We start from the raw sequence: 57,671 nt of genomic DNA, 5'->3' as shown, positions 1-57,671 counted from the left end.
CAGGCGGGCGCCGGGGAATCCGGTGAGCAGGTTGTCGGTGATGTCGTGGGCGTGCTCGCGCAGTTCCACCACCTCGACCTCGGCCTCCTCGCCGAGCTCGTGGCGGGTGGCCGCGACGAGCCGGTCGGCGAGCAGCCGGGTGGACGAGGGCTGGGAGAGGCCGGCCGAGATCGCCAGGATGCGGGTCATGCGTCGCTCCTTCCGGCGCGCTGGGCGCGGGACTCGTGGGTGGGTGCGTCGGGCACGTTCGGGCCGCGGCGGTCGGCGAATTCTTTGCGGAGCACGGGGACGACCTCTTCGCCGAGGAGGTCGAGCTGTTCCAGCACGGTCTTCAGCGGCAGGCCCGCGTGGTCGATCAGGAACAGCTGGCGCTGGTAGTCGCCGACGTACTCGCGGAAGCCGAGGGTGCGGTCGATGACCTGCTGCGGGGAACCGACGGTCAACGGGGTCTGCGCGGAGAAGTCCTCCAGCGAGGGACCGCCGCCGTAGACCGGGGCGTGGTCGAAGTAGGGCCGGAACTCGCGCACCGCGTCCTGGGAGTTGCGGCGCAGGAACACCTGCCCGCCGAGCCCGACGATCGCCTGCTCCGGCGTGCCGTGGCCGTAGTGGGCGAAGCGCTCCCGGTAGTACTGCACCATCCGGGCCGCGTGCTGCGGCGGCCAGAAGATGTGGTTGTGGAAGAAACCGTCACCGTAGTACGCGGCCTGCTCGGCGATCTCCGGGCTCCGGATCGACCCGTGCCACACGAACGGCGGTACCCCGTCGAGCGGTCGCGGGGTCGAGGTGAAGCCCTGCAGCGGCGTGCGGAACCGGCCCTCCCAGTCCACCACGTCCTCCCGCCACAACCGGTGCAGCAACGCGTAGTTCTCCAGCGCCAGCGGAATCCCCTGCCGGATGTCCTGACCGAACCACGGATACACCGGCGGCGTGTTGCCACGACCCATCATCAAGTCCACCCGGCCACCCGCCAGGTGCTGCAACATCGCGTAATCCTCAGCGATCTTCACCGGATCGTTCGTGGTGATCAGCGTCGTCGAGGTGGACAGGACCAGCCGCTCGGTACGGGCCGCCAGATAACCGAGCATCGTCGTCGGCGAACTCGGCACGAACGGCGGGTTGTGATGCTCACCGGTGGCGAACACGTCCAGACCGACCTCCTCGGCGTGCTGCGCGATGCGCACCATCGCCTGGATGCGTCCCGCTTCGGTGGGTACCGCGCCCGTGGTCGGGTCGGGAGTCACGTCCCCCACGCTGAAGATGCCGAACTGCACTGCGCCCTCCTCACCTCGCCGGCCGTCCTGTTCGCCGGTGCACCCGCTGGAACATCGTTGAAGTTTTAACTATTCCATGCCGGTCCACCGCAGGCCGTTCACGGCGGCGCCGATCACACTCGGCCACACAGACCGGAATGGAGCGTTTACAGTCCGTGCCCGCCGGACCATAGTTCTAGGCGCACGCGCGGACGCCGACCCCTGGAGAGACGATCATGCAGAACAGGCTCGCCCGCACGGTGCGGACGGCGCTGCTCATCGGGGCGGGAATCGCCGTCACGCTGGTCCTCGTCCCCACCGCCATCAGCATCGGAACCGGCGGTTACCTGCCCGGGTTCCTCCGCCCGCTCGCCGCCGTCCTGTGGCCACTGGTGATCGTGTTCCTGCTCTTCGGCGCCGCCCTCGCCGGGTGGGAACGCATCACCAACACCGACAAGCCCGTCACCGCCCGGCGGCTCAACACCCCCTCCAACCGGGAGCGGTCGGTGCACAGCGCCGAGCGGTACGCCCGCGAACGGCTCAACGGCTCGCTCGCCGCCCACGTGGCCGCGCTGGTCGACGGCGACGAGGTGCCCGCCACCGTCGCCCGGCCCGCCGACGTCGTCGTGCAGAACAGCGCGGGCAAGAAGGCGAAGCTGCCCGCGGGCGCCGACCTGCCCGGCACCCTCGACGAGGCGAACGGCTCGCTGCTGGTCCTTGGCGCACCCGGCTCCGGCAAGTCCACCCTGCTGCTGGAGCTCACCCGCGCGCTCGCGCTGCGCGCCGCCGGCGACCCGAAGCGGCCCATCCCGCTGATCGTCGACCTCGGCTCCTGGGCCATGTCCGGGTGGCGCTGGGACGACCGCAGGCCCGCGCCGCCCACCGACTTCGGCAAGTGGCTGCTGCGCGAGATCGAACGCCGCTACAACATCCACCCGTCGCTCGGCCGGATCTGGCTGGAGCAGCGGCGCATCGGCCTGATGCTCGACGGGCTCGACGAAGTGCCGCCCGAATACCAGGAACGCTGCGTCACCGCGATCAACAAGCTGCGGGACGAGTTCGACGTCCCCGAGATCGTCGTGTGCTGCCGCAGCACCGACCACGAAGCGCTCACCGAGCCGCTGCAGCTGAGCAACACCGTCACCATCAACCCGCTCACCCGCAAGCAGGTCGTCGAGTTCTACACCCGCATCGGGCGCCGCGTCGACGGCATCCGCAGCGCCGTGCGCACCGACCCGCAGCTGCCGGAACTGCTCGACTCGCCGCTCATGCTGAGCCTGATGGCACTGGCCCACCAGGACCGGCCGCCGTCGGAGGTCCGGCTCAGCGGGACCCCGGCCGAACGGCGGCGCCAGGTCTTCGACGCCTACCTCACCGCGGTCCCCGCCCAGCACGCCGACGAACTCGGCTACCCGGCGGAGAAAGTGCTGCGCACGCTGCGGTTCCTCGCGCGGGTCTCGGCGAGCCCGCTGTGCAACGACCTCACCGCCCGGACCCGGCTGCCCAGCCTCGTCGCGTGGGCCAAGTACCTGCCCTCCAGCACCGTGGTGCACGTGTACGCGCGGGGGCTGCCCGGGGTGCTCGCCGGCGCCGTCACCGGCGTGACGCTGGCGATGGGGATGCTGCTCGGGCCCGCGGCCGCGCTCGTCACCGCGGCGCTGCTGGTGGGCTACATCGCCTTCCTCGACCACCTCTCCGGGCTGCCGTGGCTGCGGCCCGCGCAGCTGGCGCGCACCGTGCCGCAGGGCTGGACGACGGCCGCCTGCGGCTACGTGCTCGGGCTCGTCGTGAGCCTCGCGCTCGTCGGGCTCACCACGCCCGCCACGAGCTGGCTCGCCGCGCAGCCGTGGTGGATCGGCGTGCCGGTGGTGGTCCTCACCGCGTTCCTCACCATCATGAGCGCCGTCGAGGCCTGGTCGAAGATGCCCGGCAACAGCGCCGCGCTCGGCGCCGCCGGGGCCGGGGTGGTCGGGGTGACCACGATCTGGCTCGGACCGCAGGAGATGCTCACCGCGATGGGCATCGGCGTGGTGCTCGGCATCGTCGCCGGGCTGACCACCGCGGCCCGCGACGAGGTGTGGTGGCAGTTCGGCGACGACCAGTACGCGGAGTTCGACGGCAAGGGCTCGGCGTGGCTGAAGAACTCGGCACCGGTGGCCGCCGCGGCCGGGCTGATCGGGGTGGTCCCGGTGCTGTTCACCGGGACGCTGCTGGACGAGCGCGCCTTGGACGTCGCCATCGGCGTACTGGTCGCGGGCCTCGCCGCACCCGCCGCCTGGCACGCCGACATGTTCCCGTTCGACACCGCGAAGAACGCGGGCGCCGAGTGGCTGGCGCGGGCGATGGCGCTCAGCGAGCTGCCGGTGCGGCGGGCGCGGCTGCTGCGCGGGCTGGCCGGGTGCAGCCTGCTGTCCAACGTGGACGGTGGCTACCGGTTCACGCACGTGGCGCTGCGGGACCACCTGCTGGGCTACGAGCGGAAGCCGGGGAAGAAGAAGGACGCCGCGGCGGCCGACGACCCGGACGGGACGGCCGGCTCCGAGCCCGCGACCGCCGACGCGGCTCCCGCGGACGCCGAGCCCGGGTCCGGCGCGGCGAGTTCGGAGACCGCCAAGACCTGACGGTGGCGATGCCGCCCGCCGCGCACGATCCCCGGACGGCGCGCGGCGGGTCCTTGCCACACCCGCCCGCGCCTCCCCGGCACACCGCGATCGCGCGGCACCGGACTCGACGCACCGCCGTCGGCACCAATTCGCTACCCCGAATGGAGCAGTGATCGCGGAGGGGATACTCTCTGTGCTCGATCAGCACGTTGAGTGCCCGACCCGGAGGGATCACCTTGCCCACCTTGGCGCCACCCGCCCTCACCTACCACGTGACCTGCGACGACCTGCACGGATGGGCCGCCGTGTACCGCGACGGCGAGGCAGGCCGCGAGTTCCTCGGCTTCCAGCGGTTCGACGAAGAGGCCCTGCGCTTGCTGCGCGCGAACCCGACGGCGACCCGCGGGGACGACGGCATGCTCCGCTGCGCCATCCCCGCCTGAAGGCCGCGCACCGCGGACCCGGTGACCGGGGCGGGCGCACGATGTCAACAACGGCTGACTTGCCGGTGGCGCTTCCGCCGGCGTTCCGGTCAACGGGGGTTGACTTGCCCCGCCCCGCGGGCTCCGCCTGGCGCGGGTCGTCAGAGGAGGGCGAGCAGGGCACCCAGCGCCGGGTTGTCGTTGGCCCGGCGCCACGCGAGGTGCAGCTCCACCGGTTCCGGATCCGGGAGCGCCACCGGCCGCAGCACCACCCCGTCGAAGCGCAGCAGCGTCGCCGTCGACGGCACCAGCGCGATACCCAGCCCGGCGCGCACCAGCGCCAGCACCGTGTGCACCTGGCTCACGTGCTGGGTGTAGCGCGGCGAGACGTGCGCCTCGCGGAACACGCTCACCAGCAGCTCGTGGAAGTAGCGGGCCTCCGTCGGCGAGTACATCACCACGTCGGCGGCGTCGAAGTCCGCCGGGCTCAACCGCTCCGCAGCGGCCAGCGGATGCCCCGCGGGCAACGCCGCCAGCAGCGGCTCGGCCAGCAGCCGCCGGGAATCCAGCTCCGGGCGGGTGATCGGCGGCCGCACCAGCCCCAGGTCCAGCGCGCCCGAGGAGAGCATGTCCAGCTGCTCGCGGGTCACCAGCTCGCGCAGCACCACGTCCACGTGCGGCAGCCGCTCCCGCGCCGTCTCCAGCACCCCGCCGAGCTTCCCGTAAGCCGAGGTCGCGGTGAACCCGACGCGCACCACGCCCGCCTCACCGCTGGGCACCCGGCGCACCGCCAGCGTCGCGTTCTCCGCCTCGTGCAGCAGCCGCCGCGCATCGCGCAGGAACGCCTGCCCCGCCGGGGTCAGCCGCACCGCGCGGCCGCTGCGGTCGAACAGCCGCACCTGCAGGTCCCGCTCCAGCAGCTGGATCTGCCTGCTCAGCGGCGGCTGGGTCATCCGCAGCCGCGCCGCCGCCCGCCCGTAGTGGAGCTCTTCGGCCACCGCGACGAACCCGGAGAGCTGGTTGAGGGTGAACATGCTCGCCTCCCGCGTGCGATGCCTTTCGAGCATCGGACGATGCTCGATCGGAGTTGGACACGCATCGGTCGGGGATCTTAGTGTCACCGCTGGCGGGATGTGCGCGCCGCCAGGCCGTGCCCCCGCTCCCGCACCGCCCGGATCGAGGAGGACCCACCGCATGACCACAGGCACCACCGCCACCGACCTCACCGGGCGGATGCTGATCGCGGGCACCCCCGTGTTCGGCGACGGCGAGCAGATCCGCGCGATCGACCCGGCCACCGGCGCCGAACTCGAACCGGCCTACGCGCACGGCGGCGACGCCGAGGTGGCGCGCGCGTGCGCGGCGGCGGACGAGGCCTTCGAGACCTACCGCGCCACCACCTTCGAGCAGCGCGCGGTGTTCCTGGAGACCATCGCCGACAACATCGAGGCCATCGGCGAAACCCTCTCCGCCCGCGCCCACGCCGAGAGCGGCCTGCCGCTGGCCCGCACCACCGGCGAACGCGGTCGCACCACCGGGCAGCTGCGGCTGTTCGCGCAGGTCGTGCGGGAGGGCAGCTTCACCGGGGCGCGCATCGACCCGGCGCAGCCGGACCGCTCCCCCGCACCGCGCGCCGACATCCGGCAGCGCAAGATCCCGCTGGGCCCGGTCGCCGTGTTCGGCGCCAGTAACTTCCCGCTGGCCTTCTCCGTCGCCGGTGGCGACACCGCCTCCGCGCTCGCAGCGGGCTGCCCCGTGGTGGTCAAGGCGCACGACGCGCACCCGGGTACCAGCGAGCTGGTGGCGCGCGCCATCAGCGACGCCGTCGCCTCCTGCGGGCTGCCTGCGGGTACCTTCTCGCTGCTGTTCGGCAGCGGCCGCAGCCTCGGGATCTCGCTGGTCACCGATCCGCGCATCCAGGCCGTGGGCTTCACCGGTTCCCGCGGCGCCGGGCTCGCGCTGACCGCCGCCGCGCAGCGCAGGCCGCAGCCGATCCCGGTGTACGCGGAGATGAGCAGCATCAACCCGGTCTTCCTGCTGCCCGGGGCGCTCGCCGCGCGGGCCGCGGAGCTCGGTGGCGAGTTCGTCGGCTCGCTCACGATGGGGTCCGGCCAGTTCTGCACCAACCCCGGCCTGGTCATCGCGGTCGACGGGCCGGAGCTGACCACCTTCCTGGACAGCGCGGCCGAGGCGGTCGGCGCCGCCACCCCGACCCCGATGCTCACCCCGGGCATCGCCCGCGCCTACGAGTCGGGCGTGCAGGCGCTGGCGGACAAGGGCGAGGTGACCGTGCTGGCCCGCGGCCGGGAATCCGACGCGCCGCACTCCTGCCGGGCCGCGCTGCTGGCCACCGACGCCGAGTCGTTCCTGGCCGGGGACGGGCTGGACGACGAGGTGTTCGGCTCGTCCTCGCTGGTGATCCGCTGCCGCGACGCCGCCCAGGTCCGCGAGGTCGCGGCCGGGCTGGAAGGGCAGCTCACCGCCACCGTGCACGCCACCGCCGCGGACACCGCCGAAGCGGGCGCGCTGCTGCCCACCTTGGAGCGCACGGCGGGCCGGATCCTGTTCAACGGCTGGCCCACCGGCGTCGAGGTCGGCCACGCGATGGTCCACGGTGGACCGTTCCCGTCCACTTCGGACTCGCGGACGACCTCGGTCGGCACGCTGGCCATCGACCGGTTCCTGCGCCCGGTGGCCTACCAGGACCTGCCCGCGGAGCTGCTGCCGAGCGTCCTCGCCGACGGCAACCCCGAGAGGGTCTGGCGCCGGGTGGACGGCGAACTCGGCAAGCACTGACCCCGAGCACCGCAGCGGGCGGCCCCGCCACGAGCGGAGCCGGGCGCTGTTCACGTCGCGGACCGGGGGGGATCACGACGGGTGCGGACGTGCGGCGCGCCCCGGGACCACGACCGTCCCGCGCGGCTCCGCCGCCCGCCCCGCCACGGGAGCGATCAGGAGCCGGAGTCCTCGCGGGACTTGTTCTTGATGCGGGCGGCCTCCTTGCGGACCTCGGCCTGGGTGGCGCGCTCGTGCTGCAGCCAGTCGGGGTTCTCCGCCTTGAGCGCCTCGATCTGCTCGGTGGTGAGCGCCTCGGTGATGCCACCGCGGGCGAGGCCGCTGTTGGACACGCCGAGCCGGGCGGCGACCACCGGGCGCGGGTGCGGGCCGTTGCGGCGCAGCTCGCGCAGCCACTCCGGCGGGTCGGTCTGCAGGGCGTTGAGCTCGTCGCGCGAGACCACGCCCTCCTGGAACTCCGCGGGGGTGGCTTCGAGGTACACGTTCAGCTTCTTCGCCGCGGTCGCGGGCTTCATCGTCTGGGGGGTCTTGTGCGACGTCATGGGCCCAGGGTATCGACCCGGCCCCGCGGTACCTGCGGTGACGCCCGGTAGCCTGGCCCGGTGGCAGGCTCGGTCGGATCGTCGTCGTTCACCCTCGCGTACGTGCCCGGGGTGACCCCCGGCAAGTGGGTGCGGATCTGGAACGAACGGGTTCCGTCGGTGCCGCTGCACCTGGTCGCCACCCCGGCGGCCGCCGCGGCCGACCTGGCGCGCGGCGGCGAGGTCGACGCGGCGCTGCTGCGGCTGCCGACCGACCGCGACGGGCTGCACGCGATCCCGCTCTACACCGAGACGACCGTGGTCGTGGTGCCGAAGGACCACGTGATCACCGCGGCCGACGAGGTGGGGCCCGCCGACCTCGCCGACGAGATCGTGCAGCACCCGCTGGACGACACCCTCGGCTGGGAACGGCCGCCGGGCCGACCCGCCTTCGAGCGGCCCGCGAACACCGGTCTCGCCGTCGAGCTCGTCGCCGCGGGCGTCGGCCTGCTCGTCGTCCCCCAGTCGCTGGCCCGGCTGCACCACCGCAAGGACCTCACCTACCGGACGCTCACCGACGTCCCGCAGTCGCGGGTCGCGCTGTCGTGGCCGGAGGAGGAGACCACCGACCTGGTGGAGCAGTTCATCGGGATCGTGCGCGGCCGCACGGTGAACAGCACCCGCGGGCGCCAGGAGCAGACGCCGAAGCAGCCGGCCGCCAAGAAGCAGCCCGCGGCGAAGAAGCCGCCCGCCCCGAAGCCCGGCCGCGGCAAGGGCGGCCCGCGCCCCGGCGGCGGGCGCGGCAGGCCGCGCCGCCGGTCCTGACCCCGGCGGCCGATCGCGCAGCGCAGCGACGGCCCCACCACGCCCGGAGCGCCGCCGACTCCCCCTGATGGCGGGTCGCCGGAACCCCCGACAGGTCCCGTGCCGCCGCCGGACGGCCGGACAACCGGCACCGTCGATCGGTCCTTGCGGAGCCGAGCCGCCCGCCCCTAACGTTCAGGAAAGCGCTTTCCTGCATCACGCCCGGAAGCGCCGGACCAGCTCGTCCGACCGGGGTGCGACGAAGCACCCTCGACCAGATCGGAACCGTCCACAATGAACTCATCGCGAACGAGATCTCCCCGCCGCGCACTGGTGACCGCGCTCGCCGCCGTCGTGCTGCCGATCGGCTCCGCCGCACCCGCCACCGGATCCCCCGCCGAACCGGCGCGGGCCGGGACCGCGTCCGCCGAGACCCGCGCCGCCGAACCCGGCCGCGCCGCGATCAGCGTGCGCTCCGGCGACGACAACTTCGTGTCCTGGCGGCTGTTCGGCACCGACCCGGCGGGCACCACCTTCGACGTGTACCGCGACGGCACCAGGATCACGCCGGAACCGCTGACCGGGACCGGGCTCCTCGACCGCGGCGCGCCCGCCGACGCCCGCTACGAGATCGCCCCGAACGGGCAGCGGGCCGCGGCGAGCACCGCACGCGCCTTCGCCGCCGACCACCTCGACATCCCGCTGGACGTGCCGGACGGCGGCACCACCCCATCCGGCGAGGACTACACCTACAGCGCCAACGACGTCGGCGTCGGGGACCTCGACGGCGACGGCGAGTACGAGTACGTCGTCAAGTGGGACCCGTCCAACGCCAAGGACAACTCGCAGGCCGGGTACACCGGCCCGCCCCTCCTGGACGCCTACCGGCTCGACGGGACCCGGCTGTGGCGCATCGACCTCGGGCGCAACATCCGCGCGGGCGCGCACTACACCCAGTTCCAGGTGTACGACTACGACGGGGACGGTGCCGCCGAAGTCGCGGTGAAGACCGCCGACGGCACCGTGGACGGCACCGGCTCCGCGCTCGGCGACGCGGACGCCGACCACCGCAACGGCGACGGGTACGTGCTGGACGGCCCCGAGTTCCTCACCGTGTTCGACGGCACCACCGGCGCCGAGCGGCACACCGCGGACTACGTCCCGGGGCGCGGCGACCCGGCCGACTGGGGCGACTCCTACGGCAACCGGTGCGACCGCTTCCTCGCCGCCACCGCCGAGATCGATGGACTGCCCGTGCTCATCGAGGCGCGCGGCTACTACACCCGTTCCGTCATCACCGCGTGGACCTTCGACGGCGAGCTGACTCCACTGTGGACGTTCGACAGCGATGAGGCGGGCGAGGAGTACGCCGGGCAGGGCAACCACAACCTGTCCATCGCCGACGTCGACGACGACGGGAACGACGAGGTCGTCTACGGCGCGATGGCGATCGACGACGACGGGAACCCGTTGTGGAACACCGGGTTCGGCCACGGCGACGCGCTGCACGTCGGCGACTTCGACCCGGACCGGCCCGGCCTGGAGGTGTACAAGGTCGACGAGAACTCCGACCAGCCCGCGTCCTGGCTCGCCGACGCCGCCACCGGCGAAGTGCTCTGGCAGACCGACCCCGCCGGCGACAACGGGCGCGGCGTCGCGGGCGACATCTGGGACGGCAACCCCGGCGCCGAGTTCTGGTCCGCCGCCGACGACCGGCTGCGCGACGCCGCGGGCGAGGACGTCGGGCCTCGGCCCGGATCGATGAACTTCCTGGTGTGGTGGGACGGCGACACCAGCCGCGAACTGCTCGACGACACCCACATCGACAAGTACACCGGCGACGGCACCCAACGCGTCCAGGACTTCGACGGCGTCGCCTCCAACAACGGCACCAAGGCCACCCCCGCGCTGTCGGCGGACCTGATGGGCGACTGGCGGGAGGAGGTCGTGTTCCGCACCGAGGACAGCAGCGCGCTGCGGATCTTCAGCACCACCGAACCCACCGAGCTCAGCCTGCCCGGGCTGATGGAGGACCGGCAGTACCGGCTCGCCGTCGCCTGGCAGAACACCGCCTACAACCAGCCGCCGCACCCCAGCTACTCCCTGGCGGACGCGGCGGCGCGGCGCACCGGAGACCCGCTGCCCTGATCCCGGCGCGGGGTGGTCGCGCCCGCGATCACCCCGCACCCGCCGGATCCGCCCCGCCAGGGCGGTGCCCGGTGCGACACTGCTCGGACCGGACGAATCGAGGCCGACCATGCCGGAACCCGCCACCACCGCGCTCGGCCGGGCCGGAGCCCGGCTGCTGCGCTCCCGGGCGCTGATGCGCGCCCCCGTCCTGCTGTACCGGGCCCGGCTCGGCGTCCTGCTCGGGCCGCGGCTGCTCCTGCTGGAGCACGTGGGCCGCAACTCCGGGATCGCCCGGCGGGTCGTGCTGGAGGTGATCGCGCACCCCGGACCGGGCGTCCACGTCGTCGCCTCCGGCTTCGGCGCCCGCGCGCAGTGGTACCGCAACGTGGTGGCGAACCCGCGGGTTCGCGTGTCCACCGGCCGCCACCGCGACCGGCCCGCCACCGCGCGGCTGCTCACCACCGCCGAGGCCGACGCCGTGCTCGCCGACTACGCGCGGCGGCACCCGCGGGCGTGGGCGAAGTTCAAGGACGTCCTGCACGGCACCCTCGGCGAGGAGGTCACCGAGCGGGACACCCCGCTGCCGATGTTCGAACTCCGGCAGCGCTGACCGGTCACGGCTTGCGGGCGACGGCGCCGTACATGGCGATGTCGGCCTCGTCCAGCGACAGGTGCTCGTCGTCGTCCGGGCGCCACCGGTGCATCTGCACCAGGCCCGGCTCGACCAGCTCCAGCCCGTCGAAGAACCGCGCCGCCTGCGCCTGGCTGCGCAGCCGCATGGTCTCGCCGTGCTCGTGGTAGACGTCGGCGACCCGGGCCAGCGCCTCGGGGGCGAAGTCGTCGGTGCCGATCGTCGCGGCCAGGTAGCTGCCGGCGGGCAGCGCGTCGACGATCCGGCGCGACACCGCCAGCGCCTCGTCGTCGTCCTCGATGAAGTGCACGATCCCGATCAGCATCAGCCCGATCGGCCGGTCCAGGTCCAGCGTCTCCCGCAGTTCCGGTGCCGCCAGCAGGGATTCGACCTGCCGCATGTCCGACTCGACGTAGGCGGTGCGGCCCGCCGACGCGCTCGACATCAGCGCGCGGGCGTGCGCGAGCACGATCGGATCGTTGTCGGTGTAGACGACCCGCGAATCCGGGGCGACCTCCTGCACGACCTCGTGCAGGTTCGGCTGGGTGGGGATGCCGGTGCCGATGTCGAGGAACTGGCGGATGCCGCACTCCCGGGCCAGGAAGCGACCCGCGCGGTGCATGAAGGTGCGGTTGGCCCGCATGTGCACCCGCAGCGCGGGCCACACCTCCAGGGTGGCTTCGGCGGCGGCCCGGTCGACGGCGTAGTTGTCCTTGCCGCCGAGGATGTAGTCGTAGATCCGGGCGCCGTGGGCGCGGTCGGTGCGCAGATCCACCTCCGCGCTCCGGTGCTCGTCCGCCATCGTGCCTCCCGCCTGCGTCCGGGGTTCCGTACCTGCGGCGCCGCCCCGACGTGCTCCCGGGTGACCCCGGAGCGCCGGTCGAGCGGCGTCCGCCGCGCGATCAGCATCGCACGACCACCCGCGCGCGGAGATCCCCGGGAGGCGGCGGACCGGGCTGCGACAGCGGACGGTGAGCGCGGTACCGCGAGCGGTGACGGAGCTTCCCCGGAAGGGCACGTCCTCACCCGGCGCCCGCCGGTCCGCGGTGGTCCCAGCGGGGGCGCACCACCTCCCACTCCCGCGCCCACGCCCGGTGGGCGCGGGCGTCGGCGACGCGGCGCACGAGGACCAGCGCCACCCCGCAGCACACCACCGAGCCGAACACGAGCAGCACGCCGACGCTGATCGCGGACGCCAACGCGCGGTCCGCGCCCAGCGGTGGCGCCACGACCGCGCCCCGGTCGTCCACCCACACCTCGATCTCGTCGCCCACCGCCACCGCGGCCGAGGAGATCTCCGCCCACCCGCCGTGCGGCCGTCCGGCCGCGTCCCGCCAGGTCACCAGGGCGTGGAACAGCACCCGCTGGGTCTGCGGCGACCCGCCGCCGAGGATCGTCATCCGCGCCGGTTCGACGAGCCGGGCGGTCACCGGGGTGCGTTCCGCGTGCTGCGCGGCGGACCGCTCGCCGAGCCGCTGGTGCATGCCGCTGCCGAAGGCGGCCGCGACCGGGACGGAGGCCAGCGCCAACCCGACCAGCAGCGCCATGACCGCGGCGGTCCAGCGGTCCAGGTTCCGGCGCAGCGGATTCCGCTTGGGCCGCAACGCCTGCGCCGCCCAGCGCAGCGCTCCGAGCACCGCACCCGTCCCCATCGCCTGCTCCCGCTCGCGCGTTCCGCCGACAGCACCAGGATCGACACGGTGCCCGCCCGCTCCCAGAGCCCTTCGGCCCGGCGCTCAGCTCGCCGCGTTCGCGGCCCGTTCGAGCACCGCCTTGATGTGGTTCATGTTGTTCCTGGTGGCCGCGTTGAGCCGCACGGTCATCGCGGCGTCGTCGAAGGGCGCCTCGGGCTTCACGGTGAACTCCTGCACCCAGCGCAGCACGGTGCCCGATTCGGTCTCCCGGTACGTCCAGTACAGCTCCATGTACTGGAACGGCCCGGTCTCCAGGCGCCGGGCGCGCACGCTGCGCTCGGCGACGTCGAGGACCCGCCGGGACACCCAGCTCCACACCTTGCCGTCGGCGTCCGGGTGGGTGGTGAGCCGGAAGTCGATGGTGTCGCCGTCGCGGCGCAGCACCTCGGAGCGGGCGTACTCGGCGAACAGGGTCGGCCAGGACTCCACGTCGTTGGTCCTGTCCCACACCAGCGGCAGCGGAGCCCGCACGGTCACGGAGTTGTCGGTCCGGGCCATCCTCAACGCACCTCTTCCGTCGTCGCGTTCACGATCCGCAGCAGGTCGGCGGGCGTGCCGAGCTCGACGACGGCGTCGTCGGGCAGCGCGATGCCGTGGGTGCGGCGCAGCACGGCCGCCACCTCCAGCAGCGCCAGCGAGTCGTAGCCGAGCTCGTCGAACCGGCGGTCCAGGACGTCGCCGTCCAGGTCGGCGAGTTCGGTGTCACCCGCGGCGGCGCGGATCGCGCTCACCAGCTGGGTCCGGGTCAGTCGCACGGGTCTCCTCCTCGTCCTCACGGCTCATGCGGTCACCACCAGCGCCGAGTTGAAGCCGCCGGGTTCCCTGGCCAGCACCAGCACCGCGCGCAGCGGCAGTCCCCGCGGTTCGTCCAGCACCAGGTCCAGCTCGTCCGGGGCGCGGCGGGTGCCGATCGTGGGCGGCAGGACCCCGTCGCGCAGGGACAGCAGGGCGGCGACCACGTCCAGCGGTCCGCCGCCGGAGTCGAGGCGCCCGGTCATGCTCTTCGGTGCGGTCACCGGGACCCCGCGCGGACCGAACACCTCGCGGAGCGCGTCGACTTCGGCCCGATCGCGATCCGGGGTGCCCGCGGCGTCGGCGAACACCGCGTCGATCGCGCCGACCGGGAGGTCCGCGTCGCGCAGCGCCGCCCGGACGGCGCGGGCCAGGCCGGGTTCGCGCGTCGAACCGGGCGGCGGGTCGAAGGTGGCGGCGTGCCCGGCGATCCGGCCGTGCACGCGCGGCGCCCCGCGCCGGGCCGCGGCCACGGCGTCCTCCAGGACCAGCAGCGCGCCGCCTTCGCCGGGGACCGCGCCGCTCGCCCGCTCGTCGAACGGCAGGTACGCCCAGCGCGGGTCGGGTTCGGTGCTCATCGTGCCGGTCGTGGCGCAGGCGACGAGGCCCCACGGGCACACCGAGGCCTCGAACCCGCCGGTGAGCACGAGGGTGGTGGTGCCGCGGCGCAGCATCCGCGCGGCCTCCGCGATCGCGTCCAACCCGCCCGCCTGCCCGGCGACCAGCACCGAACCGGTGCCGCGCAGGCCGTGCCGGATCGAGATCTGGCCGGTGTTCACCGCGTAGAACCAGGCGAAGGACTGGTAGGCGCTGACCCGGTCCGGGCCCTGTCCCCACAGCTTCTCCAGCTCCCGCTGGCCGAACTCGAACCCGCCGGCCGCGGCGGCGGTGAGCACTCCGAACTCGCCGTCGACGTCCGGCGGCACCTCCGCGTCGGCCACCGCCCAGTCGGCGGCGGCCAGCGCGTACCGCGTCATCCGGTCGGTCTGGGTGAGCAGCCGCGGCGGCAGGTGGCGGCCCGCGTCGAAATCGGGCACCTCGCCCGCGACCCGGACCGGGTAGGACGTGGCGTCGAACCCGCTGATCGGGTAGATGCCGCTGCGGCCGCTCAGGGTGGCGTCCCAGTAGTCGTCGACGCCGACGCCGTTCGGGGCGATCGCGGCCATCCCCGTCACCCACACCTCCGTCATCGGTCCCCCCGGGTGAGGACGACGGCGCTCTGGAACCCGCCGAAGCCGCTGCCGACGCTGAGCACCACGTCCAGGTCCGCTTCCCGCGGCTCGCCCGGCACGTAGTCCAGGTCGCACTCCGGGTCCGGTTCGGCGTAGTTCGCGGTCGGCGGGACCACCCCGTGCCGCATCGCGAGGACGCAGGCGGCGAGCTCCACGGAGCCGATCGCGCCCAGCGAGTGCCCGACCTTGGACTTGATGGAGCTGATCGGGATCCGGTGCGCGGCGGCGCCGAGGCTGCGCTTGATCGCGGCGGTCTCGTGCCGGTCGTTCTGCTTCGTCCCGGAGCCGTGCGCGTTGAGGTAGTCCACCCGGCCCCGGCCCGAGGCACGCAGCGCGGCGGTGATCGCCCAGGACAGCTCGCGGCCCTCCGGGTGCAGCCCGGTCATGTGGAAGGCGTTGCAGCGCCCGGCGAATCCGGCGAACTCGGCGTGCACCCGGGCGCAGCGGCGCAGCGCGGCGGCGCGTTCCTCCAGCACGAACACCGCCGCCCCCTCCCCCAGCACGAAGCCGTCGCGGCGCCGGTCGAACGGGCGGGACGCGTGCGCCGGGTCGGCGTTGTTCGGCGAGGTGGCGCGGATCGCGTCGAAGCAGGCGACCGTGATCGGCGAGATCGGTGCGTCCGCGGCGCCGGCGAGCACGACGTCGGCGCGCCCGTCGCGGATCAGCTCGGCGCCGTGGCCGACCGCGTCGAGCCCGGACGTGCAGCCGGTGGAGATCACCGCGACGGGTCCTTCGGCCGCGACCTCCCGGGCGACGTCGCGGGCGAGGGCCGCGGGCACCTGGTGGTCGCGGGAGCGCGGCGAGGCCAGGGCGTGGTCGACGAGCCAGGTGGACCCACCGCGGGAGATCCGCCGGTAGTCGCGGTCCAGGCTGATCGTGGAGCCGACGGCGCTGCCGATGCTCACCGCGGTGCGGGTCGGGTCCCGCCGCGCGAGGTCCAGTCCGCAGTCCCGGACCGCGTCGCGCGCGCAGGCGATCGCGAGCAGCACCACCCGGTCCCGCTCGGCGACCTCGCGGGCGGTGAAACCCTCCGCCACCGGGTCGAAGTCGACTTCGGCGGCGATCCGGGAGCGGAACGGAGCCGGGTCGAAGGCGGTGATGGTGCGGGTGGCGGTGCGGTCGGAGGTGAGCAGGTCCCAGAACCCGGCAGCACCGTCCCCGCCGGGCGCCCGCACGCCCATGCCGGTGAGCACCACCCGCCTGTCACCGGTGCTCATCCGCGCCGCCCGCCCCAGGGAGACCGCGCCATCGGCGGGCGAGGGCTCGGCGCCGAGCGCCGCGACGATTCACGTGTTCGCATGGGCACCTCTCGGATGAGATCTTCTCGCACCATCCCGGACGATTCCGCACCGATTTCCGAACACGATTCGATTCGGAATTCGGCGGTGCGCGGAATCGGAACCCCACTGCCCCGGACACGTCCGCGATGACGCGCGCAAAAGCGGCGAAACCCCTGGCCGGCGCGATTCCCGGTGCGCCGCGGAATCGTCCGCGGCAGCGCGGAAGAACTGGTGCGAATCGTCCTGCACCGGCGGCCCAGAAGTTACCCAGCGCACTGATCCAGGCCAACGGCCAACCGAGTGATTCGGCGCGATGAGAATTCATCGCGCCGAATCGGCGGTGCGAATACCGCCCTCTTCCCGAGCCGGTTTCCCGGCGGCGGAATCAGTCCCGCGCCACCAGCCGCCACAGCGACACGGTCTCGGCGGCCCGCGCCTCGTGCAGCGGGTCGTCGGTGTCGGCGGACCGCGGGTGCCGGGGCGCCGCGTCGCTGCGGCCCACGACGGCGAGGCCCGCGGCGTCGATCAGGTCCAGCAGCTCCTGCCGGGTGCGCAGCCCGAGCAGCTCGGCCAGGTCGGACAGCACCAGCCAGCCCTGCCCGCCCGGTTCCAGGTGCGCGGCGAGCCCGGTGAGGAATCCGCGCAGCATCCGGCTTCCCGGGTCGTAGACGGCGCGCTGCAACGCCGCCGAGGGCTTCGCGGGCAGCCACGGCGGGTTGCACACCACCAGTCCCGCGCGGCTCTCCGGGTACAGGTCGGCCGAGGTCACCTCGACGCGGCCGGACAGCCCGAGCGCCTCGACGTTCTCCGCCGCGCAGGCCAGCGCGCGCTCGTCGAGCTCGGTGGCGACCACCCGGCCCACCCCGCGGCGGGCGAGCAGCGCGGCCAGCACGCCGGTGCCGGTGCCGAGGTCGAACGCGGTCCCCACCGGCGGCAGCGGTTCGGCGGCGATCAGCTCCAGGTAGTCGGAGCGCAGCGGGGCGAACACGCCGTAGTGCGGGTGGATCCGCGCGTCCAGCGCGGGGATCTCGATGCCGTTGCGGCGCCACTCGTGCGCGCCGATGATGCCGAGCAGTTCCCGCAGCGACAGCACGAACGGCTCGTCCGCGGGGCAACCCGCGGCCAGGCAGGCGTCCCGGACCTCCGGCGCGCGGCGCAGCGGCACCTCGCACCCGGCATCGACGGGGATCAGCAGCATGCCCAGCAGCCGGGACCGCTGCGCCTGGCGCTGCCGGTACCGGTGGAAGGTCTGCGCGGGGGTGTCCATCTCGGCGAGCGGCTTGCGGTCCACCCGCCGGGTCATCGCGGTGAGCAGGTTGCGCGCGCCGTGGAAGTCGCCCCGCCACAGGAAAGCGGTGCCTTCCGCCGCCTGGCTGTGCGCGTCGTCCGCGCGGAGCCGGTCGTCGGCGACCACCACCCGCCGCGGTGGCGGCGCATCGTTCTCCGAGCGCCAGATCGCCGAACGCGGCTCCCCTCGCTCGGTCCACTCCAGCATCGGCAACGGGGTGTTCGGCAACGCGGTTCTCTTCTCGTCGAACGTACGGCCGTCCATCGTATCGCCCGTGCTCAGCGCCGACGGCGGCAGCACCGCCAGGCCGCCACCCCATCCGGTGATCTTGGCCGGATCCCCCGCCGCGGCCACACCGACCAGCCCAAGATCGACTTCGGGTACGTGCCACCGGGCCGGACCACTCGCTTGGCGGGCATCGCGCCGACCGAGGCACTGCGTACGGTGCAGGAAGGGGGTGATTCGTGTCGTGTCCGGCACCGAAGACCCACCAGGGATCTTCCCGCTCGTGCAGCCGGGAACCGGGTCATCGGCCGCGAACGCGCTCTCCGGCACCGCGCACGGGCCGGTGGTGCAGGCCGGCTCGATCGGCCAGATCCACTTCCACCGCGGTCCGGAGCGCGGCGTGCCCCGGCAACTGGCTCCCGCCCCCGCGCACTTCACCAACCGGGACGCTGAACTGGACGAGCTGGACCGGCCGGTGGCGCACCCGGATCGCTGCGGGCTGGTGGTGCTGTCCGGGTTCGGCGGTGTCGGCAAGACAGCACTGGCGCTGTCCTGGCTGCACCGCGCCCGAGACCGGTTCGCCGACGGGCAGTTGTACGCGGACCTCTCCGGCGCGGACGCGGGCCGACCGGCCGACCCGGCCACGGTCCTCGGTGATTTCCTGCGGGCGCTCGGTGTCCCACCGGAAGAACTGCCCGCCGGGACCGGACCTCGGGCGGCGTGGTTCCGCTCCTCGGTGGCCGGCAGGTCGGTGGCGATCCTGCTCGACAACGCTTGGACCGCCGCGCAGGTCCGCGCGTTGCTGCCCGCCGCACCGAGCTGCACCGTTGTGGTCACCACCCGTCGGATGCTGCGCTCCCTGCTCGTCGATGGAGCCCGGTTCATCGACGTGGGCCCGCTCAACGCGGACGCGTCGCGGACACTGCTGCTCAAGGCCGTCGGCAGGCAACGGATATCCGCGGAACCGGAGCCGGCGCGGGAACTCGTCCGGCTGTGCGGCGGCCTGCCGATCGCACTGTCGGTGACCGCCGCCCGGCTGGCTTCGCGACGACTGCTGCGGTTGGGCGAGACGGTGGCGGAACTGCAGCAGGAGCAGAGGCGGCTCGGCCTGCTCTCGCGCGGCGAGGAGGTATCGGTGCGTTCGGTCTTCGACGCGTCCTACCAAGAACTCCCCGACCCGGCCCGGTGGACGTACCGGGCGATGGGCCTGCATCCCGGCCCGGAGTTCGACCGCGCGGTGCTGGCCGCCGCGACCGGGCTCGGCCGGGCCGCGCTGGACGAACCGCTGGAGGCATTGCAGGAGGCGCACCTGCTGCAAGAGGTGCGCGGCGGCCGGTACCGGTTCCACGACCTGATCCGGTTGCACGCCAAGGAGAAGGCGGACGTGACCGACACCGCCGAACGGCGCGCCGAGGTGCTCCTGCGCATCGTCGAGCACTACGTCCGGCGCGCCGGGCAGGCCGCCGCGCTCTGCACCCCGCACCTGCGCGGCGCGGCCTACGAATTCGCGTTCCCGGAGGCGGATTCCGCCGAGTTCGCCGACCGCGGGCAGGCGCTGGACTGGCTGGAGCAGGAACGCGCCAACCTGGTCGGGGCGGTGCGCGCGGCCGCGGACGGCGGGCTTCTCGCGGCGGCCTGGCAGCTGGGTTACCTGCTCTGGCCGCTGTTCCGGTACCGCGGCCACCACGCGGACTGGCGCGCGGTGGACGAGGCGTGCCTGGCCGCGGCTCGCGAGCTCGGCGAGCCCGAGCTGGAGGCGCGCACCGCGCGCAGGCTGGCGATGCTGCACCACCGGCACGCCGAATGGGCGGTGGCGGACCGGTTGCTGCACCGGTGCGCCGAACTGCACGCCCGCAGCGGGGACGCCTACGGCGCGGCCGACACGGCCGACGCCCAGGCCGTGCTAGCACTGGCCCGCGGCGACGCCCTCGCGGCCCGGGCCTCCGCGCAGCACGCCGAAACAGGTTTCGCCATCGCCGGATTCCCCCGGAAGGCCGCGCTGGCGAGGTTGCTCTCCGGGCAGGCCGGCGTGCGGATCGGCGAGGTCGCCACCGGGCTCACCGAGGTGCGCGCCGCGACCGCACTGCTGCGCGAGCACCGGGCGCAGGACCCGTTCAACGCCGCCCGCGCCCGGCTCGTGCTCGGCGAGTCGCTGGTCACCGCCGGTGAGGTCGCCGAGGCCGCCGCCGAGATCGACGCGGGCGCCACCGAGATGGACGAGCTGGACTCCCCCGTCGGCCAGGCGCTCGCGCACAGCGCGCGCGCCGAACTCGCCGCCGCGCGAGGGCATCCGGCCGACGAACGGCGACAACTCGCCGCGGCGCTGCGCCTGTTCGAGCACCAGGGCGACGAGGCCGCCGCGGCACCGCTGCGCGACCGGCTCACCGGTCCCAGCGGTCCAGCGTGACCCGCACCGGGTGCCGTTGCCGCAGTCGCGCCAGCTCCGTCGCGGTCAGCGCCACCCCGGACGGGAACCGGTGCCCGATGCGCCAGCCCGCGTAGAGCACCGCGTCCGGGAGTGCTTCGGCCGCGTTCCCGGTGCTCAACCAGCCGTGCAGGAACGCGGCGAACAGCGAGTCCCCGGCGCTGGAGGTGTTGCACACTCCCAGCGGGGCCACCGCCTCCGCGCGCACCAGCCTGCCGTCGCGCAGCCCCAGCACGCAGCCCAGCGGCCCGCGCCCCACCGCCGCGACCAGGCAGCCCGGGTAGCGGTCGAAGATCCGCGCGAGCCAGCGCTCCGCACTGCACGGCAACCGCTCGTGCGAGCAGAACACGACGTCGGCGACCTCCAGCCACGGCCCGTAGTAGTCGTCCTCCACGTCGGCGATCACGTTGACGTCCACCGCGATCGGCACCCCGTGCAGCACCGCCGCGGCCAGCAGCGGGCGGGTGAACGGCGTGCTGGTCAGCACGGCCAGGTCGGCGCCGCGCACCATCTCGGTGAACACCTCCTCCGGGTACTGCACGGCGGCGATCCTCGTCGAGTGCGACAGCACCGCCCGCCGCCCGTCCGGGGCGACCAGCACCGCGGCTTCGGCGGACACCCCGAGGTCCACCACGCCCCGCCCGTCCAGCCCGTGCTCGCGGAGGCGCCCGCGGATCAGGGAGCCGATCGCGTCCCGGCCCGCCACCGTGCACAGCTCCACCTCGTCGCCCAGCGCCCGCAGGATCGTCGAGATGTGCCCGGCGGCCCCACCGAGCCCGCTCGCGAGCCAGCGCGGATCCCATCCGCTCGCGGCGGTGTCCACGGCCGGCTCTCCGACCCCGATGTTGATGCCCCAGCTCGCCACTCCGGCGACCACGATCCGGTTCCCCATCGGATTGCTCCCTCCCGTCGCTGCGGGCGACCGCACCACCCGCTGCACCCCACGGTGCGGGACCGGGGTGGAACGCCCGCTGGAGCAGCGGGAGGTACGTCCGCTGGACGGTGAACCGGACCGCCGTATGGATGCTTGCGCCGAATGAACGCTTCCCCGCGGCGGATCGGGTGCTTCACTGAACGCTGCGCGGTACTCGAAGGGGGAACTGAATGGAGTTCCGATTATTGGGCCCGGTCGAGGTGCGTGCCGATTCCGGTGAGCTGGTCGAGCTGCGGCCCGGCCTGCTGGGAATCCTCGTCGTGCTGCTGGTCAACCCCGGCAAGGCGGTGTCGCAGCGCAGCGTCGTCGACAAGGTGTGGGGCGAGCACCCTCCGTCGATGGAGTCGCTGTACCGCTACATCTCGACGCTGCGCGCGGAAGTCCGCGGCGACGGGGTGCACTGGCCGCGCGCCAAGCCGGGGTTCTGGCGGCTCGACGTGGCTCCCGAACTGGTGGACTACCACCGGTTCCGGCACCACCTGGACCGGGCGCGGCAGTCGAGCGGCACCGAGGTGGAGGAGCACTGCCGCCGCGCGCTGGGCGAGTGCGGGTCCGAACTGCTGGCCGGGGTGGACGGCCCGGGACTGCACCGACTCCGCACCCAGCTGGAGCGGGACCGCATCGCGGGTGTCCGGCTTCTGGCCGGCACCCTGCTCGACTCAGGCCAGGTGTCGGCTGCGCTCAACGAGTTGGACTGGGTGCCGTCGGACCACGAGCTCGACGAGGAGATCGTGGCCCTGCGGATGCGGGCGCTCGCCGCCGCGGGTCAGTTGCGCAGGCTGCGGGACTACGTGGTGGAAGTGTCCGCCACCTACCGGGAAGAAGGCACTGACCTGCCCGCCCGGCTCCGCGCACTGCACACCTCGCTGCTGCAGCAGGACGATCCGATCGTACGGCCGCGCACGGCGGGCGCGGAACGCGAGGCGCAGTGGACGCTCGCCGGTGGGGTGACCAAACGGGGATTGCCGAGCGGTGGGCTCTCCCGGACCACCGGGTCCGCGGGGAAGTTCGTGCGCCAGCCACGCCAGGGCGGTGCGGCAGCGGGGGGTTCGCGTCCGGCGATGCGACCACGGCAGCTGCCCGCCGTGCCGTCCCACCCGGTCGGACGGGACCGCGCGCTCGCCGGCCTGCTGTCCGCGGTGGAGGACGCGCCGGGAGTTCCACCGTGGCTGCTCATCGTGGAAGGCCTGCCGGGAGCGGGGAAGCACACGTTCGCGCTGCAGCTGGCGCACCGGCTCGCCGATCGCTATCCGGACGGACAGCTCTACGCGAACCTCCAGGGCCTGGACCGGCACGCGACCGCCGGAGTGCTGCGCGACTTCCTCGCCGCCCTCGACTCCGACGTCCCCGAACGCTCCACAGTGGATTACCTGGCGGCAGGCCTGCGCAGCGCGCTGGCCGGCCGCCGGGTTCTGGTGCTGTTGAGCAACGCGCGCAGCGCCGAGCAGGTGCAGCCGCTGCTGCCCGGTCATCCCGGATGCCTCGTCGTGGTCACCAGCAGCCGCAGGCTGGAAAGCCTCGCGCTGCACCACGACGCCCGCCGGATCGAACTGCCACCGCTGCCCCGGGCCGACTCGATCGCACTGCTGCACGCTGCGCTGGGCCGCCCGGGGAACCCCGGGCCCGCGTCGGAGGCGGAACTGGACGAACTCGCCGCCCTGTGCGGAGATCTGCCGCTGGCGCTGCGCATCGCGGGCATCATCGCGAGCAGGCACCCCGCCGCGTCGCTGTCCGAGACCATCGCCGACATCCGGCACCACCGCATCGACGCGCTCGAAGTCGACGGGCACCTCGCACTGCGCGCCACCTTCGCCACCGCGCACGACGACCTCGGCCCGCAGGCCCAGCGGTTGTTCCTCCTGCTGTCGTTGCACCCGGGGCCGGTGATCGAGATGTCCGGGGCCGCCGCCCTCAGCGGCCTGCCGCGCGCCGAGGCCGGGAAACTGCTGGACCGGCTGGCGCACTTGCGGCTGCTGGACCAGCCGGACAAGCACGGCTACCGGCTCTCGGACCTGTCGCTGGACTACGCGCGGACTTGTGCGGACGAGGAACTGCTCGACACCGATCGCTACGCGGCCCGGCGCAGGCTGCTCGACCACTTCCTGCACTCCGCTGCGGGCGCCGCGGCGCTGATCACCGAGCAGGCTCGCGCGATCGTGCCGGGACCACCGGACAACGACGTCGAACCGGACCGTCCCGGCGGCCGTGACGAGGCGCTGCGCTGGTTCGAGCGCAACCGCGAGAACCTGCTCGGTGCGGTCGACATCGCGGAGCAGCACGGATTTCCCGAGCACGCTTGGCGCCTCGCCTGGGCGAGCACCGACTTCCTGAACCTGCGCAGCCTGCACGCGGACTGGATTCGCAGCCACGTGATCGCGCTGCAGGCGGCGCGGCGCACCGAGGCACCGGACGTCGTGGAGATCACCGAGCTGAACCTCGCCAACGGGTACCTGCGGGCGCAGCGCTACGCCGAGGCGCTGGCCCTGCTGTCCGACGCGGGCGAGCGATCCGGCGACCCGTCGCGGGAGGCCTTCCGGCAGAACAGCATCGGGTGGGCCTACACCTGCCTCGGGCTCCCCGCGCGAGCGATCCCGCACCACCGGCGGGCGCTGGAGCACTTCCAAGCCCCCGGGCAGCGGTACGGTCGAGCGCACTCGCTGGTCTACCTGTGCTGGGCGTGCAACGGCATCGGCGAACAGCAGCGGGCCCTGGAGCACGGCCTGCCCGGCCTGGACCTGTTCGGGGAGCTCGGCGACGACATGGGTCTCGCCGCCGCCCACCACGCGATCGGCGGTGCGCACGCCGCGATGCGGCGGGCCGGCCCGGCGGTGGAGCACCTCGTGCAGGCCCAGCACTACTGGGAACGCTGCGGCGACCTGCACCACGTGGCGTGGGTGCTCGCGGACCTGGTGGTACTGCACCGCGCGACGGGCGAACCCGAGCGGGCGCGCCGCCGCTGGGACCAGGCGACCGCCCGTCTCGACTTCCTCGGCGAGCACCCGGACACCCCGCGGCTGCGGGCCCTGCTCGGGCCGCGCTGACCGCCGGATCACTCCGCCATGAACTCCTGGATCTCGGCGAGGACGCGGTCGGGGCGTTCGTCGACGATGAAGTGGCCCGCGCCGGGCACCCAGCGCACGTCCATCCGCTCGGCGTGGCGTTCGTAGCCCGCCAGCAGCCGGGGCGAGATCGCCGGATCGCCGGTGCCGAACAGCAGCCGGGTCCGGGTGGTCAGCGTCGAGTCCCGGTAGCGCCCGCGGGCCACGGCGGGCAGCTCGCGCAGCAGGAACGTGCGGTACAGCTGCACCGAGGCCCGCGCCCGCGCCGGATCCCGCCAGCGGTCGGCGAACGCGTCCCGCTCGGCACGCCCGAGCGCGCCGCGTTCGACGGTGCCGAGGATGCCGCGGGAGATGAACGGGGTGCGGCGCACCAGCAGCGACCCCAGCGGCGACCCCACCACCACCTGGTACCAGAACCGCCACAGGCTCAGCCGCGCCGCGGGCGACCGGGACGGCCACGGGTGCGCGATGTTCAGCGCGAGGAACCGGTCGAACCGCTCCGGCGCGCGCAGGCAGGCGAGGAAACCGGTCCAGCCGCCCCAGTCGTGGCCGACCAGCCGCACCCGGTCGAGCTCCAGCGCGTCGAGCAGGCCGATCAGGTCGGCCGCCAGGTTCTCCTTGTCGTAGCCGCCGGCGGGAGCATCGGTCCAGCCGTGGCCGCGCAGGTCCGGCGCGATCACCCGGTACGAACGCGCGAGCTCCGGGATCTGGTGGCGCCACAGGTACCAGTGCTGCGGCCAGCCGTGCAGCAGCACCAGCGGCGGGCCCGAGCCCGCTTCGGCGACGTGCACCCGGAGCCCACCGACCTGGACGTACCGGTGCTCGACCCCGGGCACCTCCGGCGAAACCGGTGCCACCACTCGCCCACCTCCTCGCGAAGACCACTGGCACCCCACCACACCGCGGCGCCGGAACCAACCTCCCGGCCGCACCGCCGTCCCGCTGGACCGATCGGCGCAACCGGCGGGACCGAACGGAACAGCGCAGGTCGGACCGGATGCGCGGCCTTCCGGCAGCCGGGCGTGATCCGGCGAACGCAGCACATCGGCGGGTCGCCCACCTCCTAGACTCTCCCCCGGCACACCAGGGGAGGAGTCGCACGGGTGGAGTGGCAGTTCGGTCCGTACGTGGTCCAAGGCCTGATCGCCCGCGGCGGCATGGGGGAGATCCACCGGGCGCACGACAGCAGGCATCAGCGGACCGTCGCGCTCAAGCTGATCGCGGAGCGCCACGCCGAGGACGCCGAGTTCCGCCGCCGCTTCCAGCGCGAAGCACAGGCGACCGCGCGGCTGCGCGACCCGCACGTGATCCCGATCCACTCCTACGGGGAGATCGACGGCCGGCTGTACCTGGACATGCGGCTGGTGGACGGCACCGACCTGGCCACGCACCTGGCGAGCTACGGGCCGCTGGACCCGGACCGGGCCGTGGGCCTGCTGGAGCAGGTCGCCCACGCGCTGGACGCCGCCCACGCCGACGGGCTGGTGCACCGCGACGTGAAACCGTCGAACGTGCTGGTCGGCCGCACCGGGTTCGCGTACCTGGTGGACTTCGGCATCGCCTACGCGGCGAGCACGGGGACGGCCGCGACCTCCACCGGCGTCACCGTCGGCACGCTGGCGTACATGGCGCCGGAGCGGTTCGGCGAGGGGCCGGCGGAGCCGAGCTCGGACGTGTACTCGCTGACCTGCCTGTTCTACGAATGCCTCACCGGCCGCAAGCCGTTCCAGCGCGAAGCGACCGTCGCGATGATCAGCGCGCACCTCAACGACGACCCGCCGCGGCCGGGAACCACCGCGCCGCACCTGGGTCCCGCGTTCGACGCGGTGATCGCGCGCGGCATGGCGAAGGATCCCGCGCACCGGTTCGGCTCGGCGGGCGAGCTGGCCGATGAGGCGCGCGCCGCGCTGCACGCCGCACCGACCGCGCCGCGCACCGCGACCGCGCGGCAGCCCGCGGAACCACCGCGCCGGAAGTCCCGCCGCAGGCTCGTGATCGCGGGCCTCGCGGTGCTGGGCGCGGTGCTGGTGGCGAGCGCGGCGTGGACGCTGACGCCGAACGGTCGCTGGCAGCCCACCGACGACCGGCGGATCACCGCGGTGCCGGGGGCGCTGGTGGACGCGGACCTCGGGGTGTCGGTGCCGGTGAGCACCCCGGTCTGCAACGACTCCTACGCCGTGGTGGTCGGCGCCGCGTTCGAGGCGAGCACCGTGCAGCGGCTGCTCGACGAGTTCCCCGGCTCCGACTACCTGCACGTCCCGTCGACGCCGTGCGGTGCCACGGCGAAGACGAGCACGAGCGGCAAGGCGATCTACTCCGTCTACTTCGGACCGTTCGCGGACGAGGCGAGCGCCTGCGACCAGTTGGACGCGGCTCGCGAGCAGGCCGACGACGCCTACGTGAAGCAGCTCAGCTCCACCGGCACCCCGGCGGTCATCGCCTGCGACTGACCGTCCGCATCAGGCGGTCGCGAACAGGGTGCTCACCAGCAGCACGTGCACCGCGGTGCCGCCGAGGATGCTCAGCAGCGCGTTCCCGCGCCACAGGTGCAATCCGAGCGTCGCCGCGAGCGCCAGCCCCACCGGCGCGACCTCCGGCGCCGTGGTGCCGTGCACCGTGTAGACGGCGAGCACGACCATCACGCCGACGGGCATCCGCTGCCCCAGGTGGCGCACCAGCTCGCTGTCCCGCAACGGGGCCAGCGCCGCGAACGGCAGCGCCCGTACTCCCCACGTCACGGCGGTGCACACCGCGACGACCGCCACCAGGTACGGCGTCTCAGGCACGAGCGCTTCCCTTCCGCGCGACCAGGCGGACCAGCAGCAGCGCGGCGGTGAACAGGCCGAACGCCACCGGCAGCAGCTGCTGCGGGAACAGCACCATCGCCACCAGCGCGCACACCAGCGCCAGCACCGGGGTCGGGATGTCGCGCCGCTCCCGGAACGCGTCCACCGCCAGCACCACGAACAGCGCGGTCAGCGCGAAGTCCAGCCCGGCCAGCTCGAACGGCAGCACCGTCCCCACCAGCGCCCCGGCGGTGGCCCCACCTGCCCAGTACACCTGGCACAGCACCTGCAACCAGACGATGCGGCGGCCCGTCCAGGACCGCGCCGACTCGCTGGTGCTCGCCGCGTAGGCCTCATCGGTCAGCGCGAACGTGCTGTAGGCCTTGCCGAAGCGGCCGGTGACCCGGTGCAGCGGGAAGGACAGCGCGTAGAACACGTGCCGGAAGTTCACCAGCAGCGCCGTCAGCGCCACCTGCGCCAGCGGCGTCGCCACCAGCACCAGCCCGACCAGCAGGAACTCCAGCGAACCCGCGTAGATGAACGTGGTGAACACCGTCGCCCACCACCACGCCAGCCCCGAGTGCACCACCAGCATCCCGAACGCGATCCCCAGCGGGAACAGCGCCAGCCCCACCGAGCTCGAATCCCGCAGCGCCGCCCGGAGGTCGGCGTGGCGCACGGCGGGTTCGGGCGGCGCGGGAGGGCAGCGTTCGAGGACGGCGGAATGCGAGGTCATGCCTGCAATCATAGTTTTCAGAACGCGTAATATGGTTGCCGACGAGGGCCGATATTTCGAGATATGAGCAATCAAATGATGATCGATGGCACTGATCACGACATTTTGTTCCACCTGCGCCAGGACGGCCGGTTGACCAACGTGGAGCTCGCCAAGCGCGTCGGGCTCACCCCAGCCCCCTGCCTGCGCCGGGTCAAGCGGCTGGAGGACGACGGGATCATCGCCGGCTACCGGGCCCGCATCGACCCCGCCGCGGTGGGCCGCCGGTTCGAGGTGATGGTCTCGCTGGAGATCAGCATCAACGACCTGCAGACCGTCGAGGAGCTCGAATCGACGATCAGCGAGTACGACGAGGTCGTCGAGTTCCACCGCCTGTTCGGCCGCCCCGACTACCTGATCCGCGTCGCCGTCGAGGACCAGTCCGCGTTCGAGGAGTTCCTCACCGGCAAGCTCATGGCGCTGCGCGCGGTCGCCCGCGTCGACTCCCACCTGATCATGCGCAAGGTCAAGAGCGACGACTGACCGCTGCGCGGCGGCCGTCGGAACTCGTCCTCGACCGGGGGCCCCGGCCGCACTACGGTCGACTCCCGGACCGTGCAGCTCGTCGACCAGGAGACCGCGTGAACACCATCGACCGCTTCCGCGACGCCGTCGAGCGGCGCGACACCGCCGCGCTGGAACCGCTGTTCGCGGCCGAGCCGCGGTTCTTCAGCCCGGTCAAGTTCCGGCCGTTCGAAGGCAGGGACCTGGTGCTCGGCGTGTTCGACGTGCTGTTCCGCCGGGTCTTCGAGGAGTTCCGCTACGCGGGCGCCCTGGAGGGCACCGCGGAGACCGCGGCGGGCGGCGACGCCGACTCGCACGTGCTGATCTTCCGGGCGACCGTCGGCGGCAAGGAGGTCCACGGCATCGATCTCGTCCAGCTGGACGCGGCCGGGCTGATCTCCGAGTTCACGGTGATGGTGCGGCCGTTGAGCGCGGTCAACGCGCTGAGCGAGGCCGTGTTCGCCGGGCTCGTCGCCGAAGGACTCGTGCCCGCGCCGCAGTGACGGCCCCGCGCGCGGCGGGCCACCGGCGCCGAGGGCGGGACGCGCCGGCCCGGCGGGGGCGATCCGGTGGAGACGCCCCCACCGGGCTCACTCGTTCAGGATGCGCCGCAGGAACCGCCGGGTCCGCTCCTCCCGCGGCTCGGCCAGCACCTGGTCGCCGCTGCCGCGCTCCACGATCGCGCCGTCGTCCAGGAACAGCACCTGATCGGCGACCTGCCGGGCGAAGCGGATCTCGTGGGTGACGATGACCGTCGTCCAGCCCGCCGCCGCCAGGTCCTTGATCACCGCAAGCACCTCGCCGACCAGCTCCGGATCCAGCGCCGAGGTCGGCTCGTCGAACAGCACCACGCGCGGTTCCAGCGCCAGCGCGCGGGCGATGCCGACGCGCTGCTGCTGCCCGCCGGAGAGCTGGAACGGGTAGGTGTCGGCGCGGTCGCCGAGCCCCACCTGCTCCAGCAGCGCCTTCGCCTCGGCGACGGCCTGCTCGCGCGGCCGGCGCTGGGCGACGACCGGGCCCTCGATGACGTTCTCCAGCACCGTGCGGTGCGGGAACAGGTTGTGCGACTGGAAGACCATGCCGCTCTGCGCGCGCAGCCGCGCCGCCTCGCGACGCCCGGCCTTCCCGGCGGGCAACGCCGCGAAGTCGACCTCCACGTCGTCGATGCCGATCACCCCGGAATCCGGGACGTCCAGCGCGTTCAACGAGCGCAGCACGGTGGTCTTGCCCGAACCGGACGGTCCCACCACGACGGTCGAAGTGCCGCGCGCGGCCTCGAAGTCGATGCCGCGCAGCACCTTCCGGTCGTCGAAGGACTTCTCCAGCCCGCGCACCCGGATCCGGGGTTCGGGGTTCTGCTCCGCGGTCTCGGTCATCGCGCCACGTACCTGTCCAGTCGGGTTTCCAGTCGCTTCTGCGCGGCCGAGATCGCCACGCACATGATCCAGTAGTACAGCCCGGCGAAGGCGTACAGCGCGAGGAACTCGTTGCTCTCCGCCGCGGCCAGCTGCGCCTGCCGGAACAGCTCGGTCAGCAGCACCACCGAGCCCAGCGAGGTGTCCTTCAGCAACGACAGCAAGGTGTTCGACAGCGGCGGCACCGCGGTGCGCGTCGCCTGCGGCAGGACGATCCGCCGCAGGGTCTGCCAGTAGCCGAGCCCGATCGTCGCCGACGCCTCGAACTGGCCCTTCGGCACCGCCAGGATCGCCGAGCGCACCACCTCCGCGGCGTACCCGGCCACGTTCAGGCTGAACGCGATCACCGCCGCGGTGAACGGCGGGAACTTCACGCCCAGCTGCGGCAGCCCGTAGAACACGATGAACAGCTGCAGCAGCAGCGGCGTCCCCCGGATGATCGAGATGAACGCGCGCGCCAACCCGGACAACACCCGGTACGGCGAGATCCGGGCCAGCGCCACCACCAGCGCCAGCGCCAGGCCGATGGCGAAGCTCAACGCGGTCAGCGGGATCGTCACCTGCACCAGGCCCAGGAACATCGGCCAGGCCGTGCCCGCCACCACCTGCCAGGTGCTGGTGCGCTCGCGCCCGGAGAGGTCGGCGTCGCCGCCGTCGGGCACCGAGACGTCGGCCTTGAAGTAGCCGCGGGAGATCTCGGCGAGGGTGCCGTCGGCCTTCAGCTCGCCGATCGCCCGGTCCGCCTGCTCCAGCAGGGCGCCGTCGTCCTTGCGAAAGGTGAGGACCTGCTCGCTGGTCTCGCCGCCGGCGTCCCCGGCGATCTCCACGTCCTTCGACCCGGTGCTGGCCAGGTAGTCGAGCACCGCGATGTTGTCGTTGACGATCGCGTCCACCCGGCCCTGGGTGAGCAGCGCGGCGGCCTGCGCGAAGCCCTCGACGGCCTCCACGTTCGCCCCGGCGTCGCGCGCGACCTGCGCCCAGTTGCTGGTGCTGGACTGGGCGGTGGTGCGGCCGCGGACGTCGTCGAGCGTCTTGATGCTCTCGTCGCCGGTGCGGCGCACCACCACGCCGCGGGAGTACGTGTAGGGCTCGGACAACCCGTACTTGGCGGCGCGTTCCTCGTTGACCGACACCTGGTTGGCGATGACGTCGATGCGGCCCGCGTCCAGCGCCGGGAAGATCGCGTCCCACTGCGTCTCGACGAACTCGATCCGCCACCCGGCGCGGTCCGCGATCGCCTTGATCACGTCGACGTCGTAGCCGGTGAGGTCCTCGCTGCCGGTTTCGTGGAACGAGAACGGCGGATAGGTGCCCTCGGTGCCGACCTTGACCACCGGCCGGTCGTCCGGTGGCGCCTGCGCCGCGGCCGCCTGGGCAGGCGCGACCACCGCCATGATCAGGAACAGCACCGCGCACTTGAGCGCATGTCGCATCGGCGACTCCCTCACACTCCACAGCGCCCGGATCACGGCACCGTGCAGGGAGCATAGGGCGAGCGGCGGGGAGCCCGCTCCATGATCCACTATCCGGGACGTCGCAGGAAGCGGGTGGTGCGCTGTGACCGAGCGGACAGCAGGCACGGCTCCCGGAGACCCCGCCGACGCCTAAGATCCTCCCGAACAGGTGACGGCGAGGGAATCCGATGGAAGTTCGGAGCGGTCGCGCCACTGTGACCGGGCCAGGCGCCCGGGAGCCAGACCCCTCCCGTCGCACCGACCGCTACCCGGGCCGCGCCAGCCCGAGGAGGGTGCCGCTCCCGTGCCGCCACGTCCCGACACCACCCGGCGCGGGTCACCGCCGCGCAGGCTGCGCGCCCCGCTGGTCGTGCTGCTGCTGTGCGCGCTGCTGCCGGTCAGCACCGGGCTGTCCACCGCGTTCGGCGCCGAACCGCTCCCGATCGGTCCCGTCGCCGACGCACTGCTGAGCCGGATCACCGGCGGGGTCCCCGCCGACCTGGTGCACGACACGATCGTCTGGAACCTGCGGCTGCCGCGGGCCCTGCTGGCCGTGGTCGTCGGCGCCGGGCTGGCGCTGGCCGGGGCCGCGATGCAGACGCTGGTGCGCAACCCGCTCGCCGACCCGTACCTGCTCGGGGTGTCCTCCGGCGCCGGGGTCGGCGCCACCCTGGTGATCACGACGGGGTTGTTCGCCGGGGCCGGGATCTGGGCGCTGTCGGCGGGGGCGCTGACCGGGGCGCTGTGCTCGGCGCTGCTGGTCTTCGGCATCGCGGTGGCGCAGGGCGGGCTGACCCCGCTGCGGCTGGTGCTGATCGGGACGGTGCTCGGCTCCGCGTTCTCCTCCGTCGCGAGCTTCCTGGTGTTCCGCAGCTCCGATCCGGCCGCCGCGCAGTCGGTGCTGTTCTGGCTGCTGGGCAGCCTCGCCGGGGCGGAGTGGTCGCAGCTCGCGCTGCCCGCCGGTGTCGTGGCGGTGGCGGGCGTCGCGTTGTTCGCGGGCAGCGGCTGGCTCGACGCGCTCAGCACCGGGCCGGACACCGCGGCCGCGCTGGGCGTGCCGGTGCGGGCGCTGCGGATCGCGCTGTTCGTGCTGCTGGCCGTGCTGGTCGGGGTGCTGGTCGCGGTCTCCGGCGGCATCGGGTTCGTCGGGCTCGTCGTCCCGCACATCGCCCGGCTCGTCGTCGGCGCCCGGCACCGGGCGCTGCTGCCGGTCGCCGCGCTCGCCGGGGCGCTGTTCCTGCTGTGGGTGGACGTCGCGACGCGGGTGCTGGTGCGGCCCACCGAGATCCCGCTCAGCGTGGTGTCCGGGCTGATCGGGGCGCCGGTGTTCCTGGTGCTGCTGGGGCGGCGCCGCTACGCCTACGGCGGTGCGTCGTGAGCGCGCCGGTGCAGGTGACCGGGCTGCGCTGCGCGCTCGGCGACCGCACCGTGCTGCGCGAGCTGACCTGGAGCGCCACCGCGGGCGAGACGATCGGCGTGGTCGGGCCCAACGGCGCCGGGAAGTCCACGCTGCTGCGCGCGCTCGCCGGGATCCTGCGCCCGGCGGCCGGGGAGGTGCTGGTCGACGGCACCGCGCTGCACCGGCTGACCGCCCGGCGGCGGGCGCGCCGGGTCGCGCTGGTCCCGCAGGAGGAGGACCTGCCGCCGGACTTCCTGGTCGGCGAGTTCGTCGCGCTCGGCACCACGCCCTACCGGGCGCCGTGGTCCGGCGGCGGCGACGCCGAACGCGCGGCGGTGGCCGAGGCGCTGCGCGCGGTGGACCTGGCCGGTTTCGAGGACCGGCCGGTGGATCGGCTCTCCGGCGGGGAGCGCAGGCGGGTGCTGCTGGCCCGCGGCTTCGCCCAGCGCACTCCGCTGCTGCTGCTCGACGAACCGACGAACCACCTCGACGCGCACCACCAGCTGGAGCTGCTGCGGCTGGTGCGCGCCTCCGACCGGACCTGCGTGCTCAGCCTGCACGACCTGGCGCTGGCGGCCGCCACCTGCGACCGGGTGCTGGTGCTGCACGAGGGCACCGCCCGCCCGCCGGCCGCACCGGACGAGGCGCTCGCGCCCGAGGTGGTCCGCGAGGTCTTCGGCGTCGAAGCCACGCCCGTCACCCATCCCCGGACCGGCAGGACCCACCTGCTCATCGGGGCCGCACCGAACGAGGACGCACCATGCGACGACACGCCCGGACGCTGATCGCGGTCACCGCCGCCGCCCTGCTGGCCTCCTGCGGGACCGCCGCGCCCGGCGGGCCGGGCGGGCCGACGATCACCGTCGACAACTGCGGAGCTCCCGCCGAGTTCCCCGCCCCCGCGCAGCGGATGTTCGTCAACGACGGCAACATGATCTCGATGGTGCTGGCGCTCGGCGCGCAGCAGCAGGTCGCCGCCGTGTCCAGCCTGCAGCGCGACGCCGACGTGCTGCGCCGCCACTACGGGGACGCGGTGGACCGGCTGCCCGTCGTCGCGCCCTCCTCCCCCTCGCGGGAGACGGTGCTGGCGCAACGACCCGACGTGGTGGTCGCCGGGTGGAACTACGGCTACAGCGAATCGACCCGGCTCACCCCGGACGGCCTGCGCGGCGCCGGAATCGCCGGGTACGTGCTGACCGAGAGCTGCCGGCAGGGCGCTGGGAGGGCCCGCGGCATCGTCGAACCGTGGCAGGCGCTGCGCACCGACCTCACCAACCTCGGCGAGATCACCGGGCGCACCGAGCAGGCCGCGCGGGTCAACGCCGACGTCCAGCGCCGGCTCGACGCGCTGCGCGCCGCCCCGCAACCGCGGCGCAAGCCGACGATCTTCCTGTTCGACAGCGCCAGCGACACCGTGTTCTCCAGCGGGAACAAGGGCGGGCCGCAGGCGATCATCGACGCGGCGGGCGGGCGCAACGCCATCGAGGACGTCCGCGACACCTGGACGAAGGTGTCCTGGGAGCGGGTCGCCGCCTCCGAGCCGGACGCGTTCCTGTTCGTGGACTACCCGCCGCAGACCTTCGCGGAGAAGGTGGCGATGCTGCGGGCGCGGCCCGGCATCGACCGGCTGCGGGCGGTCACCGAGCAGCGGTTCCTCAACCTGCCGTACTCGATGTGGACGTCCGGGCCGCTGAACATCGACGCCGCCGAGCAGGTCCGGGCGCAGCTGGAGCGGTGGGGCCTGGTGCCGCCGTCCGGCCTGGTCCCCCGCTCCGACGACCGCGTCGGCTGATCCGCCTCGGGGCCGGACCGGGCGCCTGCGGGCCGCTCAGTCGCGGTCGGCGCAGAGCTCGTCCGCGCGGGCGCGGGTGCCCCCCCCCCCCGCCCCCCGGGGCCCCCCCCCCGCCCCGGGGCGGGGGGGGGCGGGCCCCCCCCCCCCCGGGGGGGGGGCCGCCCGGGGGGGGGGGGGGGGGCGGGGGGGGGCGCGGCGGGGGGGGGGCGCCCCCCCGCCCCCGGGGGGGCCGCCCCCCCCCCCCCCCCACGACCTCCGGTCCCGCCCCGTCGCCGCGGTCCAGGCGTCCGGCGAGCAGCGCCAGCCCGAGCCCGACGACGGTGAGCACGGCGCCGATGATCGCCGGGGACGTGTAGCCGAACCCGGCGCTGATCCCGACCCCGCCGAGCCACGCCCCGCCCGCGTTGGCCAGGTTGAACGCCGAGTGGTTCGAGGCGGCCGCCATCGTCGGCGCGTCCCCGGCCTTCTTCATGATCAGCACCTGCAGCGGTGCGGTGACCCCGAACCCGACCGCGCCGAGCAGCACCGTCAGCAGCACCGCGGCCCACGGGGTGTGCACCGCCCAGGCGAACACGACCAGCACCACCGCCAGCGCGGCCAGCGCCCCGTAGATCGTCGGGCGCAGCGCCCGGTCCCCCAGCGGCCCGACCACCAGCGATCCGGCGGTCATGCCGACGCCGAACAGCGCCAGCACCACCGGCACGGCCGCCGCGGGCAGCCCGGCGAGCTCGGTCATCATCGGCGAGATGTAGCTGTAGACGGCGAACACGCCCGCGAAGCCGAACACGGCGGTGACCAGGCCGAGCCACACCTGCCGACGGCCCAGCGCCCGCAGCTCGCGGCCCAGCCCACCGCCCGCGGCGACCGGCACGTGCGGCACGAACGCGGCGACCCCGGCGACGGCGACCGCGCCGAGCACGGCGACCACGAGGAACGCGGCCCGCCACCCGAACACCTGGCCCAGGTAGGTGCCCGCGGGCACCCCGACGATGTTGGCGACGGTGAGCCCGAGCAGCACCCGGGCGACCGCGGTGGCCTGCCGCACGGGTCCCACCAGGTGCGCGGCGACGAGGGTGCTGACGCCGAGCACCGCGCCGTGCGGCAGCCCCGCCAGCAGCCGGGCCGCGAACACCGCCCCGTAGCCGGGGGCGAGCGCGGTCGCGAGGTTGCCGAGCACGAACACCCCGAGGAATGCCAGCAGCGCGTTCCTGCGCCGCAGCCGGGTGCCCAGCGCGGTCAGCAGCGGCGCGCCGATCACCACGCCCAGCGCGTACGCGGACACCAGGTGCCCGGCGGAGGCGATGGAGATGCCGAGACCGCCCGCGACCTGCGGGAGCAGCCCCATGATCACGAATTCGGTGGTGCCGATCGCGAACGCCCCCAGGGCGAGCGCCAGCAACGCCAGAACCATCGGGCCGGACCTTTCACCAGGGGTCGGAGGATCGTCGGCGGCACGACACCGGACTCGCCGCGAGGGCACGCGGCCGATCGTTTGGCACGTGCCAAAACAGGGTCGCAGCCACCGCGGCCCCGTTTCAAGCCGCGCCGCTGTGATCTCACCCGCGACCGGGCACCGGCTACCATGCCGACCACCCGGAGGCGACGGCGCGGAGGGACGGGATGCGGGAACCCGCTGGCAGGCGCACCACCATGGCCGACGTCGCCGCCGCGGCCGGGGTCTCCCGGCAGACCGTGTCCCTGGTGCTCGGCGACAAGCCCGGCCCGAACGCGGGCACCCGCGACCACGTGCTGCGCATCGCCGAAGACCTCGGCTACCACGCCGACCTCGCCGCGCAGCTGCTGCGCCGCGCCCGCAGCAGGCAGCTCGGCGTGCTGTTCACCCTCGGGCACGCGCTGGACCCGCACGTGGTCGAAGCGCTCTACACCGCCGCGGCCCGGCTCGACTACGGCGTGGTGCTCAGCGCGATCCTGCCCAGCCGCACCGTGCGACGCACCGTCGACGAACTGCTCGGGCTGCGCTGCGAGGCGCTGGTCCTCATCGGGCTCGCCGTGGAGGCCCCGGCGCACCTGGCGAAGGTCGCCGAGCGGGTGCCCGTCGTCGAGATCGGCCAGCGCACCGGCGCGGACGGCATCGACAGCGTGCGCACCGACGACGACGCCGGAGCCCGGCTGGCCGTGGACCACCTCGCCGGGCTCGGCCACCGCGACATCGCGCACGTCGACGGCGGCACGCTGCCCGGCGCCGCCGCGCGCCGCGACGGCTACCGGGCGGCGATGCGCGCGCACGGGCTTGCCGCGCACGTGCGGGTGCTGCCCGGCGACTACACCGAGGAGTCCGGCGCGGACGCGGCGCGGCGGCTGCTCGCGGATCCGCGGCCGCCCACCGCCGTGCTGGCGGGCAACGACCTGTGCGCCGCGGGGTTCGTCGGCACCGCGCTGCGCGGCGGGTTCCGCGTGCCGCGGGACCTCTCGGTGGTCGGCTACGACGACAGCCGGGTCGCGGGACTGCCGTACGTGGACCTCACGACCGTGCGGCAGGACACCGCGACGATGGCCGACCTCGCCGTCGAGGCCTGCGCGGAGCGGCTCGACGGGCAGCGCACCACCCCGTCCGACCGGTTGCTCACCCCCGCGCTCGCCGTGCGCGGCAGCACGGCGGCACCGCCGGCGGCTGGACCGCTCGCGCCGTCGGGGTGAGCGCCTAGGCTGCCTCCCGCACGGTCCGCCGGAGTGCGCGCGGGGGTCGCGGAACGCGGATCGGTGCGGGATCGGGCGCGCGGCGGGGTCACCACCCGACCGCACGGCCGGCCACCGATCCACCGCCAGGCACCGGGAGACGACGATGAGCAACGACCAGCGGGCGCGCCACGCCGCCGACGGCCATGACCTGATCCGGGTGCACGGCGCGCGGGTGAACAACCTGCGGGACGTCAGCGTCGAGCTCCCCAAGCGGCGGCTGACGGCGTTCACCGGCGTGTCCGGTTCCGGCAAGAGCTCGCTGGTGTTCGGCACCATCGCCGCCGAGTCGCAGCGGATGATCAACGAGACCTACAGCGCGTTCGTGCAGGGCTTCATGCCGACCCTGGCGCGGCCCGAGGTGGACGTGCTCGACGGGCTGACCACCGCGATCATCGTGGACCAGCAGCGGATGGGGTCCGACCCGCGCTCCACGGTGGGCACCGCCACCGACACCGGGGCGATGCTGCGCATCCTGTTCAGCAGGCTCGGGACGCCGCACCTCGGTTCGCAGCAGGCGTTCTCGTTCAACGTGGCCTCGCTCAGCGGGGCGGGCGCGGTGACGACGGAACGCGGCGGGCGGACCGTGAAGGAACGCCGCGAGTTCAGCGTCACCGGCGGCATGTGCCCGCGTTGCGAGGGCCGCGGCAGCATCTCCGACATCGACCTCACCGAGCTCTACGACGACTCCAAGTCGCTGTCCGAGGGCGCGTTCACCATCCCCGGCTGGAAGTCGGACAACTTCTGGACGGTCCGCGTCTACGCCGAATCCGGATTCCTGGACCCGCACAAGCCGATCCGCGACTTCACCGAGCGGGAGATGCGCGACTTCCTGCACCGCGAGCCGACGAAGGTGAAGGTGGAGGGCGTCAACCTCACCTACGAGGGCCTGCTCCCGAAGATCCGCAAGTCGTTCCTGGCCAAGGACGTCGAGTCGATGCAGCCGCACGTCCGGGCGTTCGTGGAGTGCGCGGTCACGTTCGCGACCTGCCCGGACTGCGACGGCACCCGGCTCACCGCGGCGGCCCGCTCCTCGAAGATCGGCGGGGTGAGCATCGCGGACGCGTGCGCGATGCAGATCAGCGACCTCGCCGGGTGGATCGGCGGCTTGGACGAGCCGTCGGTGGCGCCGCTGCTCACCTCGCTGCGCGGGACGCTGGAGTCCTTCGTGGAGATCGGGCTCGGCTACCTGTCGCTGGACCGGCCCGCGGGCACCCTGTCCGGCGGCGAGGCGCAGCGGGTGAAGATGGTGCGGCACCTCGGTTCCTCGCTGACCGACGTCACCTACGTCTTCGACGAGCCCACCACCGGCCTGCACCCGCACGACGTCCGGCGGATGAACGACCTGCTGCTCCGCTTGCGGGACAAGGGGAACACGGTGCTGGTGGTGGAGCACGAGCCGGAGACGATCGCCATCGCCGACCACGTCGTGGACCTCGGGCCGGGCGCCGGGACGGACGGCGGCGAGGTGTGCTTCGAAGGTGACGTGGCGGGGTTGCGGGCGGCGGGCACCACCACCGGCAGGCACCTCGACGACCGGGCCGCGCTGAAGACCTCGGTCCGGGAGCCGTCCGGGACGATCGAGGTGCGCGGCGCCCGCGCGCACAACCTGCGGGACGTGGACGTGGACATCCCGCTCGGCGTGCTGGTCGCCGTCACCGGCGTCGCCGGGTCCGGCAAGAGCTCCCTGGTGCACGGTTCGCTGCCGAAGGACGCCGGGGTGGTCTCCGTGGACCAGTCCCCGATCCGCGGTTCGCGGCGCAGCAACCCCGCCACCTACACCGGGCTGCTCGACCCGATCCGCAAGGCCTTCGCGAAGGCCAACGGCGTGAAACCGGCGCTTTTCAGCGCGAACTCCGAGGGTGCCTGCCCCGGCTGCGGCGGTGCCGGGGTGGTTTACACGGACCTGGCGATGATGGCCGGGGTCGCCACCACGTGCGAGGAGTGCGAGGGCGAGCGGTTCCAGCCGGCGGTGCTGGAGCACCGGCTCGGCGGCCGGGACATCAGCCAGGTGCTGGCGATGTCGGTGGCGCGGGCGGAGGAGTTCTTCGGCGACGGCGAGGCGAAGACCCCCGCCGCGCACCGGGTGCTGCGCCGGCTCGCGGACGTGGGACTCGGCTACCTCACCCTCGGCCAGCCGCTGACCACGCTGTCCGGTGGCGAGCGGCAGCGGCTGAAGCTGGCCACCCGCCTGGCGGAGCAGGGCGGCGTCTACGTCCTCGACGAACCGACCGCCGGCCTGCACCTGGCGGACGTGGCGCAGCTGCTCGGGTTGCTGGACCGGCTGGTGGACTCCGGCAAGTCGGTGATCGTCGTCGAGCACCACCAAGCGGTGATGGCGCACGCCGACTGGATCATCGACCTCGGTCCGGGCGCGGGCCACGACGGCGGCCGCGTCGTCTTCGAAGGCACCCCGGCCGACCTGGTCGCGGCCCGCAGCACCCGCACCGCCCAGCACCTGGCGGACTACGTCGGGGCCTGAGGCGGGAACCGCTCAGCCGGCCGGACGTTCACCTCGTTCGTCCGGATGAGGCGCTTGGGTAGCATTCGGGCCGTGGGCGTGCTGCGGTGGAGTGAGTTGCTGGCCGGTTCCGCCGGCCGCTCGTGGCGCACGGTTCGAGTGGAACGCTCAGTGCTGGCGATCGTGCACAACGTGACCGCGGCTACCCGGCTGCTCGACATCCTCCCGTTCTGGGCCGCGGACCACCGAATCCAGACCGCGTTCACCTGCATCGGGTCGAGTGCTTTCACCACGGGGACCACGGAGTTCCTCGCAGCGCACGACATCATCCCCCTCCCCTGGGCCGAAGCGATGTCCCAGGAGTTCGACCTCGCGGTATCCGCCAGCTACGGCGGTCCGCTGCACGAAGTGACCGCTCCGCTCTTAGTCGTACCGCACGGCATGGGATACAATAAAACGCTGGCGAAGCCCGGAAGCCCGGAAGCCCGGAAGCCCGGAAGCCCGGAAGCCCGGAAGCCCGGAAGCCCGGAAGCCCGGAAGCCCGGAAACCCGGAAACCCGGAAACCCGGAAACCCGTTTTCGGATTGTCCGATGAATGGCTGCGCCACGAAGGCGAACTCATCCCCTCCACGACGGTGCTCTCGCACGTCGAGCAGGTCGACAGGCTGCGAGAACACTGTCCGGAAGCCGTCGATGTGGCGCTCGTCGCCGGTGATCCGTGCTTCGACCGGATCCTGGCCAGCGTTCCACTGCGGGAGACCTACCGGCGGAGCTTCGGGGTCCACGACGGGCAGCAGCTGGTCTTCGTCTCCTCGACTTGGGGAGATTCCTCCCTGTTCGGGCAGGATTCGTCGATCGTGGCCCGCTTGGCCGCACGACTCCCGTTGGACGAATACCGCATCGTCGTCGCGTTGCACCCGAACGTCTGGCACGGGCATTCGCCGTGGCAGGTGCGGATGTGGCTCGAGGACTGCGCCCGCGCCGGCGTCGTCGTCCTGCCTCCCGAAGAGGGTTGGCGGGCCGCGCTCATTGCCGCCTACCTCACCATCGGGGACCACGGTTCGGTCACCTTCTATTCGGCGGCTCTCGGCACACCACTGCTGGTGACCGCGGCGCCAGAGGACTCGCTCGACCCGGAATCGCCGATCGCCCGGCTCAATGCCGCGGCACCGCTGCTGGATCCGAACCGTGATCTGCTCGCTCAACTGGAATCCACCGCTCGCTCCCACCGAACCGAGCGGTTCGCCGGTGTCACGGAACTCGCCACCTCGGTGCCGGGTGAGTCCGCCAGGTTGTTGCGCACCGCGGTGTACGACTGGCTGGAGTTGGACGAACCCGAGGTTCCCGCCGAACCCGTAGCGGTACCGCTGCCCGACGTGGACTTGCCCGCACCGCCCGGTCAGCTCGTGAGCGTGGAGGCGGGCGCCGGCGTCGAACTCCAGGTGCGGCGATATCCGGCGACTCCGGGCTCGTGGTCCTCCGGTGCCGGTGTCGTCCTGGTGACCGGTGTCCGATCCCCGTCCCGGCGGATGCTCGAGCTCGCCGACGTCGTGTTGCACGAGGAGCCGTGCACCGCCCCGGAGCAGTGGGCGCGGGCTTCGCTGGACGCGTTGCCCGGTTGCCTGCTCGCGGTGGTCCGGACTCCGGAGGGCCGGTGGCTCGCGGTGGCGCAGGACGGTCTGGCGGTGGTGTTCACCGCCGCTCCCGATCTCGGTGCGGTGTGCGGTGCGGTCCTGCACGGGTGGTTGCGCGACCGGCTCGTTCCGAGCGAGTTCCCGCGGACGGTTCCGGTGCGCTCGGGTGACCGCCGGAGCACCCTCGGGGTCAGCGTCCAGCAGGGCTGAACCGGCCCCGGCTCACGCTTCGGGCCCTGCCAGCCGTGCCTCGACCTGCTCGGCTTGCGACGACCAGCCTTGCGAGCGGTAGAGCGCCTGCGCTTCGCGCTGCTGGGCTCGTGCCTCGTCCCGATCGCCCTCGGCCAGCGCGAGCTCCGCGAGGCCGAGCCGGATCTGGGCCACATCGGTGTGCCGGCGCAACTCGAGCATGGTGTCCAGCGCTCGGTGCAGGGCTACGCCTGCCGCCTCCGCCGCCCCCAACTCGCCGAGGCGCATCCCCAGCCACATGCGGGTTTTCGCGGTGTTGACGGCATCGCCCTTCTCGAACCAGGCCAACGCCTCCTCGAGGTGGAGCACCGCCTCGGATGCGGGAGCCACCGACCCGAGATGCATCCGTGCCACGCCCACCCGCTGCGGATTGCCCGACTTCCGCGCCAGCTCGAGGTTCTCCTCGAACAGCTCGCGGGCTCGCACGACCTGGCCGAGCCCACGGGCGGCCAGCGCCTGCGACTCGATCGTGGTGGCGGTCAGCTCCAGGTCTCCGTGGTCGGTGCACAGCTTCCGCGCTTGCGCGAACAGTTCCGCCGCGGCGGCGTACTCCTGCCTGCCGAGCGGCGCGAAACCGCGCTGGACGAGCGCGAGGGTGCGCACCAACGGCAGTTCCCAGTGTTCCGCGAGCCGTTCAGCGTAGTGGCTCGTCTCTTCGAGGTCGGCGAAGTCCTTGCTGTGCTCGTACAGCGGCCACAGAGCGATCGCGAGCACGCACGTCTCGACCCGGCCCTCCCGGTGATCATCGTCGATGACCGCCCGCAGCGTGCGCCGTTCGGCCTCCAGCCACTGCCGAGCCTGCGCCTTCTCGACGTGGGCACCGCCCGAGGTCAAGCCGGGCCAGAACCGTTCGAGCCAGCCACGCCTCGGATTCATCGCGTGTCCGCAGCGCACCGCGGCGATCCGGTAGTAGCTCGCTAGGCGGTCGCGGATCCGCCGGGCTTCGGCGCTCCGGCCTTCGTGCAGCTCGGCACGCCGCCGGGCGTGCTCGCGCACCAAGCGGTTCGCCCCGTAGCGTTCCTCCCCCGTCGAGGTCACGAGCTTCGCTGCGACGAGTCGGTCCAGGTGCGCTTCGACGTCCTCCGGGTCCGCGTCCAGCCCGGCGGCGAGCGCTTCCAAACTGATGTCCCCGTCGCCCTGGTGCTGGCCGAACGCCAGATAGCAGCTGTGCTCCGCCGGGGAGAGCCGATCCGCGGCCGCGTCGAACACGACGTCCACCGACAGCTCCGGATCCCGGGAGAGTCCCCGCACCAACCGGCCTTCTCGCGAGAGCCGTGCCACGAGCGGAGCCACGGGGCGTTCGCCGCGTCCCAGGAGCAGCACGGCCGCCACCGACAGCGCCAACGCCGATCCCTGGCACAGCCCGATGAGCTCCTCCACCGCCGCCGGTTCCGCGTCCACCAGGGGCGCGCCCGCGATGCGGCGCAGGAGTTCCCGCGCCGACTCCGGTTCCAGCGGGGTGATCTCCACGAAGGTGACCTGCTCGGTCGCTCGCAGTCCGCTGAGGTCCCCGACGGAGGTCACCAGCACCGCGGATCGGCCCACGCCCGGCAGCAGGTGCCGCACCTGCGAGGCACGAACTGCATCGTCGATGACCACGGCCACCCGCTTGCCGGCGCTCCACTCCCGGAACCAGGCCGAGCGCGACGCCAGGCTGTCCGGTATCTCGTGCGGCTCGAACCCCACGCGGATCAGGAACTGGCGCAGCGCCTCGCTCTCCGACCCTGGCGCTCCGGCGCCGTCCGGCCCCGAACCCAACGGGGCGTAGAAGACCCCGTCGGGAAAGGTGTTCGAGTGCGCGAACACCCAGCGGTAGCCGGTGGCGCTCTTCCCGCTCCCCGGCGGACCCACGATCACCGCGATCGCCGGCACCTGGCCCTCGTCCGAGGGCCGGAGCAGTGCGGCGCTGATCTCCGACAGCTGCCGTTCGTTGTTGGTGTAGTGCGAGGTCGGGTTCGGCACCTGGTTTCGCAGCTCGGCCTGCCGCCAAGGCAGGTGCAGGTGCATGTCCCCGGTGAGAGTGCCCACCTGGGCAACGACCTGCGCTGATCCCGTGTTCTCGTTGCGGTGACCGTCCGCCATCGAGGCCGCCCCCTGGTTCCGTCGAAGATCGGCACCAGCATAACGCTTGGTGATCGTGCGGAGTCAGACAATCACCGAGCTCGGGTCAGTGCAACGCCCGGCCATCGTCCGCATCGGCGGGCGGTCCTCCACCAGCACGTCGGAGCGGTGGAGCACCGCGCTGCCGTCCTCGAAGCGGAACTGGTCGAACGGAGCGGACGCCACGTCGGTGCCGACGACTCCGCACCGCCGCAACGCCGTGTCGAGGACCTGGCGCGACATCACGCCCAAGGCCGCCAAGTCCTGGTGCAGGTGCCCGCGAACTCCCAAGTTGACCTGCGCGAGACCGTCGAGTCCGTGCGCGGAATGAGCGTCCAGCAGCAATCCGATCTCCACCCCGTACCCCGGTGCGAACGGGACGGACTCCAGGAATTCTCGGCGCGCCGCGTATTCCCCCGCCAGCGGCTGCACCACTCCGCTCAACTCCGGACGCAGCGCCGACAGCAGCGGGCGGGCGAGCAGCTCGGTGACCCTGCCACCACCGGAGGCCTCCTCGGCGGCGGGCAGCACCGCGCCGGTCTCCAGCGGACGCCGGTAGAAACCCTTGACCAGCACCGGTTCCGCCGAACTCAGCAACGGGCCGAGCAGAGCGGGCACGATGTCCGCCTCGCACCGGGTGAGGTCGGCGTCGACGAACACCACGAGGTCTCCGTCGGTCGCGGCCAGCGACCGCCAGAGCACCTCCCCCTTGCCAGGGCGCGGTGCGCACCGCGGCAACACGTCTTCCCTGCGCAGCACCCGAGCGCCCGCCCGCTCGGCCACGGCCACCGTCCGGTCCACGGAGCCCGAGTCGACCACCACCAGCTCGTCGACCAGCGGCTGCTCACCTGACCGTCCCGGCCCCGTCAGTGGCAAGAGGGTGGACACGACCCGGCCCACGGTCTCCTGCTCATCCAGCGCCGGAAGCACCAGGCTCACCCGTTGCTCGCCCTTCAACTCCGCGAGTTCCGGAACCGTCCACTCAGGGCGCTGGAAGGTACGCCGTCGGAACCAATCGTGCACCGCAGGGTCCACGTCCAGCCTCCTCCCCCGACCAGCTCAGCGATGATCGCCCTTGCCGGATGCAGCACCGAACGCACTGCTCACCGCCGCTGATCTTCTCAGGGAACACGCTGTCCGCCACCGGGCGGGCTCGGGTTCGGAGCCCGCCCGGTCCGGTCAGTCCTGGTGCCAGAACAGGGCTTCCGGGTTCTGCTCGGTCGGGCCGTCGAGGACGGGTTGCGGCAGGCCGCGCAGGTGCCGGTCGAGGAACGCCGCGACGTAGCGGTCGCCGAGTTCGGTGCCGCGGGCGCCGGACAGCGGTTCTCCCGGTCGTTCGATGCCGAGCTGGTCGGCCAGCACCGACAGGTCGATGGCGGTGCTGTGCCCGGAGCCGTTCAACGTGATCCACCGCTTCCAGCCGTGCAACCGCTCCCAGGTGCGGTCCCACGAGTCGTCGACGCCGCCCGGTCCGTGCGCACCGGCGCCGAGCAGCAGGAACGGGCGGTCGAGCGGTTCGACGGGGGCGAAGAACGTGCCGTCCAGGTCGGCGCCCGCGTCGATCCGCGGATCGTCGTGCATCGTCTCGGCGGCACTGGCGCCGCCGATGGAGTGCCCGACCATGCCGATCGAGTCCGGGTCGACGAGCGGGCCGAACCGCGGGTCCTCCAGGAACTCGTCGAGGAAGAACCGCACGTCGAGCGACCTGCCGCGCACCACGCCCGCGAGGTCCGCGGTCTCGCACGCGTCGCACTCGGTGACGTGGCCGTCGGGGAACTCGATGCCCGCCGCCTCGTGGTCGTGCCCGATGGCCGCGACCACGTAGCCGCGGGAGGCGAGGTCCTCGGCCATGCCGCTCATCGTCGCGCGGGGGAACGAGAATCCCGGCGAGAGCACCACCAGCGGATGCCCGTCCGGGGTGCGCTGCGGCGGGGCGTCGACCTTCGCGTGGGTGGCGACGGTGCTGAGGACCTCGGGGTCGTCGACGGGCGGGGTGCCGTGCTCGGCCTGGAGTTCCAGGAACAGCCGCGATTCCGCCGGGCTCAGGTAGCGGGCCGGCTCCCCCACCGCTTCGGCCGCCGGGTACCAGACGGTGATCATCAGTTCCCGCGCGCCGGTCGGCACCCACGGGTCGGGGCGGGATTCGTCCCGCAGGTGCAGCGAGCCGGTGCCGACCGGGTTCGGGCCGGTCGGCGCGGGCAGTTCCAGCCGCGGCGCAGCCGGTGCCGCGGCCGAGGCCGGTACCGGTGCGAGCAGCAGTGCCGCGGCCGTGGCGGCTCCGGCGAGTCGAGTGGTTCTGCGCATCTTCTCCCCAGCGGGTAGCAGGATTCCGCCGCAGCGGATCTCCCCTGCACCTTGTCGCACCGGCCTCCCCGGCACCTCGGGAATTCCCCTGAGAACCGCGCCCCGGGGAACCCGGTGGCCGTTCACCCGGCGGGATGCGGGCGCCACCCCGTCCTGTTCGGGTCGTGCCAGGGGTTTCCGGTGGCGGCGACCCGGGGCGGGGTGGTGAGCCAGCACGTGGCGTCCGGGTCCCAACCGGCCAACACCGAGGCGCGGTCTCCGTCGACGGGGATCGCGATCCCGGCGGTGGTCAGGTAGCCGGTGACGGTGAGGTGCACGGCGTCGTGGTGGCGGGCGACCTCGGACCAGTCCGGCAGCACCCAGCGCCCGTCCCGGCCGGTGGTGCGGTACCAGTCGTGGCGGTGGCTCGCCGACACCTCCAGCGGGTGGTCGCGGCACAACCGGGCCCAGGCCTCGGGGCCGTCGATCTCGTAGACCTCGGCGTCCGGCGGAACCTCGGCCGAGTGCACGGCGGCGTCCTCCCAGCCCATCCCGTCCTCGACGAACCACAGGCCCCCGGGTCCGTGCTCGCCCATGTTCCGCGTCGTCCACGGCAGTTCGCACGGCGGGCCGGACCACCAGATCGCGCTGAACGGGGCGTCGATCGAGCGCGGCCACTCGCGGCGGGCACGTTCCTCCGTGGACACCTCCTCGGTGCGCCAGCGGGCCAGGGCACCTTCCGGATCGACCGGTCCCGGGACGGAGGTGCCCGGGCGGAACGTCACCAGCCGCTGGAACTCGCGGTCGAGCGGACTCGTCCACCAGTCCGCCGCCGCGCAGCCCGCGAGCGCCACGGCCGCCGGTTCCAGGGCCGCGCGGATAGGCGGCGCGGCGGCGAGCACGTCCTTCCCGTCCGGTTCCTGCCAGTAGCGGGCGGCGGCGACCGCTTCTGCCAGCACCCGCACCAGGTCCGCCGCACCGGGCTCGGGCGGCGGGAGCGCGGCGAGCAGGTCGGCGATCTCGGCGTTCGACGGGTGCGGCGGAGCTTCCACGTCGGGCCCGGTGCCGAACAGCACCGACTTGCCCGCGGCCGCATCCACGTGGTGCGCCGCGAAGAACACCGCGCGGCGCGCCGCCGCCCACCGCTCGTCGTCCCCGGAGGACAGCGCCAGTTCCAGGCAGCACCGGCGGCCGCGCGGCCCGGACAGCAGGGATTCCGCGGTGGGGAACACGGTCGACACCGTACCCATCCGCTGGGATCGATCGGGCCGGGATGCGCGCACGGACACCTCCGCTCGCCCGGAAGAGCCCGCGCCGCAACGACGATCGTGCTCGTCCGCGGCGAACGGATCAACGCTCTCCTCCCGGAATCCGGCGCAGGTGGTCAGTTCCAGCCATCGGCGCCGCTCCGGGTCCGGTCGCGGGAATGATCGCGATCTCGTCGGGCGAACCGCCCGCGCCTCCCCCGAAAGGTGCAAGACGTGCGCAGAAGGACATTCCTGGCAACGACCCTGACCTCGGCGCTGGCCGTTCCCGCGCTGGCTCGGACCGGTCTGGCCGTGCCCGCGGCGCGCGCCCCGGAACCGCCGCCGGAAACGTGGCAGGAGCACTGGTTCGAGCATTCCGAAGAGCTGCGGCTCGCCGACCACAACGACACGGTCGCGCTGTACTTCGACCGAGACGTGGACCAGGCCGCGAGCGAGTGGCTGCTGCCGTACCTGACGTCGATGTGGCAGTACGCGCAGCGGACCTACGGCAACTCCGGGAACCGGATGAACGAGGACCGCCTGTACTCGATCCACCACGAGGGCAAGCACTTCGGCGGGCACCCGTCCACCGTGTACGACGAGTCGCACGACCACCGCAACGTCAGCGACGTCGGCGGCACCGACTGGACGACCCCGCAGTACGAGATCGTCACGCACGAGACGGGCCACATCGTCGAGCTCATCGCCGCCGGCAAGCACGGTTCGCCCGCGTTCGGCCTGTGGGGCGACAGCAAGTGGATGGAGTTCTACATCTACGACGTGTACGTCGGGCTCGGCATGGAGGCCGAGGCGCAGGACTTCTTCGACCGGATGTCGGCCGACGACCACGTGGACGACTTCCCGCGCGAGGGCACGCACTGGTTCCGCGACTGGTTCCACCCGCTGTGGCGCGACCACGGCGGCGCGCAGGTGATGGTGCGCTACTTCGCGCTGCTGGGCGAGCACTTCCCGGCGTCGGGCGACTCGTTCTCCCGCGAGCTGAACTGGGGCGAGTTCGTGCACTTCATGAGCGGCGCCGCGGGGAAGAACCTGAAGGAGCAGGCCACCGGCGCCTTCGGCTGGCCGGACGACCGCGAGCAGCAGTTCACCAAGGCCCGCCAGGAATTCCCCGGAGTCACCTATTAGAAGTCCACAAAGGACCGACAGCATGCGAGCGGGGGGGGGGCCTGAATCAGGTGCCCCCCCGCTCAACAGAGCCATCACCGGCCTTCATCTTTCGCCTGTCAGCGGCGAAGCCGATGAGCCGCCGACCACCCAAGACACCGGCACCGCAGCGGGTTCTCAGCTGGTTCCTCGCGAGGACAGCGATTTCTCATGTGGCGGAGCCACCTGTGAAATCGATCCCGCAGCGAGGAACCAGCTGAGGTTCCGCCACCCCCGAGCAACAGGAGTGGAGAGACCTCAACCTCCGAAACCCTGAAGCAACTTGGTGAATTCGTAGGGTTGTTGTTCGATGCTGCTGCACGTCGGCGACACCGCGCCACCCGGGCAGCCGCCGTTGTCCCGCCCGGCCGACCAGAACGACAGCAGGCCGATCTGGTTCTCGTTGGCCCAGTCCACCAGCTGCTGCGCGTGCTCCTGGGTGAACTCGTTGCCGTTGAAGTTGCGGCCGATCATCGGCGTCACGCCGAGCTTGGCCTTGAGCCCGGCTTCGTCGACGTCCGGCCAGACCTGCTTCATCTGCCCGAGGGTCGCTTCGGCGGCGGCGATGACGGCCTCGCCCCACGGCTTCTGCGAACCGAACTCCATCGCCATCGGGTTGACCAGCACGTCGACGCCGTGGTCGGCGGCGCTCTGCAGCACCTGCAGCGAGTACGGGTCGAGGCCGGTCTCGTCGCTCTGGACCCGCAGGGTGTAGCTGACCTGGGTGCCACGTTCGGCCTGCAGCTTCGCCAGCGCCTCGTTCACCACGTCGTGCTGGATGGTGGCTTCGACGTCGATGTCCAGGTGGTTCGAGCCGGTGGTGTCCAGAATGGACTTGTAGGCGTTCAGCAGCTCGTCGGAGGTGCCGCAGACGCTCTCCAAGTACGGGCCCATCGCACCGCCGGTGGCGACGATGACGTCCCCGCCCTGCGCGCGCAGCTCGTCGATCTGGCCGATGATCCGCTGGTCGTCCAGCGCCGCTTCACCGCCCCACATCGGGGTGCAGCCCGCGGCGCTGCCGAGCACGAAGGCCAGCGTGAAGTGCTTCTGCCCGGTGGCCTCGGCGACCTCGGGCAGCGTCGGCGATTCCTGCATCACGTCGATGTAGGGCGCGGTCTTGATCTCGGCGGGCGCGGCGGGCGCGGCGAAGGCGGCGGGCACTGCGGGCGCGTCCGGCGCGGCGGCCGCGGCGCCGACCGCGGTCAGCGGGAGCATGGTTCCGGCGGCGACGGCCACCAGCAGCTTCGGAAGCTTCTTCATCAGGTTTCTCCTGACCATCACTGGTATTCGGCGAGGATCTTGGTGAACTCGTACGGCGCCTGCTCGATGCTGCTGCACTTCCCGTCGGCCCAGCCGCCCTCTTCGGTGCACACGCGGTCCCGGTTCAGCGCCCAGTACGAGAAGCGGCCGATCTGGTGCTCGTTCGCGTAGTCGAGCAGCGCGCGGAAGGTGTCGGGGGTGAACAGCTCGCTCGGCTGGTCGGTGTGGCCGTTCATCAGGATGACGCCGGTGCGCGCGTAGGCGGCCGCGTCGTCGTACTCGGGGTGCAGTTCGCGCAGCTGCCCGTGGAACGCCTCGGCGACGGAGATCGCGCTGTTCGCCATGTCGTCGCCGGGGCCGCCGTAGTCGAAGTCCATGATCTTGAACAGGTCGATCTCGGCGCCGATGTCCTTGGCACGCTGGATCTCCGCCTTGCCCGCCTCGTTGAGGCCGACCGTGGTCATCGGCAGGGTGAGGGTCACGTGCAGCTCGGGGTTGCGCTCCTTCAGCGTCTTGATCGCTTCGAAGCGCTTGGTCTCGCCCGCGACGTCGCCGAGGTCGTCGCCTTCGACGTCGAGGTCGATGTGGGTGAGCTCGTACTTGTCGATCACCTGCTGGTAGGCGTCGGCGAGCGCGGCCGAGTCGGCGCAGGCGGCACCGAGCTCGATGCCGTTGTAACCGCCGAAGGACACCGACAGGTCACCGCCCGCCGCGCGCACCGCGTCGGCCTTCGCCTGGACCGCGGTGTCGGTGGCGACCTCCTGGTCGGCCTTGCCGTCCCAGGTGGGAGTGCAGCTCCCTTCGTCGGGGGCGAGCACGAACGCGAAGATGTAGTCGCGCTGGCCGCTGGATTCGATCGCCTCGGCGATGTCCTGCGGGTCGTTGTCCAGCGGCATGTAGTAGGGCGCGGCGCGCAGGTCGCCCGCGGCCGCCGGGGCGGGTGCGTGGGTGGCCGCGGCCGCGGCGCCGGTGAACGGCAGCACCAGCAGCCCTGCCGCGAGCGCCGCCATGCGGATCGTTCTGGTCGTCAACGGGTACTCCCCTCATACCGGTCCGGCCGGGGTGGCCGGGCGGTGGTGCGGACGAGAGATCCGGAGCGCGCCGCGCTCGGCCCCGGGTCCGGCGCGGGCGCGGTCCCGATCAACTGCCGAACGCGCAGCACCGTATGTGGACTAGACCACACCGTCAACGGGTCCAGACCACTTTGGCGTAGATGCGACGCGACCCCGTCGCCGAGCGGCGACCTCCCGGTCGGTGCGTCAGCATGGAGGCCCGCCGGCCGCGGATTCCCCGCCGCTCGGCGGACTCCCACGGTGAGGGGGACGAGATGAGCGAACTCGGAACCGGACCGCTCGTGGTGGGCGTCGACGGATCGGGCACCGCGCGCGGCGCCGTCCGGTGGGCCGCCGCGGAAGCCGCTCGCCGCCGCCGCGCGCTGCGCATCGTCTACGCCGACGTGTTCGCACTGCCCGCGCTGCCGGGGATCCCCGGCGTGCGGTGGTCACACGCGCCCCGCGCCGAAGTGCGCGCCGAGGTGCGGAAGTGGCTCGCCGACGCCGCCGAGATCGCCCAGCGGCAGAGCCCTGACCTGGAGGTGCGCACCGAATCGGTGCCCGGGTCGCCCGCCTCGGTGCTGATCGAGGAGTCGGTCTCAGCCGGGCTCGTGGTGGTCGGTGACCGGGGGCTCGGCGGGTTCTCCGGGCTGCTCGCCGGTTCCGTCGCGGTCGCGGTGGCCGCGCACGGGCACTGCGCGACCGTGGTGGTCCGCGGGCGCGGCGAACCCGCGGACGGGCCGGTCGTGGTGGGCCTGGACGGGTCCCGGCAGGCGCCGCTGCTGCTGGAGCACGGGTTCGCCGCGGCCGCCGCGCACGACGTGCCGCTGCACGTGGTGCACACCTGGAACCTCGTCGGCGTCGACTCGAAGTGGATGCGGGTGGGGCTCGCCGCCGACGAGATCGAGGAGGGTTCGCACCGGCTCCTCGCCGAACTGATCAGCGGCAGGCGGGAGCACCACCCGGACGTGCGGGTGCAGCGGTTCGTCGCCAAGGGATCGCCCGCCGCGACCCTGCTGGAGCACGCGGCAGGGGCGACGCTCGTCGTGGTCGGCACCCGCGGACGCGGCGGATTCACCGGCATGCTGCTGGGATCCACCAGCCAGGCCCTGATCCACCACGCGCCGTGCCCGGTGCTCATCGCCCGGACGCCGAAGCGGTGAGCTGCGTCCCGGACCACTCGGAATCCACCGCCGGGTGACGCATGATCGGGCGCGGCCGTCGCACCGGCGGCCTCCCCGAGCTCCCGGAGGTCACCGGATGCCCGAACGCGACGACGTGCCGCAGCGGGCGCTGGTGCTGGTTGTGCGGCCCACCCCGTCCGGCGTGGACGAACGGTCGCTGCGGGCCGTCGTGCGCGCCGTCGCCGAGCGGACCGGCGGCCCCGTGCTCGCCGCGCACCTCGACCAGGGCGAACCCTCGGTGCACGACGTCCTGGACCGGCTCGACGCGGACGGCGCGAGCAGCGCCGTGCTCGTCCCGCTGGCGCTGCCCGACGACCGGTACCTGGCGTCCTGGCTGGCCAAGGCCGTCGCGAACTGGCGGGAGACCCGCGCAGGCGCGCTCGACGTGCGGATGGCGCGCGGTCCGGCCGCCGCCACCGGTCTCGCCGAGGCGATCGCGGGGCTCGCCGACGAGACCGCACCGATCACCGCCTCCCCCGCCGGGTTCCGCAGCCCCTCCTGGTCCGTGCTCGACGTCCCGGACCGGCACCTGTTCGTCTGCCGCGGCCCGCGCTGCACCGCGCACGGCGCGGGGCCGGTGCACCGCGCGCTGGCCGACCTCGTGCGCGGGACCACCGCCAAGGTGACGCCCGCGGGCTGCTTCGGCCCGTGCAACCTCGGCCCCCTCGTCATCGACCACCCCGGCGGCACCTGGCACCAGCACGTCGACGCCGACGGTGCCGCGAAGCTCCTCGACCGGGGGACGGGCCGCCGAGCGGGCGGTGCCGGGTGCCGATGATCACCCAGGTGGAGGCGCTCGGGGACTGACGTGGGCAAACATGTGATGATGTGGGGACGATGCCGCGAACCAGTGAACTTCCGACCCCACCGGACTCCGAGGCCGGGGGGGGGGGTGAGCGACCGCGCCGCCGGATGAGCCCCGAGGAACGCCGGGAGCACCTGCTCGCCACCGCCCTGCAGCTCTACGGCGAGCGGGCCATGGACGACGTGTCCGTGGACGACATCGTGGCCGAGGCCGGGGTCTCCCGCGCCCTGTTCTACCGCTACTTCTCGAACCTGCGGGAAGTGCACGTCGCGGCGCTGACCACCGTCGTGGACGAGCTGATCGAGCGCATCACGCTGCCGCAGGACGGCGACCTGATCACGCAGCTGCGCTCCGCGCTGGCCGAGTTCGTCTCCTCCGTGGAGGCGTTCGCCAGCAGCTACACCGCGTTGCTGCGCAGCGGTTCCACCATCGCCACCAGCGAGACGGAGACGCTGGTGGACAAGGTGCGCAACCACGTGGTGGACCTGGTGTGCCAGCGGATCGGCATCGTGGACCCGTCCGCGCTGCTGCTGCTGACGCTGCGCGGCTGGGTGGCGCTGGTGGAGACCACGTGCGTGACGTGGCTGGCCACGCACAACCCGCCGCGCGAGGTGTTCGAGCACTGGCTGACCGACCAGCTCATCACGATGGTCGGCACCACCGCGGGCCACAGCGAGCAGGCCGCCGAGGAGATCGCGCCCCTGCTGCGCGAACTGAGCTGACCGCCGGTCCGCCCGCGCTCGGCGGCGGAGCTACCGGCCGAAGCGGCGGGCCGCGCCCAGGAGTTCCGGCACGGTCGCGAACTTGACCCGCGGGCGCCCGGTCCGCTCGCCGCGCTCCCGCTCCGCCCGGTCGATGTTCAGCATGCCGCGCCGGCCGATGGACCGCGGCGCGCGGGCGCGCACCAGCCGGTCGAACCCGGAGCCCGCCGGTTCGCGCAGGTGTCCGGCGGCGGCGTCGTCGAGCAGCGAGCCGACGGTGTCGCGCGCGCATCCGCGGTTGGTGCCGATCCCGCCGGACGGGCCGCGCTTGGCCCAGCCCACCACGTAGGTGCCGGGCAGCGGGTTCCCCGCGGCGTCGAGCACCCGGCCACCCCGGTTCGGCACGGTCGCGGTGGACTCGTCGAACGGCAGCCCGGCGATGGGGGTGGCGCGGTAGCCGATGGCGCGGACCAGCAGTCCGGTCGCGATCTCGCCGCCGTCGCGGACCCGCACCGAGCGCACCCGGTCGGTGCCGCGGACCTCGGCCGGGGCCGCGCCGAAGCGGAACACGAGGCGCTTGCCGTCGGCGGGAGCCTCGGTCAGGTCGACGTCCTCGACGGGGAGTTCGGCGAGCAACTGCGCCTTGCCGCCCGGTTCCGGTTCGGCGAACGCCTTGCGCACCTCGGGCCCGTCCTCGACGACGGCCCGCACCCCGGGGAGGTGGCGCATGGCGTGGAACTCGGGCGCGGTGAACGCGGCGTGCTCCGGTCCGCGCCGCGCCAGCAGCACCACCTCCCGCACCCGGCTGCCGCGCAACCGCTCCAGCGCGTGGTCGGCGATGTCGGTTCCCGCGAGCTCTTCCGGGTCGCTGAGCAGGATGCGCGCCACGTCCAGCGCCACGTTGCCGTTGCCCACGACGACGGCGCGCTCCGCGGACAGGTCCACGCCCAGGTCGGCGAAGTCCGGGTGCGCGTTGTACCAGGACACGAAGGAGGTCGCGGAGACGCTGCCCGGCAGGTCCTCGCCGTCCACGCCGAGTTCGCGGTCCGTGGCCGCGCCGACCGCGTAGATCACCGCGTGGTGGTGCGCGGCCAGGTCCTCGTGCGCGACGTCCCGGCCCACCTCGACGTTCATGTGCATCCGCAGCCGCGGGTGCTGGTACAGCCAGGAGAAGCCGTCGGCGATCTTCTTCGTCGACTGGTGGTCCGGCGCCACCCCGGAGCGCAGCAGCCCGCCGGGCAGCGGCAGCCGGTCGAGCATGGTGATCTCGGCGCCGGTGTCGCGCAGCAGCGCCTGCGCCGTGTAGCAGGCGGCCGGTCCGGTTCCGACGATCGCGACGCGCAGCGTGCCCGGGTACTCCGGCAGCGAGCGCGGGAAGTTCGGCGCGGTCCACTCGTTGGACACGTCCGCGGTCTCGTAGTACTCGCGGTTCATCCGGGCGTACTCGGTATCGGCGCCGCGCAGCCGGTCCACCGGGAAGATCGCGTCCACCGGGCACGCGTCCGCGCAGGCCCCGCAGTCGATGCACGTCTGCGGGTCGACGTAGAGCATGTCGGTGCGGCCGAAGTCCGGTTCGTCCGGCGTGGGGTGGATGCAGTTGACCGGGCACACCGACACGCAGGAGGCGTCGGTGCAGCAGGTCTGGGTGATCGCGTAGGCCATGGTGGTTCCTCGTCCGCCCGACGCCTGCGCGCGGCAGGTCGTTCCGTTCGCTGCCCGGTGCTCCCCGCCCGGGGGGGGGCGGGCCCGCCCCCCCCCCGGGGCCGCCCGGGGGGGGGGGGGGGGGGGGGGGGGGGGGCGGCGGGGGGGGGCGCCCCCGGCGCGGCGCCGGGGGGCCCCGGGGGGGGGGCCCCCCGGCTCCGGGCTCAGATCATGTTGATGCGGCGGTAGATCGCCATCGCCGGGCGGTTCAGCAGGCCCGCCTCGGACAGGAAGTCCATCAGGTGCACGCAGCTGTTGCGCAGCATGGACTTGCGGTGCTCGTTGCGCCGCACCGCGGCGACCGCGCGGTCGGGGTCCAGGCCGACGGAGGCGTAGACCTCCTTCTGCACCAGGTTGGAGGCGACGATGTCGGCGACCACGGCGATGAGCACGGCGCTGGCGTTGCGACGCACCCGGCCCGCCCCGCGCATGCTCTCCTTGATCTCCTGGCGGGCGAACTTCATGTGCCGCGCCTCCTCCACCACGTGGATCTTGCTGGTGGTGCGCACGATGCCGAGCACGTTCTCGCCGCGCATCCAGTCGCGCTGCATGACGTCGAGGATCTCCTCGGCCACCAGGATCCCGCCGTAGGCGGATTCGGCACTGGCGAGCGTCTTGAACAACCGGCCGAGCTGGGCGATGAGCCGCGGCGGCAGGTAGGCGGGGACGTCCATCTTCGCGCAGGCGCGGGCGAACATGATGGAGTGCCTGCATTCGTCGGCGATCTCGGTGAGGGCGAACTGGAACTCGGCGTTGGCGGGGTTCTTGACGTACTGGTCGCGCAGCACCATCTGCTGCAGGATCATCTCGAACCAGATGCCGATGCTCATCACCGAGCAGACCTCGTGCCGGGTGAGCGTGACCCGCTGCTGCTCGGTGAGCTCGTCCCACAGCGGGGTGCCGTAGAGGGTGCTCCACTCCGGGTTCAGGCCGTACTCGTCCGGGGGCAGCGGCGATTCCCAGTCGACCTCGGTGGCCGGGTCGTAGGACAGGGTGGCCGCCGAGTCCAGCAACCGCTGCGAGACGTCTTCGTCCGCGGCGGTTCGCTGCGCGGATTCCGCTGGTGCGCTGGTCATCGTTGACACCTCCACTGGGCCCTCCCACGGGCCGGGCCGGCTGCGGGCTGGTGGGGCGGCCGGGTCGGTCGCGGCGCCCCTGTGAGACACGATGTCACATTAGACAGAGTGTCAATAAGGTGTCGAGCCGTCCCCCTCGACGGCACCCGACCAGCCGAACGCGCCCGCGCGGCACGCGGCGAACGACGGCCCGCTCACCACCCGGAGGACCCCGGGCGACCGCCCGCCGACTTCCCAGTCAGTCGACTGCCTTACAGTGAGTCGTGCGCCGACCGGTCCGCCGGGCGAGGCCGACGAAGGGAGCGATCCGATGTCCGTCCTGTCCCGCCCCGCGGTGGCGGCCCTCGCCGCGAAGGCCATGCAGCGCGCCGTCGCCCGGGTCCGCCCGCCGCACGACCGGTTCCCCGAGTTCCCGGGCCGCACCGAGGTGCTCACCGTCCCCACCGCGGCGGGACCGGCCCGCGCGGTGCTGTACCGGCCGGACGCGACCGGGGGAACCGTGCCGCTGCACGTCAACTTCCACGGCGGCGGCTTCGTCATGGGGCTGACCGAACTCGACGACCCGCTGTGCAGGCTCATCGCCGGGACCGCGGAGGTCGCGGTGCTCAACGTCGATTACGTCCTCGCGCCGCAGCACCCGTTCCCCGCCCCGCCGCGGCAGGCGTTCGACGTGGTCCGCTGGGCCGCCGAGCACGGCGATCGGCACGGTTGGGACGGCTCCCGGCTGTCGGTCGGCGGGCAGAGCGCAGGCGGCTCGCTCGCCGCCGCCGTCGCGCGCCAGGCCTTCGAGCAGGGCGGACCGCGGATCGCGCTGCAGGCGCTGCACTACCCGTCGCTGGACCTGGTCACCCCGTTCCGGGACAAGGGATCGCCGCTGCCCAAGCCGATGCTGCGCCCGTGGATGGCGGAGGTCTTCAACGCCTCCTACCTCCGGGACCCGCGCTGGGCCGACGACCGGTTGCACTCCCCCGCCGCACCCGGGGACACCACCGACCTCACCGGCATCGCGCCCGCGCTGGTCGTCACCGCCGAGCACGACGTGCTGCGCGGCGAGGGCGAGCGCTACGCGGAACGGCTGCGCGAGGCGGGAGCGCTCGTGCGGCACCACGTGGTCGCCGGGGCCGACCACGGCTACGACGTGCAGGACCCGGACCGGGCCCGCGCCGGCTACGACCTGATCGCCCGCCACGTGCGGCGAGCGCTGCACGCGGACTGACACCGCCCACCGGCTCCCGCCGCGCGGGGCGCGAGGCCCGGCGCGGGAGGCGCGAAGCCGGACGGATCCCGCGCTCGGCACCGCCCCCGGGATCCGGTCGACAGGAGGGAAACCCGATGACCGCCACCCCGCTGTCCCCCGAGTCCACGGTGGCCGAATGGCTCGACCACCCCGCGGGCGGCCCGATCCTGCGCCGGATGCTGGCGGAGAACGGGCAGAGCCCCGCGGCGCTGCGCTCGGTGCGCCGGTTCCGGATGAGCAGGCTCGTCGCGCTCAGCGGCGGGCGGCTCAGCGCCGAGGAGGTGGACCGGCTGGCCGCCGAGGCCAACGCCACCGCCACCCCCGACGCGGCAGGTGCTCCCACTCCGCCGCCACGTCCGGAGTGGCGGGAACGCACCACACCAGGCCGGTTCACCGGCAGCACCGCCATCATCACCGGCGCGGGCTCCGGCATCGGCCGGGCCACCGCCTCCCGCGTCGCCCGCGAAGGCGGCCGGGGCGGGGGGGGGGGCCCCCCCCCCCCGCCCCCACGCCGAGAATTTTTGGCCGCCGAGCCCCGGGGCGGGGAAACAACAAAAAAGAACAAAAGGGCCAAAGCCGCCGCACGCCGCGTTTATCACCCCGTTAACA

General features: G+C 73.3%; 48 protein-coding genes, 1 pseudogene and 1 riboswitch (2 of these 50 only partly in view). Of the genes and pseudogenes, 23 read left to right on the top strand and 26 right to left on the bottom strand.

Features of this window, described 5'->3' with window-relative positions; all coding sequences use genetic code 11:
- On the bottom strand, positions 1-189 hold the beginning of the coding sequence (locus LCD33_RS05285; protein ID WP_224977570.1) for an FMN reductase. Its footprint begins 408 nt before the window's first position; the window shows 189 of its 597 coding nt (coding positions 1-189); the start codon lies at positions 187-189; its stop codon lies beyond the left edge, outside the window.
- Positions 186-1,271 carry an LLM class flavin-dependent oxidoreductase gene (locus LCD33_RS05280; protein WP_224977569.1) on the bottom strand — a complete coding sequence of 362 codons (1,086 nt, stop codon included), beginning with the start codon at positions 1,269-1,271 and terminating at the stop codon, positions 186-188. Before LCD33_RS05280 ends, LCD33_RS05285 begins: the two co-directional genes overlap by 4 nt.
- A gap of 215 nt (positions 1,272-1,486) precedes the next feature.
- Here LCD33_RS05280 and LCD33_RS05275 point away from each other — a divergent pair, with 215 nt between their 5' ends.
- On the top strand, positions 1,487-3,871 hold the full coding sequence (locus LCD33_RS05275) for a hypothetical protein (RefSeq protein ID WP_224957539.1): 2,385 nt from the start codon (positions 1,487-1,489) through the stop codon (positions 3,869-3,871).
- Between the two features lie 227 nt (positions 3,872-4,098).
- Positions 4,099-4,296, top strand: coding sequence for a hypothetical protein (locus LCD33_RS05270; RefSeq protein ID WP_224957537.1), 198 nt, complete (start codon positions 4,099-4,101; stop codon positions 4,294-4,296).
- A gap of 140 nt (positions 4,297-4,436) precedes the next feature.
- Here the strand turns inward: LCD33_RS05270 and LCD33_RS05265 are convergent, their stop codons facing one another.
- Complete coding sequence (locus LCD33_RS05265) at positions 4,437-5,309, bottom strand: LysR substrate-binding domain-containing protein (protein ID WP_224957544.1); 873 nt, start codon at positions 5,307-5,309, stop codon at positions 4,437-4,439.
- A 160-nt stretch (positions 5,310-5,469) separates the two neighbouring features.
- On the opposite strand from LCD33_RS05265, the gene LCD33_RS05260 reads away from it, so the two are divergent.
- Complete coding sequence (locus LCD33_RS05260) at positions 5,470-7,071, top strand: aldehyde dehydrogenase (NADP(+)) (RefSeq protein WP_224957536.1); 1,602 nt, start codon at positions 5,470-5,472, stop codon at positions 7,069-7,071.
- 155 nt (positions 7,072-7,226) lie between these two features.
- Here LCD33_RS05260 and LCD33_RS05255 read toward each other — a convergent pair whose 3' ends face one another.
- Entirely contained in the window at positions 7,227-7,613 is a 387-nt protein-coding gene (locus tag LCD33_RS05255) for a DUF5997 family protein (protein ID WP_224957535.1), read from the bottom strand.
- Positions 7,614-7,673: 60 nt separating this feature from the next.
- On the opposite strand from LCD33_RS05255, the gene LCD33_RS05250 reads away from it, so the two are divergent.
- The 3 genes from LCD33_RS05250 (at position 7,674) to LCD33_RS05240 (ending at position 11,136) form a co-directional block, all read left to right on the top strand.
- The gene (locus LCD33_RS05250; protein WP_224967153.1) at positions 7,674-8,417 is read left to right on the top strand and encodes a LysR family transcriptional regulator substrate-binding protein; all 744 of its coding nucleotides are present in this window, start codon (positions 7,674-7,676) and stop codon (positions 8,415-8,417) included.
- Between the two features lie 273 nt (positions 8,418-8,690).
- Positions 8,691-10,544, top strand: a complete 1,854-nt coding sequence (locus tag LCD33_RS05245; protein ID WP_224967154.1) for a rhamnogalacturonan lyase — start codon at positions 8,691-8,693, stop codon at positions 10,542-10,544.
- A gap of 109 nt (positions 10,545-10,653) precedes the next feature.
- Complete coding sequence (locus LCD33_RS05240) at positions 10,654-11,136, top strand: nitroreductase family deazaflavin-dependent oxidoreductase (protein WP_224957532.1); 483 nt, start codon at positions 10,654-10,656, stop codon at positions 11,134-11,136.
- A gap of 4 nt (positions 11,137-11,140) precedes the next feature.
- Here LCD33_RS05240 and LCD33_RS05235 read toward each other — a convergent pair whose 3' ends face one another.
- The 7 genes from LCD33_RS05235 to LCD33_RS05205 all read right to left on the bottom strand — a co-directional run bounded on the left by LCD33_RS05235 (position 11,141) and on the right by LCD33_RS05205 (position 17,650).
- Positions 11,141-11,959, bottom strand: coding sequence for an SAM-dependent methyltransferase (locus LCD33_RS05235; protein ID WP_224957531.1), 819 nt, complete (start codon positions 11,957-11,959; stop codon positions 11,141-11,143).
- 220 nt (positions 11,960-12,179) lie between these two features.
- A complete protein-coding gene (locus LCD33_RS05230) occupies positions 12,180-12,809 on the bottom strand; it encodes a hypothetical protein (RefSeq protein WP_224957530.1) in 630 nt (209 codons plus the stop codon).
- A gap of 84 nt (positions 12,810-12,893) precedes the next feature.
- Entirely contained in the window at positions 12,894-13,349 is a 456-nt protein-coding gene (locus LCD33_RS05225) for an SRPBCC family protein (protein ID WP_224957529.1), read from the bottom strand.
- 2 nt (positions 13,350-13,351) lie between these two features.
- Positions 13,352-13,606 (bottom strand): acyl carrier protein, encoded by a 255-nt coding sequence (locus tag LCD33_RS05220; protein WP_224957528.1) that lies wholly within the window; start codon positions 13,604-13,606, stop codon positions 13,352-13,354.
- A gap of 24 nt (positions 13,607-13,630) precedes the next feature.
- The gene (locus tag LCD33_RS05215; protein ID WP_224957527.1) at positions 13,631-14,833 is read right to left on the bottom strand and encodes a ketosynthase chain-length factor; all 1,203 of its coding nucleotides are present in this window, start codon (positions 14,831-14,833) and stop codon (positions 13,631-13,633) included.
- A complete protein-coding gene (locus tag LCD33_RS05210; RefSeq protein ID WP_224957526.1) occupies positions 14,830-16,092 on the bottom strand; it encodes a beta-ketoacyl synthase in 1,263 nt (420 codons plus the stop codon). The genes LCD33_RS05215 and LCD33_RS05210 overlap by 4 nt, the downstream gene beginning before the upstream one ends.
- Before the next feature lie 448 nt (positions 16,093-16,540).
- Positions 16,541-17,650, bottom strand: coding sequence for a class I SAM-dependent methyltransferase (locus LCD33_RS05205; protein WP_224977575.1), 1,110 nt, complete (start codon positions 17,648-17,650; stop codon positions 16,541-16,543).
- A gap of 262 nt (positions 17,651-17,912) precedes the next feature.
- Between LCD33_RS05205 and LCD33_RS05200 the strand changes: the two genes are divergently transcribed.
- Positions 17,913-20,075, top strand: coding sequence for an NB-ARC domain-containing protein (locus LCD33_RS05200; protein WP_224977568.1), 2,163 nt, complete (start codon positions 17,913-17,915; stop codon positions 20,073-20,075).
- Here LCD33_RS05200 and LCD33_RS05195 read toward each other — a convergent pair.
- Positions 20,050-20,985: a carbohydrate kinase family protein gene (locus tag LCD33_RS05195; protein WP_224957524.1), complete on the bottom strand. Its 936-nt coding sequence runs from the start codon at positions 20,983-20,985 to the stop codon at positions 20,050-20,052. The two genes, LCD33_RS05200 and LCD33_RS05195, sit on opposite strands and share 26 nt — an antisense overlap.
- 212 nt (positions 20,986-21,197) lie before the next feature.
- On the opposite strand from LCD33_RS05195, the gene LCD33_RS05190 reads away from it, so the two are divergent.
- On the top strand, positions 21,198-24,068 hold the full coding sequence (locus tag LCD33_RS05190) for a BTAD domain-containing putative transcriptional regulator (protein ID WP_224957523.1): 2,871 nt from the start codon (positions 21,198-21,200) through the stop codon (positions 24,066-24,068).
- Between the two features lie 8 nt (positions 24,069-24,076).
- Here the strand turns inward: LCD33_RS05190 and LCD33_RS05185 are convergent, their stop codons facing one another.
- Positions 24,077-24,946: an alpha/beta fold hydrolase gene (locus LCD33_RS05185; RefSeq protein WP_224967157.1), complete on the bottom strand. Its 870-nt coding sequence runs from the start codon at positions 24,944-24,946 to the stop codon at positions 24,077-24,079.
- Positions 24,947-25,189: 243 nt separating this feature from the next.
- Here LCD33_RS05185 and LCD33_RS05180 point away from each other — a divergent pair, with 243 nt between their 5' ends.
- The gene (locus tag LCD33_RS05180; RefSeq protein WP_224977567.1) at positions 25,190-26,536 is read left to right on the top strand and encodes a serine/threonine-protein kinase; all 1,347 of its coding nucleotides are present in this window, start codon (positions 25,190-25,192) and stop codon (positions 26,534-26,536) included.
- A gap of 9 nt (positions 26,537-26,545) precedes the next feature.
- Here the strand turns inward: LCD33_RS05180 and LCD33_RS05175 are convergent, their stop codons facing one another.
- Positions 26,546-26,872 carry a branched-chain amino acid transporter permease gene (locus LCD33_RS05175; protein ID WP_224957519.1) on the bottom strand — a complete coding sequence of 109 codons (327 nt, stop codon included), beginning with the start codon at positions 26,870-26,872 and terminating at the stop codon, positions 26,546-26,548.
- Positions 26,865-27,608: an AzlC family ABC transporter permease gene (locus LCD33_RS05170; protein WP_224957518.1), complete on the bottom strand. Its 744-nt coding sequence runs from the start codon at positions 27,606-27,608 to the stop codon at positions 26,865-26,867. Before LCD33_RS05170 ends, LCD33_RS05175 begins: the two co-directional genes overlap by 8 nt.
- Positions 27,609-27,671: 63 nt before the next feature.
- On the opposite strand from LCD33_RS05170, the gene LCD33_RS05165 reads away from it, so the two are divergent.
- Positions 27,672-28,130, top strand: coding sequence for an Lrp/AsnC family transcriptional regulator (locus LCD33_RS05165; RefSeq protein WP_224957517.1), 459 nt, complete (start codon positions 27,672-27,674; stop codon positions 28,128-28,130).
- A gap of 98 nt (positions 28,131-28,228) precedes the next feature.
- Positions 28,229-28,654, top strand: a complete 426-nt coding sequence (locus LCD33_RS05160; RefSeq protein WP_224957516.1) for a nuclear transport factor 2 family protein — start codon at positions 28,229-28,231, stop codon at positions 28,652-28,654.
- A gap of 87 nt (positions 28,655-28,741) precedes the next feature.
- Here LCD33_RS05160 and LCD33_RS05155 read toward each other — a convergent pair whose 3' ends face one another.
- Positions 28,742-29,527 (bottom strand): amino acid ABC transporter ATP-binding protein, encoded by a 786-nt coding sequence (locus LCD33_RS05155; protein WP_224967159.1) that lies wholly within the window; start codon positions 29,525-29,527, stop codon positions 28,742-28,744.
- Positions 29,524-30,999, bottom strand: coding sequence for an ABC transporter substrate-binding protein/permease (locus LCD33_RS05150; RefSeq protein ID WP_224967160.1), 1,476 nt, complete (start codon positions 30,997-30,999; stop codon positions 29,524-29,526). Before LCD33_RS05150 ends, LCD33_RS05155 begins: the two co-directional genes overlap by 4 nt.
- Before the next feature lie 200 nt (positions 31,000-31,199).
- A riboswitch (cobalamin riboswitch) is annotated at positions 31,200-31,266 on the top strand.
- 58 nt (positions 31,267-31,324) lie between these two features.
- Between LCD33_RS05150 and LCD33_RS05145 the strand changes: the two genes are divergently transcribed.
- The 3 genes from LCD33_RS05145 to LCD33_RS05135 are packed head-to-tail and all read left to right on the top strand — an operon-like array spanning position 31,325 to position 34,211.
- Positions 31,325-32,398 carry an iron ABC transporter permease gene (locus tag LCD33_RS05145; RefSeq protein ID WP_224957512.1) on the top strand — a complete coding sequence of 358 codons (1,074 nt, stop codon included), beginning with the start codon at positions 31,325-31,327 and terminating at the stop codon, positions 32,396-32,398.
- Entirely contained in the window at positions 32,395-33,204 is an 810-nt protein-coding gene (locus tag LCD33_RS05140) for an ABC transporter ATP-binding protein (RefSeq protein ID WP_224967161.1), read from the top strand. The genes LCD33_RS05145 and LCD33_RS05140 overlap by 4 nt, the downstream gene beginning before the upstream one ends.
- The gene (locus tag LCD33_RS05135; protein WP_224957509.1) at positions 33,180-34,211 is read left to right on the top strand and encodes an ABC transporter substrate-binding protein; all 1,032 of its coding nucleotides are present in this window, start codon (positions 33,180-33,182) and stop codon (positions 34,209-34,211) included. The genes LCD33_RS05140 and LCD33_RS05135 overlap by 25 nt, the downstream gene beginning before the upstream one ends.
- Positions 34,212-34,617: 406 nt before the next feature.
- Here the strand turns inward: LCD33_RS05135 and LCD33_RS05130 are convergent.
- Positions 34,618-35,622 (bottom strand): annotated as a pseudogene (locus LCD33_RS05130) (MFS transporter); the annotation flags it as partial.
- Between the two features lie 209 nt (positions 35,623-35,831).
- Here LCD33_RS05130 and LCD33_RS05125 point away from each other — a divergent pair.
- From LCD33_RS05125 to LCD33_RS05115, 3 genes are all read left to right on the top strand, one after another.
- Positions 35,832-36,869, top strand: coding sequence for a LacI family DNA-binding transcriptional regulator (locus LCD33_RS05125; RefSeq protein ID WP_224957506.1), 1,038 nt, complete (start codon positions 35,832-35,834; stop codon positions 36,867-36,869).
- Between the two features lie 145 nt (positions 36,870-37,014).
- Positions 37,015-39,390 (top strand): excinuclease ABC subunit UvrA, encoded by a 2,376-nt coding sequence (locus tag LCD33_RS05120; protein WP_224977566.1) that lies wholly within the window; start codon positions 37,015-37,017, stop codon positions 39,388-39,390.
- Between the two features lie 563 nt (positions 39,391-39,953).
- Complete coding sequence (locus LCD33_RS05115) at positions 39,954-41,213, top strand: hypothetical protein (RefSeq protein WP_224977565.1); 1,260 nt, start codon at positions 39,954-39,956, stop codon at positions 41,211-41,213.
- Between the two features lie 12 nt (positions 41,214-41,225).
- Here the strand turns inward: LCD33_RS05115 and LCD33_RS05110 are convergent, their stop codons facing one another.
- The 4 genes from LCD33_RS05110 to LCD33_RS05095 all read right to left on the bottom strand — a co-directional run bounded on the left by LCD33_RS05110 (position 41,226) and on the right by LCD33_RS05095 (position 46,876).
- Positions 41,226-43,280 carry a hypothetical protein gene (locus tag LCD33_RS05110; RefSeq protein ID WP_224977564.1) on the bottom strand — a complete coding sequence of 685 codons (2,055 nt, stop codon included), beginning with the start codon at positions 43,278-43,280 and terminating at the stop codon, positions 41,226-41,228.
- Between the two features lie 117 nt (positions 43,281-43,397).
- Positions 43,398-44,375, bottom strand: coding sequence for a glucosyl-3-phosphoglycerate synthase (locus LCD33_RS05105; RefSeq protein WP_224957508.1), 978 nt, complete (start codon positions 44,373-44,375; stop codon positions 43,398-43,400).
- Positions 44,376-44,531: 156 nt separating this feature from the next.
- Positions 44,532-45,656 (bottom strand): alpha/beta hydrolase, encoded by a 1,125-nt coding sequence (locus LCD33_RS05100; protein WP_224957501.1) that lies wholly within the window; start codon positions 45,654-45,656, stop codon positions 44,532-44,534.
- A gap of 122 nt (positions 45,657-45,778) precedes the next feature.
- Positions 45,779-46,876, bottom strand: coding sequence for a hypothetical protein (locus LCD33_RS05095; protein ID WP_224957500.1), 1,098 nt, complete (start codon positions 46,874-46,876; stop codon positions 45,779-45,781).
- Between the two features lie 240 nt (positions 46,877-47,116).
- Here LCD33_RS05095 and LCD33_RS05090 point away from each other — a divergent pair, with 240 nt between their 5' ends.
- Complete coding sequence (locus LCD33_RS05090; protein ID WP_224957499.1) at positions 47,117-48,028, top strand: hypothetical protein; 912 nt, start codon at positions 47,117-47,119, stop codon at positions 48,026-48,028.
- 276 nt (positions 48,029-48,304) lie between these two features.
- Here the strand turns inward: LCD33_RS05090 and LCD33_RS05085 are convergent, their stop codons facing one another.
- Together LCD33_RS05085 and LCD33_RS05080 are read right to left on the bottom strand one after the other, a co-directional pair.
- Positions 48,305-49,306: a chitinase gene (locus LCD33_RS05085; protein ID WP_224957498.1), complete on the bottom strand. Its 1,002-nt coding sequence runs from the start codon at positions 49,304-49,306 to the stop codon at positions 48,305-48,307.
- 17 nt (positions 49,307-49,323) lie between these two features.
- Positions 49,324-50,337, bottom strand: coding sequence for a chitinase (locus LCD33_RS05080; RefSeq protein ID WP_224957497.1), 1,014 nt, complete (start codon positions 50,335-50,337; stop codon positions 49,324-49,326).
- 296 nt (positions 50,338-50,633) lie between these two features.
- On the opposite strand from LCD33_RS05080, the gene LCD33_RS05075 reads away from it, so the two are divergent.
- From LCD33_RS05075 to LCD33_RS05065, 3 genes are all read left to right on the top strand, one after another.
- Positions 50,634-51,521: a universal stress protein gene (locus LCD33_RS05075; RefSeq protein WP_224967167.1), complete on the top strand. Its 888-nt coding sequence runs from the start codon at positions 50,634-50,636 to the stop codon at positions 51,519-51,521.
- Positions 51,522-51,618: 97 nt separating this feature from the next.
- Positions 51,619-52,320, top strand: coding sequence for a (2Fe-2S) ferredoxin domain-containing protein (locus LCD33_RS05070; RefSeq protein WP_224957495.1), 702 nt, complete (start codon positions 51,619-51,621; stop codon positions 52,318-52,320).
- A gap of 134 nt (positions 52,321-52,454) precedes the next feature.
- Entirely contained in the window at positions 52,455-53,069 is a 615-nt protein-coding gene (locus LCD33_RS05065; protein ID WP_224957493.1) for a TetR/AcrR family transcriptional regulator, read from the top strand.
- Between the two features lie 30 nt (positions 53,070-53,099).
- Here LCD33_RS05065 and LCD33_RS05060 read toward each other — a convergent pair whose 3' ends face one another.
- Together LCD33_RS05060 and LCD33_RS05055 are read right to left on the bottom strand one after the other, a co-directional pair.
- Entirely contained in the window at positions 53,100-54,710 is a 1,611-nt protein-coding gene (locus tag LCD33_RS05060; RefSeq protein ID WP_224977563.1) for an FAD-dependent oxidoreductase, read from the bottom strand.
- A gap of 203 nt (positions 54,711-54,913) precedes the next feature.
- Positions 54,914-55,825, bottom strand: coding sequence for a diiron oxygenase (locus LCD33_RS05055; RefSeq protein ID WP_224957491.1), 912 nt, complete (start codon positions 55,823-55,825; stop codon positions 54,914-54,916).
- A 310-nt stretch (positions 55,826-56,135) separates the two neighbouring features.
- Between LCD33_RS05055 and LCD33_RS05050 the strand changes: the two genes are divergently transcribed.
- Entirely contained in the window at positions 56,136-57,041 is a 906-nt protein-coding gene (locus LCD33_RS05050; protein ID WP_224977562.1) for an alpha/beta hydrolase, read from the top strand.
- Positions 57,042-57,157: 116 nt separating this feature from the next.
- Positions 57,158-57,671, top strand: the 5' portion of a protein-coding gene (locus LCD33_RS05045; protein ID WP_224977561.1) for an SDR family NAD(P)-dependent oxidoreductase. It continues 749 nt past the right edge of the window; 514 of the gene's 1,263 nt are visible here — the first part of the coding sequence; it begins with the start codon at positions 57,158-57,160; its stop codon lies beyond the right edge, outside the window.

Source organism: Saccharopolyspora sp. 7B, from assembly GCF_020177435.1.
Lineage (GTDB): Bacteria > Actinomycetota > Actinomycetes > Mycobacteriales > Pseudonocardiaceae > Saccharopolyspora_C > Saccharopolyspora_C gregorii.
This window is presented reverse-complemented; position numbering and strand designations above follow the sequence as displayed.

Coding starts and splice junctions, on each gene's coding strand:
- LCD33_RS05275 (WP_224957539.1), top strand. CDS start 1,487: ATGCAGAACAGGCTCGCCCGCACGGTGCGGACGGCGCTGCTCATCGGG.
- LCD33_RS05265 (WP_224957544.1), bottom strand. CDS start 5,309: ATGTTCACCCTCAACCAGCTCTCCGGGTTCGTCGCGGTGGCCGAAGAG.
- LCD33_RS05260 (WP_224957536.1), top strand. CDS start 5,470: ATGACCACAGGCACCACCGCCACCGACCTCACCGGGCGGATGCTGATC.
- LCD33_RS05255 (WP_224957535.1), bottom strand. CDS start 7,613: ATGACGTCGCACAAGACCCCCCAGACGATGAAGCCCGCGACCGCGGCG.
- LCD33_RS05245 (WP_224967154.1), top strand. CDS start 8,691: ATGAACTCATCGCGAACGAGATCTCCCCGCCGCGCACTGGTGACCGCG.
- LCD33_RS05240 (WP_224957532.1), top strand. CDS start 10,654: ATGCCGGAACCCGCCACCACCGCGCTCGGCCGGGCCGGAGCCCGGCTG.
- LCD33_RS05235 (WP_224957531.1), bottom strand. CDS start 11,959: ATGGCGGACGAGCACCGGAGCGCGGAGGTGGATCTGCGCACCGACCGC.
- LCD33_RS05230 (WP_224957530.1), bottom strand. CDS start 12,809: ATGGGGACGGGTGCGGTGCTCGGAGCGCTGCGCTGGGCGGCGCAGGCG.
- LCD33_RS05225 (WP_224957529.1), bottom strand. CDS start 13,349: ATGGCCCGGACCGACAACTCCGTGACCGTGCGGGCTCCGCTGCCGCTG.
- LCD33_RS05215 (WP_224957527.1), bottom strand. CDS start 14,833: ATGACGGAGGTGTGGGTGACGGGGATGGCCGCGATCGCCCCGAACGGC.
- LCD33_RS05210 (WP_224957526.1), bottom strand. CDS start 16,092: ATGAGCACCGGTGACAGGCGGGTGGTGCTCACCGGCATGGGCGTGCGG.
- LCD33_RS05205 (WP_224977575.1), bottom strand. CDS start 17,650: ATGCTGGAGTGGACCGAGCGAGGGGAGCCGCGTTCGGCGATCTGGCGC.
- LCD33_RS05195 (WP_224957524.1), bottom strand. CDS start 20,985: ATGGGGAACCGGATCGTGGTCGCCGGAGTGGCGAGCTGGGGCATCAAC.
- LCD33_RS05190 (WP_224957523.1), top strand. CDS start 21,198: ATGGAGTTCCGATTATTGGGCCCGGTCGAGGTGCGTGCCGATTCCGGT.
- LCD33_RS05170 (WP_224957518.1), bottom strand. CDS start 27,608: ATGACCTCGCATTCCGCCGTCCTCGAACGCTGCCCTCCCGCGCCGCCC.
- LCD33_RS05165 (WP_224957517.1), top strand. CDS start 27,672: ATGAGCAATCAAATGATGATCGATGGCACTGATCACGACATTTTGTTC.
- LCD33_RS05155 (WP_224967159.1), bottom strand. CDS start 29,527: ATGACCGAGACCGCGGAGCAGAACCCCGAACCCCGGATCCGGGTGCGC.
- LCD33_RS05150 (WP_224967160.1), bottom strand. CDS start 30,999: ATGCGACATGCGCTCAAGTGCGCGGTGCTGTTCCTGATCATGGCGGTG.
- LCD33_RS05135 (WP_224957509.1), top strand. CDS start 33,180: ATGCGACGACACGCCCGGACGCTGATCGCGGTCACCGCCGCCGCCCTG.
- LCD33_RS05125 (WP_224957506.1), top strand. CDS start 35,832: ATGCGGGAACCCGCTGGCAGGCGCACCACCATGGCCGACGTCGCCGCC.
- LCD33_RS05120 (WP_224977566.1), top strand. CDS start 37,015: ATGAGCAACGACCAGCGGGCGCGCCACGCCGCCGACGGCCATGACCTG.
- LCD33_RS05100 (WP_224957501.1), bottom strand. CDS start 45,656: ATGCGCAGAACCACTCGACTCGCCGGAGCCGCCACGGCCGCGGCACTG.
- LCD33_RS05085 (WP_224957498.1), bottom strand. CDS start 49,306: ATGAAGAAGCTTCCGAAGCTGCTGGTGGCCGTCGCCGCCGGAACCATG.
- LCD33_RS05075 (WP_224967167.1), top strand. CDS start 50,634: ATGAGCGAACTCGGAACCGGACCGCTCGTGGTGGGCGTCGACGGATCG.
- LCD33_RS05070 (WP_224957495.1), top strand. CDS start 51,619: ATGCCCGAACGCGACGACGTGCCGCAGCGGGCGCTGGTGCTGGTTGTG.
- LCD33_RS05065 (WP_224957493.1), top strand. CDS start 52,455: ATGAGCCCCGAGGAACGCCGGGAGCACCTGCTCGCCACCGCCCTGCAG.
- LCD33_RS05060 (WP_224977563.1), bottom strand. CDS start 54,710: ATGGCCTACGCGATCACCCAGACCTGCTGCACCGACGCCTCCTGCGTG.
- LCD33_RS05055 (WP_224957491.1), bottom strand. CDS start 55,825: ATGACCAGCGCACCAGCGGAATCCGCGCAGCGAACCGCCGCGGACGAA.
- LCD33_RS05050 (WP_224977562.1), top strand. CDS start 56,136: ATGTCCGTCCTGTCCCGCCCCGCGGTGGCGGCCCTCGCCGCGAAGGCC.